Below are 57671 nucleotides of genomic sequence, written 5' to 3' on the forward strand. Positions count from 1 at the left end.
GCATTGGCTTGCGGCCATTCAACGGTCAGAGTGTTAGCCAACAAAGGTTGAGATTTATCGTGTGCCAATGTCATGACAACATCTCCTTGTCGACAAGGGGTACTCGACAACTGGCAATATCGATTAATGTCTGGAGAAGAGTTTGCTGAAGAGAGCCAATTGAAAATATCGCTGCTAAAGTAACCCGCTAGCAGGGCTAGAACAAAGACGCCGATTTTGATTGCGTTGTGCATGGGGACAATCCAAGCGGTTATAAAACGCGAATGTTATCACAGCTATCTTTTTGCAGTGGTGACGAATGGATAAAATGTGCAATAAATCAATATAGAAAAGGTGAGTCTCCCCACCTTTTCTCATTCATGCTATGCGGTGTGATTTACACATCGTGATGTTTTGCATATTGCTCCAAGCCAAGCACGAGGGCAACAGCGCAAAGCATCAATAAAATGGCTACCAGCAGTTGCGAAGGCTGTGAAGTGATGGACTCAAATTCGAATGGAGAAAGGTTTCGCTGTAGCAAAGGAACGAGCTCGCCGTGAGAATTGGTTCGCCAAGTGAGCGTTTCTTTCCAAGGCCAGATTTTGGGTAAGGTGCCGATCATTAATCCAGTAAGAAAAATTAAGGTCAAGTCTCTAAATTGTTTGAGTAACCAAGATAATACGTGAGAAAAACTCAGTAAACCACCGACACATCCGAGTAAAAAGAGTGCCAAAATATCGGCTTGCATCTCTTTCACCGCGCCCAGTACCGGTGCGTACATACCAATCAGCAACAGGATAAAACTGCCTGAAATTCCCGGTAGAATCATGGCGCAGATGGCAATAGCACCGGCTAGAACTGTGTTCAGCGCTGTTGGTTCCATCTGCATTGGGTTAAGTACCGTAATACTGTAAGCAAACGCAATTCCCAGCAAAGCGAAGAGCAACCGAGAAAGTTTGAACTGCTCAATTTGTTTCACAATATGGAACACCGAAACCAGAATTAAACCGAAGAAGAATGACCAAATGGGAATAGGATGCGTGGCTAACAGCCAAGAAATGAGTTTAGCCAAAGAGAGGATACTGGTGAATATTCCCCCAAACAGTGCGAGCAAGAAGAAGCCATTAATATGTTGAAATGCGGCGGCTAACCCATCTCGTTTGACTATGCGCAATAAACTTGGATTAATCCTACGAATGCTTTCAAGCAAAGTGTCATAGATACCAGTGATGAATGCAATGGTTCCACCCGAAACACCCGGTACAACATCGGCGGCGCCCATGGCCATCCCTTTTAAAAACGTACTGAAATAGTTCATTGAATCTGCATGATTAAGTGTATGTACCGGAAGTATATAATGAAATAACTAAGAAATGCTTGTACAAAAGATGAGTGAGTGATGCTGGCTTAAGGTGAAAAAGCTCAGAAAGTTAGTTTGTTTTATAGCAACTGGGTGAGTATTGTTTTGCATTCGTTTCGCATAATGCAATTTGCGTAATGCGAAAAAGTACTACATTTTGATGAATTAATGCGATGCATAGCTAAAAAGCAGACCTTTTTTAGTTGGCATACTTCATGCATAATACTATTCGACCCTTCTTAAAGCCGAGGGTCACCTAGCCAACTGACGTTGTTAGTGAATGAATTTGTTCACACTATATATAAGCCAATCGCATCATTGCGGTTGGCTCTTTTTTTGTCTGTTAGGTATGATACGCCTCCTCGCTCGTCTAATGAGAGTTTGCAAATGACAATCAAAAGCCGTGAGCGAAGATGTTTTTCGAGCAAAACCAGTTAGGCCATACGTTCGTAAAACCCATCAAATAAACATCGTATATCATTGTAAATAAACAATATCCATAAGGATGATCCGTATCGATCAATCGTATTTTTTTCGAGTTTATCAAGCTTTCTTTGATGATCTCCAAACTCATTAAGGAAGATGAGTGAAGCAGAAATAAGAGGTTATATGCACCATTTAATTTCAATTGGGCCCCTTGAGTCTTTCTTAATCGCTATTAGCGTGCTTTTTTTAGGCCACTTTATTAACGCAAAACTGCCTATCTTGGAAAAGTTCAACATCCCTGAGCCCATCGTCGGTGGCTTAATTGTCGCTTTCGCGATCACTCTTCTACATTTTTACGGCTTAGATTTAGAGTTCTCATTGCCGTTGCAGAATATTTTTATGCTGATGTTTTTCAGCACCGTAGGCCTTGCGGCCAATTACACTCAACTGGTTAAGGGTGGAGCAAAAGTCTTTCTTTTCCTCGCCGTTGCCTCGTTTTATATCATCATCCAAAATGGCGTCGGTGTATCGTTAGCGACGGCTCTTGGTCTTGACCCACTGATGGGGTTGATCGCCGGTTCTATTACCCTCTCGGGTGGACACGGTACGGGAGCGGCGTGGGCTCAAACATTCAACGACAATTATGGGCTTAGCAATACGCTAGAAATTGCCATGGCCTCAGCGACCTTTGGTTTGATCATTGGTGGGATTATCGGTAGCCCAGTTGCCCAAAAACTCATTAATAAAAACGGGTTTGAATCTGAGTATGGACGAGGAACCAAAACGCACGATAAGTTCCCAGAGCTGGTTACGTACAATGAATATGAAGAAGATAAAGTCACCGCTAAGAAAGTGATCGAGGGTTTGTTCATCCTTCTTATTTGTGTCACTGGTGCTAAATATTTAGAACAGTGGGTAAGTGCATTTGAAATCAAATGGTTGATGATCCCCGATTTTGTCTATGCGCTTTTCATCGGTGTGTTCATTACCAATATACTGGAATTGACGAAAGTTCATAAAATTGATGCTGAAACCGTTGACATCTTAGGCACCGTTTCTCTATCGCTATTTCTTGCAATGGCACTCATGAGTTTAAAGTTATGGAATATTTTTGACTTGGCTGTCCCATTTCTGGTGATTTTAGCGGTGCAATCGGTCGTGTTGGGTATTTTTGCTTATTTTGTGACATTTAAAGTCATGGGATCAAATTATGACGCTGCTGTGATCGCTGGTGGGCACTGCGGTTTTGGTCTTGGAGCAACCCCAACCGCTGTGATGAATATGGGCTCATTGGTGACACGATATGGGCCATCACCACAAGCGTTTATGGTAGTGCCTATCGTAGGTGCATTCTTTGTGGATATTGTGAATTTGGTTATCTTGCAGGGATATATTTCTTTTCTAGGTTAAAAACAATGCAGTTAAAAGCAATGTAAAAAGTAAAAACGCCCTGACTTAACTTGTTTAACAGGGCGTTTTTATTACTTCAACGTCAATTTGGTGCCATCAAACTTCAGTTGACCTAATAAACTTTTCGCATTTTTGACACCTTCTTCATCAAACTGCACTCCGTAACGAGCATAGTGCAGTGAGCGTTGCAAGTTACAAACTTTACCCATCAAAGGCGCAAAGAATTGGCTGCTGCGAGGATCAGTAAATAATTCGAGACTAATCTTATCACCCACTTGGAAAGTACGCCCAAGAGGAGGTGTGACAAAACGACAGCCACTTTTGGAGAGATCTCTTACCTCACAATCCGACTTATGCGTTCCTACCGTTGCTTTTCCTGCTAGATTCACATCGTAACGAGCTTCTTTGCGCAGTTGGGTCACTTGCATGCTGTTGGGAATAGATAACATGGCGAGCGGTATAGGCTCTTGCAATACATGTAACAACTGGCTACGAAAATGGATTAAAGCTCCTTCGCCACGTGGTGAAATAGCTCTGATATTCATCCAAAAACCTTCTTGGAAGAAAAAAGAGAGATCATCTGCGGAAATTTTAGGAATTTCTACAAGGAGATGGGAATGAGAGTAGGTACCGATAAATGACGTTTTACACTGGAATTTCGTACCAACGGGAGTGGTTATACTTAAGGTTAGTTCGCTACTGTGTTCAACCATAGATAACGCATCAGTACTATTAAGTGTCGATAGGGTTTTATTACGTTCGGTTGAACGGTTTGGGTTCTGTTCATCTTTCAGCACTGCCGACTGCGATTCCATCTTAATTTTCTCCGTGATGCAGTAGCTGCATTTTATTCTAATTTTTGTAATAGTTTAAATTCTAGGGGTAGATGTTGGAAGATTCAATTCTGAGAATATCAATTTATTTGATTTATATATCAATTAGGACGTTACCATGATTCATGAAGTGCAACATGATATACAAAATTGTCAATATAAAGTACATCTTGAGGGGAATCTATTCGCAACTGTGACATACCAACAACAGGATGAAGTGTTGTTTATTACTTCGACTCGCGTACCGGATGAACTTCAGGGTAAAGGATACGGAAAAATAATGATGGAGAGTGTATTACCGCAAATTGAAGCGCAAGGTTACACCATTAAACCTGTCTGTAGTTATGTTGTGCATTATTTAAATCGACACAGTGAATGGCAGCATTTATTGCATCGAGAGTCGTAGCATACAAGCCCATTAGCTCGGTGCTGTGTTTACTTTTAATGTGACCGCGACCAGTGCATGGTCAGTACTAAAGTTATCGAGCTCATAGCTCGGGTTGACCAGATGTTGATCAAGCACAGTATAGTGGCTGATATAGCTTTTCATTGGCTGGATAAAAGGCGCGAAGTCTGCGGAAAGGAGAATATAGTCGAGTACAGATCCCGTGGCTCCGGCGTAATGAGTGGCTTTGCGAGGCTGCTCAACACTCTCGGTATGCAGATCCCAAGCATCGTAAAGCGCATAGCCAGCCAGCGGTTGTTGTGTTTCTGGTCTGCGGTATAAGGCCTGCGATAGTAGTCCTTGAAACTCCTCGTGATGTAACGGTTTATTAAAATCGCCCATTAGCACACAAGGCCGCCCAGTTTGTTTTTGAGTATTGACGATATATTGGTGAGTCAGGTTTGCTTCAAAGCCTCGCTGAACAGTAGAGAGCCAGCGTCCTAGCGTTTCTTGTTGCCATTCATCGATCAGATGATGAGGTGCCGCAGGCGATTCTGCCGGACGTTGAGATTTAAAATGCACAATATAGACATCGATATCCCCGAGCATTGGCAGGCAAACCGTAGCGTGTAACGGTGTACGATTAAAGCAAAAAGGGGCAGCTTGGTTTGGTAACGTGCCATGTACGGCGCTCACTTGGCGCAGAGGATAGCGAGAGGCAATCACCACAACCGGATGGCTATAGATGTATCCATCTTTGACGATAGGTTCATCTACACAGGCCACATACGGGTAGCCTAAATCCATCATCTGGTTGCGCAGTTCATCAAAACTGAAAACTTCTTGAAAGCCAATGATATCGGCATCCAGCTGTTTGATCTTCTGGCTAAACCATTGCTTTTTTTTCTGCCACTCTGCTTGCGTGTAAATATTGTCGAACTGATAATATGCGTTCGGCGGAGCTAAATAATTGAATAAATTAATCGTTGCGAACGTAATCGTCATGTTAAATCCCAATATTTGTGTCTCGGTCGATCTTATACCCGAACGGTGTAATTTAGCAGTGCTAATCCCTAACCTTGTTTCCTGTTGTGATGAGCTCTCGCCTTTTAAGGCGACTTGAGTATATGATGCGCTGAAACATAGATAAGGATCTCTCATGTACCCTAAAGTCTCTCAAGGTTGGCGCACGCCACAAAATTTCCTATTGATTATCTCCATTATTGTGCCGATTGCATTTTCTAGTTGGATGGCACTGTTGAATAATTTCGTGATTGAAAAAGCGAATTTCGATGGTTCAGACATTGGCTTATTACAAAGTGTACGAGAAATCCCCGGATTTTTAGCCTTCACCGCCGTATTCGTTTTACTGTTCATTCGAGAGCAGCGATTTATCCTGATCTCATTGGGTATGTTGACGTTAGGAACCGCGATGACGGGTTTTTTCCCTTCTTTAACCGGGTTACTGCTCACGACATTATTGATGTCGACTGGGTTCCACTACTTTGAAACGCTTAAACAATCCTTGTCTTTGCAGTGGTTGAATAAAGATGAAGCGCCAGAAATGCTTGGCAAACTCATTTCGGTTGGAGCACTTGCATCACTGATCACTTACGGTGCTTTGTGGGTAATGTTAGAAGTGTTTCAGCTCGATTTTAAATGGGTCTATGCCATTTCTGGCGGTGCTGGTTTTGTGCTGGTGTTGATCATTGCCTTTGCCTTTCCTGAATTTAAAGCGGAAGTGCCACAAAATAAAAAGCTCGTGCTACGCAAACGTTATTGGCTGTATTACGCCTTGACCTTCATGAGTGGTGCGCGTAGGCAAATTTTCACTGTTTTCGCTGGTTTCCTTATGGTGGAGAAATTTGGCTATTCAGCGGCCGATATTACCTTACTGTTTTTGATCAACTATTTGTTCAACTTTTTGTTTGCTAAACGTATTGGTAAGTTCATTGGTGTAGTCGGCGAGCGTAAAGCGCTACTGTTTGAATACACGGGGTTGATTGTTGTTTTTGTTGGGTACGGTCTTGTACAAAACGCACATTGGGCGGCGGCACTTTATGTGGTTGACCACCTCTTTTTTGCCTTGGCTTTGGCGATTAAAACTTATTTTCAGAAAATTGCAGATCCTGCGGACATGGCGTCTACAGCGGGAGTTTCTTTTACCATTAACCATATTGCGGCTGTGTTCATCCCCGCCACGTTTGGTTTAATTTGGCTTATCTCTCCGGCGAGCGTCTTTTACATTGGAGCGGTAATGGCACTTGTTTCGCTGCTTTTATCACTCAATATTCCAATTAAACCCGAAGCGGGTAATGAAGTTAGAATTCTGCGTTGGAGCGACAGGTAGCAAAAGGGTCGTTTACGACCCTTTTAACATGATGCCAATAGTCACTAGACAAGCAACATCTGGGTTGGCTGTTTTTCAACGTATGTCGTGATGGATGGTATCTAATGATCTATGTAGAGATAGTTTTGCCAACTTTTCATCCGGATGAGTACCTTACGCATAATCGAGACATGAGAGAAACTGTCTGAATAGATAGCGGCTTCAAAAGCGGTACCGAGCGGCAGGTGATAATCGCTTAAATCATCGGTAACTTTAAGGGTGACGAGTACGCGTCCATTGGTACGTAATGCCTCAGTTCCTAGCAAGGTGCCTCGTGCTTGGATCTGGCTTTCACCAATCACAGGCAATATCTCAACCACCTCTCCTTTGAAGACTTTTCCGGGCAGTGCTCTGAACAAAAACTCGGCTTCAAAGCCCGGTTTTAGGCGTTGAAGAGAATTTTGCCTAAATGCAGCTGTGTAGATTTTATCTTCTGTGTGTACAAACGTCATCATTGGCGCTAAGGGTAATGGTACGGACATCGCACCTGGTCTGAGAGCTAATTGCGTCACATAGCCATCAGTAGGCGCTCTGACAATGGTTTGTTCAAGGTTGAATTGGGCTTGTCTCAAATCGGCAAGCAGGCGAGCAACGGTAGTATTCTCACCATTGATTTCTGAGTTTAATGAGATATTGGCTTGATTTAGACGTGCTTGGGCGACTTCTACTGCTGCCTCTGCTGCTTTATAAGCTTGGCGACGGGTATCAAGATCTTGCTCGGTGAATGCACCTTTATCATACCCACGTTGATAACGAGCATACTCACGTTGTGCTTTATCCCGGTCAGCGATAGCCTGTACTTTCGCTGCCGCAGCTTCAGAAACATTCGATTCTAGGCCGAGTGCACCTTGGCTCGCCTCTTTGATCTGAGCTTCAATTTTTGCCAATTCCGCTTCAAAAGGCACAGGGTCAATTCTAAAAAGCACATCACCTTGTTTTAAGGGCTGGTTTGCTTGTACCGGAACCTCAATCACTCTTCCTCGTACCCCTGATACGACAGGTGTTGTGGAAAAAACTTGGCTACCTAACTGAGTAAAAGGATGATTATAGTTCATCAGTAAGATCAGGGTGCCGATCAAAACAACACCGCCTAATACGGCGGTAGGGACGGTCCACTTATTTAATGGAATTTTGAAGATTTTAAATATCGCAATGCACAAAGCGGCATAAGTCATGATCAGAAGTAAATCCATTATTTCGTCTCCTGATTATTGGTATCGTCTAGGTTTACTATGGATTGTTGCTCTTTTAGCTGATGTAACTCCCGAGTGAGTATTGCTACTTGATCGATAAGTTCATCGACGCGATGATGAATATCGTGTTGTTCTTCTTGAAGTTTAGTGAACCCCCAACCGCGATCTTTGCGCCACAAGGTTGCCCAAATCCACAAAAATGGCCAGATAGTGTGCAAGGTAAATAAACTCACCCAGCCAGAAACATGAATGGCATCTTGATGTGGATGGTCGCGCTCTTTGGCTATTTCATAAGGGATATCATGAATGACGATGATTCCATAAAAAATGACCAAGGCTACGAAAATCAGTAGACCAAGGGCAAAGTAATCTAAAAACATAGTTGCTCCTGTATTTCAATGAAGAGTGTAAACGGCAGCCAATAGCTTAACGTGATGGAAAGTTACTCAGTGCACACTTGGTTGCGGCCATTCGCTTTAGCGCGATATAAGGCTTTGTCGGCGCGGTAGAATGTGCGTTGTGTATTTTCACCATCTCGATGTAAGGTTATACCGATACTGACGGTTAAGCCGCGCTCACCTAGAATATCGTGCCAACCGAATTGGAATATGCGTTCACGATAGTTTTCGGCATGCATTTCAGCTTGGTCGAGCGAGCAATCTTCTAAAATCACCAGAAACTCTTCTCCACCAAAACGGACACAGGAGGAGCCTCGGAATTTAAAGTAGTTTTTCAACTCACGTGAAACATTGACTATCGCTTTGTCACCAACCAAGTGACTAAGTTCATCATTAATCGATTTAAAATGGTCAATATCAATGACTAGAAATGCAAATAGCTTCTCATGAAGCAGTAGGTCTTTCAGCTTTACATCTAACCAGCGGCGGTTGTGTAAGGTGGTGAGTGGGTCAGTGAAGACATCCTGTTGAAGTTGGGCTACGGCATTCTTTTGATGTTCGGTGGTTTCTTTGAGCTCGCGATTTTCAATCTCAGATAAGATCAATTTCAATTGCAATTCAAAGCGCGATAAGCGACGCAGTTGATTGGCCCCCAGCTCACTAATCGGGATGTTTTTCATCAGATCAGTTTCAATTCGAAAGCCTTTTTTTTCATAAATCAGGGCGGCTTGATAAAGGCCTTGGCGCTCGCACACGGCACTGAATGCTCGATACAGCTGCTTGGCCATCGTGGGTGACGTGTATCGTTGCAGACGTTTGTCTGTACTGGCCAGCATCATATTGGCAATATGACTTTTGCCTATTTTAGCCAGGCAGTTGGCCGTTTCAATTCGAATCATATTCGATAGCCAGGTGGAATTCATATTTCCAGCACTGTACTGAACACTAGAGAGCGTAATGAGCGCTTTATCGACTTGATCCTGATGAAGATAAAGTTGAGCTTGATAGAGTGAAATTTGCCCGGTAAGAATTTTATCGCTGACCAAAATACTCAGCTCTTCACACTCTTTAATTAAGTCGGTGGCGGCGGAGATTCGGTGCAGTTGAATGTAACACGATAGCATGTAAAGTTTATAACGCAGGCGTAATGAGCGGCTGGTGATTGCGTGATCAATACTATCAATTTTTTGATAGTAACGAAGGGCTCGGCTGTGCTCGCCATAAGCATCACACAGGTTACCCATGCCAATGACGGCTAGTACATATTCGTCAATGTAACCTGTGTCGACGGCAATATTAGAAGCGGACACATATTCGTTGAGTGCCGCGGCAAATTCACCGCTTTCCATTAGGCGATCGCTTAAACTGTTTTTCACAGACAAAATAATTTCGGCGTCCTTAGGCAATTCAAGTAATGCTAAGGCGTGACGAAGCTCCTCTATACTGGCGGACGACTGATGCAGTTCTGAACGATACTCTGCACTGATGATGTAGCTAAGTGCTTTTTCTTTTGATGTTGAGGCTATATGTTGTCGGACGTGATTCCAGAAAATGATGGCCTCCTCTCCGGAAACGGAGGTGGCATCCAAACCCGTATCTTTAATCTTACTGAGTAGTACTTCCATGCGACCATTCCTGAGGTTGACTGTCTTCCAGTTGTTCTAATGTGAATGGGAAACTCAAAATGTCTTGGAACATCACTTGAGGTAGCGACCCCGTTAATCCTTTTCTTTCCCAGGGGTATATTTCAATCATCTTAGCCAATACATGGAAGACGTGCAGCGCTGCGTCGCCTTTATCGGCAAGAAGCAGCGCTAAGCGTTCGCTACTTAAACGAGAAACGAGATCTTTTTGGTTACAGAGCGAGTGGGCAATCTCGGTACATACATCGAGGTACTTTGAGTCGTTATGTTGGATGACAATGACGGCGTGATTAGAATGCTTCAACTCGGTCTTGAACAGCATGAGTTGTTCCCACCAATAAGTCTCTGAAACTACATTGGAGAGATGTTTCTCTGGGTCGTATTCGTGTTGACCACGAATACGGTTAATGAGTTTACGTGCTCGTTGCTCAAGTTGTCGCTTAGAGGCTCTTGCTTTATCAAGGCCAATGCGCGCCGTTTGTTCTCGAAGCATCTCAACCGTAAATTGGCGATATTTCTTAAATGAGGCTAAAGAAGCTTTAAAATCACCACGCTGCTCTGCGACTAGGGATTGTTGGTAGCAAATTTGTGAAAGTAGCTCACCTTTATCAAATGAAGCAGCAGAGGCTTCAGCAAGAAGCAACAGCTCAGTTGCTTTCTTGGAGTCTTTTCTCAGCAGTTCCAAACGAGCTCGACTAATGAATGAGTGGGCCTTCATCCACACAAGGTTATGCTCTACGGCAAGTTCGAGTGCTTTGGTGGTTGCCGCTTCCGCATCTTCGATTCGTTCAAGCCCGAGCAGTGCCAAGCCGCGAAAATCCCAAACCTCGGCTTGCCAAGTTTTATCGGGATGATCCTGTAGTGCTTCTTCTGCACCATCGAGTACGGTCAGCATATCGATGTATTGGTTGAGTAAGTAGAGATCCCATGCCCAGAGAATACGGGCTTTTCCTTCTAACCAGTGGATACGGCTATTGTTCGCAACTTTAACCGCTAACTCATGAGTTGAGCATGATAGCTGATATTCGTTGGTGATACGCCAAACGTTTCCCAAACCAATCAGGCTTTCTATTTGGATCTCAACTTCATCAACCAGAGCCGATTGTTCTAGGGCATTTATCCAATATTGTTGGGCGGTATAATATTTGGCCTGACCCCAAAGTTGCAGCGCATGAATATGCAGAATTTCGGGGAGGTAGTCATCAGTATCGAGGGTGTTCTGAGTGGATAAGGCTTCTTTAATGTATTTTAAACCCACGCGGTAGTCCATTAGACACCAAGCGCAGCGAGATAAAATGATCAAACATTGAATCGCCCCTTCTGGGAAAAAGATCTGCTGTGCTCTCAATAAACACTGCTCCGCGACGATCGACACCTTCTCCGGCTCAGTTTCAATACGGGCTCTAAGCTGTTCTATTTCAATTTCAAGAAGGTATTGGCTTTTATCCAAACGGGCTGTTCCTCAAAAGTAAGAAGCCTAAGTCACCGATTCATTATATGAAGCCAACGTTAAAGCGCACTATTTACTTTCCCAAAAGTGGGTGCATTGGTTATTCATTACCACAATAATCTGCGCTACTTCACAATCCACAGTCTAAATATAACCTAAAAATCTAAGAGAGTAGTTCTTTCAATGTCAGTGGATGTTTGGTTAATTCCAAATTTTGGGCGGCGGTGAATCCATGTTTATCTTGGTAGCACAGATTGTGCCAAGCACGAAAAATATCCAGCATTGGTTGTAGGCCGCCAGGGCGAAGTTTGCGCCTCGGTTCGTTGATAAAGCTTTCGAACAACAGTTGGAAGCGTTTTTGATAGAACTCTGTTTGCTTAATCGATGCTTTATCGAGCCAAGCTTCGGGTGTTGGATTGTCTCCTGCCAAATAGCAAACACCTTTGGCAGCCCGTGCCTGATTAGCAATAGCCCAGCGATCTCGCCACCATCCCATGTGAACAATGTCCGTTTTATTCACGGAATGTCCATTTTGCCATTGCGGATCTTCCTCAACGTACATCAAGTCAACATTCTTACGCTTGATTCGCGGCAAACAGACGCTCAATGCGGCAGAACGTAAAACCGGATCTTGAGGCAGATAGATAGAAACTCGCTTATCTTCAAGGCACAAATCCAGCACGTGGAGGAAGTGAGCATAAGAGGTGTAAGGAGGGCGAATCAAGGCGCCTTTAGAAGGGTAATGAAAAGTGGTGAGGTTACCCATGGGGTCTTCAACATTACCGCGGGCTAAAATTGTTTGGTATTTCTGATCAATACGCTCACGCAATAGCGGAGATGCGTCAGGAGTGGGTAGATTCGCTTCGGATGAATGTTCACGAGAAACAAAACGCGCGGGCGAGTGATAGGGGTTGTGATCAAGCTCGCCTGCAGGCTCTTCATTGGCGGAATAGTTTACGTGCTGACAGAGTATGTAACCTGTTTTGGCTTCACCTGTTGCAAACCACAATACGCCGTTGTCGCTATGGGGTTGGAGCGGGATGTAATTGCAAGCCAGTTCATATTGGTTTGCATGATTCACCCAACGCGCATCAATCATGGCCAGTTTTCGCCGACAGCGACTGGCAATGTGCTCGACATGATCATAAAACGTTTTTGGGTTGATGGATAATTTACGGCAAATCTCTCGCACCGAATAACTCATGAAGAGTAGGCCGAGTAAGGTTTCTTGAAAAACGAGTTTTTTGTTGGCTCCTGACCACTTATCAACAAAGGTACTCTGACAAGCTTTGCAACGGTATCGCTGGCGATCGCCGCTGTAGCCAAAAGCGTGATAGAGGTGTTTGTGTGTATGAACAGATAAACCGAAATTTTGGCAATCATCACTGCGACAAGCGGGCAAACCGTCGCTGTGAAGCTGCCTTAAACGGTGTAATTCGTTTAACACTTCTCGGTTGTTAAGTAAGGGGGGGAAAGCTCCACATTCACGACAAACCATCGTTGGACGCTTCGGGTTTACGCGCTGCAGAACGTACCGTTCGGCTTCACTCAGTCCAAAGTTGTCACACGCCAATGTTTTACAAAAGTTGAGTTGTAAACCATCTGCGTCCTTGGGTAGTTGGTCGTTGGACACAATCGCCCCCTCGGGGTAATTTAAGGCTGCCAATTTGGGTGAGCAGCTGAGGTTTAAAAATTAGATACTAATCGCTGTTTCAAGCGCGACTTTCATCATGTCGTTAAAAGAGGTTTGGCGATCTTCAGAGCTTAATTTCTCACCGCGAATGATGTGGTCTGACACGGTAAGAATCGTCAATGCTTTTGCGCCTAGATCCGCTGCAACGCCATAAATACCGGCCGCTTCCATATCCACGCCTAAGATGCCAAGCTTATTCATTTTTTCGAATAAATCACCTTCAGGTGTGTAGAACAGATCAGCGGAAAACACGTTGCCTACCTTCACGGGCACGTTTTGTGCGCGGGCTTGATTGACGGCCGTTTCAAGCAATCCGTAATCCGCAATCGCGGCGAAATCGTGGTTGTTAAAACGGATGCGGTTAACTTTGGAATCGGTTGAAGCACCCATACCAATAACGATATCCATTAGATTGACATCGTCACGAACTGCGCCACAGCTACCAATACGGATGATATTTTTTACACCGTATTCTGAAATCAACTCGTGAACATAAATCGAGCATGATGGAATGCCCATACCGTGGCCCATAACGGATACTTTTTTACCTTTATAAGTACCGGTATAACCGAACATACTGCGAACATCACAAACCTGTTTAGCATCATCTAAAAAAGTTTCAGCAATGTATTTTGCACGTAATGGATCGCCTGGCATTAGAACGGTTTCAGCGAAATCACCAACTTGTGCATTAATGTGTGGGGTTGCCATCGTTATTACTCCAAAGTTTTCGAGTCAGCAATTCATTTCTCTAATCAGATAAATTACTAATTCTGTTGAATCTGATGTGTTTTGTTGAGGCAATACTAGCCATGCATGGCAACTATCCTTGAGATATTGGTCACAGAATGAAGGTTAATACCCTTTTTTGAGCTCATTGATAACTAAAAATGTTGAAAGTGGTAAGGCAATCGATTTGGGTAAACGTTTACTTTTTATGTGTACATAAATATATTTTGTATAAGGTGGTTGGAGTGTGCTATACATTATACAACAAATATTTTTGTATATGAGGCGGCGATGAGTAATCCAGAAATTCGTATCGGGATCAGTGCATGTGTGCTGGGAGAGCAAGTCCGTTTTGATTCTGGCCACAAAGCGAGTGACTTTGTGACCAAAGAGTTAACGAATTATTTCTCTTTCATACCCGTTTGCCCAGAGGTTTCGATTGGCTTAACCGTGCCAAGGCCTACCATTCGCCTGATCTCTCACGAAGAGCGTTTAGCGCTGGTTGAAACTAAAGATGAAACCAAAGATTACACGCAAGCCATGTTCGATTTCTCAGAACGAAAAGTTGATGAGCTCGAATTGATGAAATTGTGTGGTTATATCGTTTGTGCGAAATCCCCGACATGTGGCATGGAAAGAGTCAAAGTCTATAAGCATCAACGAGCAGACAAAGAGGGTGTTGGGCTTTATACCGCCACTTTGATGCGTAAAATGCCGTGGTTGCCTGTAGAGGAAGATGGCCGTTTGCATGATCCAGTGCTTCGCGAAAACTTCATTACGCGTGTCTACTGTTTACATGATTTTTATCAATCGATAGGTGACAACCCGACACCGGGCAAAGTGGTGGCTTTTCATTCACGCTACAAATTGACGTTAATGGCGCATCACCCGCAAGCGTATCGAGAACTCGGCCGTTTGGTGGCTGAAGTCAAGCAGCATCCGCCACAGTATTTTATTGAGCATTATCGCCAAGGGCTAATGGATGCGCTTAAACACAGAGCGAGCCGTAAAAATAACACCAATGTTTTGATGCACATTCAGGGTTATTTCAAACGAGCCTTAAACAAAGAGCAGAAAGTAGAGTTAGCGCAATTGATTGATGACTATCGAACTGGCGAGCTTCCTTTACTTGCGCCTATTACGTTGCTCAAACATTACATAAAAATGTATCCCGATGCTTATCTGCAGCAACAGCACTATTTATCGCCTTATCCACAAACGCTAAGGTTACGTTATGGACTATGAGAACCCACTGACTGAAAACATGATGACTGAAAAATTATACGCTATTCGAGACGTTGCCGAGATGACTGGAGTAAAGCCCGTTACCTTGCGTGCATGGCAGCGCCGCTATCACCTCGTTCAGCCACAGCGCACGGAAAAAGGGCATCGCCTTTATTCACAAGAGGATATTGCGACGATTCGCATCATTCAAGGCTGGCTGGCGAAAGGGGTTTCGATTGGCAAAGTGAGTGCATTGCTCAGTGGCAGTGAAAGCATCATCGATACTTTGGCAAATCATGGTTCAGAGCTTTTAGAGCAAGAACAATTGCTGCAAGCTTTAGTGGATCTCAATAAAGGCAAAGCGGAATCAACCATTGCTACAGTATTGAAAGAGTATCCGTTAGAGATTGTTGAGCAGCAGTTTGTCTTTCCTGTCATCGACACGTTAGAGCGGGTTAAAGGACCGTTGCGCAGTTTGCAAAAAGGGCTTTTTCAGGCACTGATGATAAGCAAGTTGAGCTCGATCATTGAAGCGGAAAACAAAGCGGCAACTAAAGGAAAATGTCTTTGCGTTAATCTTGATCCAACATCGAGCATACTGGCTTGGTTATGGTTCGTGGGAAAGGTGGAAGCTGGGTATAACCTCACTATCTTAGATGGTGTCGAAGATCTTACCGCTCTTGTTGATCATGATGCTTTAGCAAACTACCAACAGGTTGCGCTGTTTGCCAATCGAGCACTAACCGAGCAGCAAGTTCAAGCGTTACGGAAATTGCGTATCTCACTGGGAGATAAGCTTTCGTTGTCAGATGTGGTTGCTCGTCTGCACCATTCGTTAGATTAATCAGTAAGGATGTACAGTGAAATTACTCTGGCTGCGCCGAGATTTACGATCCGTTGATAATACGGCATTACATGCCGCCATTGATGGTGAAGAACCTGTTGTTGCCGTATTCATTGCAACGCCAGCACAGTGGCAAAAACACCATCTTGCTCCGATGCAGGCGGATCTTATTTATCGGCGTTTATTTGAGCTGCAACGTGAACTGCAAGCACTCAATATTGCTCTGCTGTATGAGGAAGTTGATGATTACGCTGATGCTGCGCAGCAGATTGCCACTATTGCTAAGCAGCTTAATGCCAGCGCTGTGTTGGTTAATCGCGAGTATGAAATCAATGAGTTGCAGCGTGATGAGATGGCGAGCCAGTTTTGCCTAGAGCGCCAGATCGAGTGGCGAGCATACGACGATAAGTGCATTATTGCCCCCGGTTTGGTCAAAAACAAGCAAGGTGATTATTTCAAAGTCTTTACCCCTTTTAAACGGGCGTGGTTGTCACAAGCGGCTCTTCCTCAAATTTTACCAACGCCTATTTCTGCACATTATAAACGCATAAAGGATCTTGAGCCGTTGCTGTGGAGCGAACACCGCTCGTTCAGCTATCCACGCATCAGCAGTGATCATTGGGTGGTCGAGTTCGATGCAATTCGCGCTAAATTACGCCAGTTTTGCCGTGATAAGGTACAGAATTACCACCAGCAGCGTGATTTTCCCGCGTTGGATTCGACCAGCGCACTGTCACCTTATCTCGCAATAGGGGCGCTTTCTGCGCGTCAATGTATGGCGCGTCTATACGCTGAATCGCAACATATTGGGTTGTCTGAAGGGGCGCAAACTTGGCTGAGCGAAATTATTTGGCGTGAATTCTATCAGCATCTGATCGGGTTCCGTCCTGATCTCTGTAAAGGAAAAGATTTTGCACCTTGGGGGAAACATGTCTCTTGGTGGGAGAACTCAACGGCCTTTGAACGTTGGCAGCAGGGTCAAACCGGGTTCCCTATTGTCGATGCGGCGATGCGCCAACTGAACAAAACGGGGTGGATGCATAACCGATTAAGGATGGTTGTGGCCAGTTTTCTAACCAAAGATCTGCATATCGATTGGCGACTTGGTGAACAATATTTTATGCAAACATTAGTGGATGGCGATTATGCATCCAACAATGGCGGTTGGCAGTGGTGTGCTTCAACAGGGTGTGATGGGCAACCTTATTTTCGAATTTTTAACCCTACCAGCCAAGGGGAACGTTTTGATCCGAAAGGGGATTTTATTCGTCAGTGGGTACCTGAATTGGCTTCGTTGCCAGATAAGTACATCCACACGCCTTGGAAATTCCCTGCCGTCAATTCCTTGTCATATCCCGCGCCAATGGTTGATCATAAAGTAGAAAGAGAGATAACCTTACAGCTCTATAAAGACGCCAAGGATACCTGATTACCATGCTACGCAAGCTACTCTCTTTGTGTTGTTGCTGGGGTGCGCTCAGTGTGAACGCGTTTGCCGCGACTTATGATTTTCCTGCCGAAGGCAGTAGCATGGTTGGCCGAACTCAATATCACGTGATTGAGCAGGGCGAAACCTTAGCGCAAATTGCAAAACAGTACGATGTTGGGTTTTTATCTTTGATGGCGGCTAACAAAGGAATTGACCCATTTTTGCCGCAGCAAGAGTTTGTGCTAACCATTCCGTCACAAATTATTTTACCGCGCGTGGCTTACGAAGGCATCGTCATCAACTTAGCGGAACTGCGGCTCTATTACTTTGAGCCTGAAAAACGCAAAGTGCATATTTTCCCCGTCGGTATTGGCCGTATTGGTCGTGACACGCCCGAAATGGAAACCACTATCAGCCAAAAACGACCGAACCCAACTTGGACACCTCCTCAATCTATCCGCACTGAATATAAAGCGAAAGGTATTGAACTGCCTGCGGTGGTGCCTGCTGGGCCAGATAACCCGCTTGGCGAATACGCGCTTCGTCTCGCTTATGGTGCGGGTGATTATTTGATCCACGGTACCAACAAAGATTTTGGTATTGGTATGAGAGTCAGCTCAGGTTGTATTCGTATGGATCCCAAGGATATTGAATGGCTGTTTAAGCAGGTTCAGCGTGGCGAGAAAGTGAAAGTAATTGATGAGCCGATAAAATTAGCCTTAGAGCCAGACCGAAGCGTATTTCTTGAAGCTCATGAACCTTTAACGCGCAGTAACGGTAGTAAAAAAGAGTTGCAGGTACCGCAAGAACTTCGCTGGTGGTTGGATGAATTTAACAAATCAGATGCGAAAGCGAGAGCGGTGATCTTGGCGCAAAATGGTGTGCCTGTCGAAGTTGTGGCTGCAGATTTTTCAACCTCATTGGAGTAATTAAAGAAGTTGATGAGTTCATTAATGGTGAACCATGTAATAGCAGCAATAAAAAAGGCTTGAATTAACAAGCCTTTTAAGCAATTTCAGCTATGGAATATAACGAAATTATTTCGTGTATGACTGAGCAATATTATCGATACGCTCGTTTGCACGAGCCGCTTCTTCTTGCGCAGCGGCAGCGGCATCAGCCGCTTGGCTTACTTTAGACGAAAGTGTCGATTGCTCGCTCTTAAGTGCAGAAATTTGATCACTGAGTTGGCTAACTTGGTTGCTTAGCTGATCCATTTTCGTCATTGCTGCGTCATCAGGGCCTGATGCGCAACCAGCAAGTAGAAGTACAGAAGAGGCTGCAGCTGCAATTAACATCTTATTCATTATTGAACTCCTTGTTTGTAAGATTATTATCAATGACGCCCTATTATACTTTTCCTACTTGAAGCTACAGCGGTGCTGTTTACCTGCAACGTCAAGTTGTTTGGGTATACACTTGTTTGGAAATCATCATATAGTGACGAACTCAATTGTAGACACTATTCTAGCGTTCACCCAGTAGCCGAACGTCAAAATAATCCAAGAATTTCAATTTATGCTCATTTACTCCGCTATGTCTCATCGTTAAGAGACGTATTTTCTATCTTCTTATGCCTTGAAAAAGTGTGCGTGCTGATTATTTTTATGTGATCTCTATCTATCTAAGCGCCTTTCGGGCTATCATATTGCGTTTTCATTTTGACCTCTTGCCCTATTTATTGTGGCAACTTTACAAATTTTTGGAGAATCCTTTGCAGTTTAAAGATTTAGGCTTAGACAATCGCTTATTGAAGACCCTCAAACACTATGACTTCAAACAAGCGACAGAGATCCAACAACAAGCGGTTCCCGTGGCGATTGCAGGTAAAGATTTGTTGGCATCCTCTAAGACTGGTTCGGGTAAAACATTAGCGTTTGTTTTGCCAATGCTGCATAAGTCTCTCAAAACTAAAGCGTTATCAGCAAAAGACCCTAGAGCTCTGATTCTCGCTCCGACACGTGAGTTGGCCAAACAAGTGTACGGTGAGCTGCGTACTATGCTCAGTGGGTTGAGCTACGAAGCAACGCTGATTGTGGGCGGTGAAAACTTTAACGACCAAGTAAAAGCACTGCGCCGTTTCCCCCGTTTTATTGTGGCGACTCCCGGTCGTTTAGCGGATCACTTAGAGCACCGCTCGTTGCGTCTTGATGGTTTAGATACGCTGATCCTTGATGAAGCTGACCGCATGCTGGACCTAGGTTTTGCTCCGGAACTACGCCGTATTCATCATGCAGCGAACCACCGTCGTCGCCAAACACTGATGTTTTCCGCAACGCTTGATCACGGCCAAGTGAATGACTTTGGTACCGAGTTGCTTAAAGATCCAAAACGCATTTCGATTGGTGTTGTCAACGAAGAGCATAAAGACATCACCCAAAAATTCTACCTTTGTGATCATCTTGATCACAAAGAAGCCTTACTCGAACGCGTGCTGCAAGAAGCCGAATATCGACAAGTGATCATTTTTACCGCAACCCGTTCTGATACTGAGCGTTTAACGCTTAAACTCAACGAGCAGAAACTGAAAGCCGTTGCGTTGAGTGGTAATTTAAATCAAAACCAACGCAACACCATCATGAGCCAGTTTGAGCGCGCTGTATTTAAAATTTTGGTCACGACGGATGTGGCTTCACGCGGCCTTGATATCGCGAACGTGACGCACGTGATTAACTTTGATATGCCCAAACATACGGAAGAGTATGTGCACCGTGTTGGTCGTACAGGCCGTGCGGGTAATAAAGGTGATGCAATCTCGCTGGTTGGCCCAAAAGATTGGGACAGCTTCAAGCGCGTGGAAGCCTTTTTGCAGCAAGATATCGAGTTCTCTCAATTTGATGATCTGAAAGGTAAATTTACCGGACTAAAACCACGCGTTCCGGCCTTTAAGAAAAACGCAGCCGCTAAGACTAAAAGTACTAAGCCCAAGGCGCACACCGCCAATAAAAAGCCCGTTAAACGCGATAAAACCTTTTATCAGAATGTGGCAGTGGGTGATGCGGTATTTGTGCCGAAAAAGAGAGTTGCACCTAAAGTTGACGATGAGTAACAGCGAGCGTCTTGTCAGCGTGACCTTTCGGTCAATCGAATCTGCTGACGGACTCAATGCCAGTATTTGCTGAGACAACCTCACCCTAATTATAAAAACACCGCCAAATTGGCGGTGTTTTTATATACACGCAAACGTTCACCCTTATAAATTTCATAATTTCTCTATTTTATATAAAAATGATAATTGATCTCATTATCGTTTAGTGGCAAGCTGCGCCTCATTATAATAATTGGCTATGTTTTCACTGATCATAATGAAATTACTCAATATCATTGCTTTTATTGTTGGTTTGTCTTGTTTTCATTCATCTTATGGTGAGTCACTGCAGTGGCTGGAAGATGGCTCGCGTAGCCAGCCTAAGGTTCGAGCACACCTTGAAGATCACAATAAAAAAACACAACAGTGGCTCAATCAAGCCACACCACTTTCTAATGCACTAGTCAAAACATGGTCAGAGAATAAGAGCGTAAAAGCACCGATACCTTGGCTCATCCAGTACCAAAATTACTATCATGATCAAGTAATTAAGGGTGAACGTTTTGTTGTTAAAAAGACCGCAGAAGACAGCCCAATTGAGCGCTTGGTCAATATCAGTGTAAGACAGCAGCAATCAGATTATTACCAGTTAGCCAATTGGGCGGTGGCAAAAGGGGACCGCTTTATTGCATTAAGCGAAGATTTGACTGGCGAAGAGCACTACACGCTGACGCTGGTGGATCGTGTATCGAAGCAGGAAATCGTGCTTAGCCAATCTGCAACGACCCAAGCTATTTGGTCTGAAAATGGCCAATACCTCTATTTTTTGGCGGCAGAAGAAAGCCGTTCTTCTCGCTTATTACAGCGCTATGATGTGCTGAGCAAGCAGACAAAAACCCTATGGGAATGGGCTGATCCGCAGTGGATCGTGTCTCTCTATTTGGCGGCGGATCCGCATTTTTCCCTCGTGCAAGTCAACAACGAAAACAGCAGTGAACAACGTATTTTAGAGACTAACAGCTCTCACTTAAGCCTTCCGCTTCGTGCCGCACAGCCGGGTATTGAATACTACGCAGACGTTGCTAATGGCTGGCTTTACATCAATAGTAACCTCAACGGCAAGTTTGCACTCTACCGTCGATTACTGAGCATGAATGAAAACCCTTGGCAGCTTTTTTATGCGCCAGATGATCATTCCACGCTGGATAATTTTTATTTATATCAAGCTGGCGTTGTGGTTAAAACCAACCAAGCACAGCATTCTCAACTGGCCATTATAGATCAGCATGGAAAATTGAGAGCATCACAGCCTTTGGCAACAGAAAGTGAGGTCGCTTGGGTCTCTCGTAACGGTGATTGGCAAAGCAATAAACTGCGGGTGCGTTCAATGTCGATGGTTTCTGCAGGAGTTTGGCGTGAGTTTGATGTGGCAAGCTTACAATGGAAGCGACTGGGTCAAGACCACTATCCTGCTTATTTACCGGAACAGTATGAGTCACAACAGATTGTGGTGGATGTTGATGGCGTAGCTATTCCTGTCACTTTGGCGTACCGAAAAGACACCTTGAGCGCACAGTCCAGCGTCTTTCTTTATGGCTACGGCGCGTATGGCGTCACTATGCGTCCGTACTTTATGCCACAAGTGATCAGTTTATTGGATCAAGGCGTAATTTATGCGATTGCTCATGTGCGCGGTGGTGGTTATCACGGTGAATCATGGCACCGCGCTGGGTCTGGCATTCTGAAAAAAATAGGCATCTCAGATTTCCTGAACGTCGCCTCTTCATTGCAGCATTTTAATAACGGCCAACGCGCTATTTATGCGATTGGCGGCAGCGCTGGTGGAACCTTAGTTGCGGCCGCGGTTAATCAAAACCCAGCACTTTTTGCTGGAGTGGTGCTGCAAGTGCCTTTTGTGGATGTGCTTAGAAGCATGTCCACAGAAGACTCCTCTTCACTCTCGGTGCAGCAGCGAGAAGAGTGGGGAGATCCTAGCCAGCCATTGCAACGCTCAGCAATTGAAGCTTATGACCCACTACTCAATATTCAAGCCAAACCTTATCCGCCAACCCTTGTCCGTGTCGGGTGGTTTGATAACCGTGTCCCTTATTGGGAAGGCGCGAAATACATAGAAAAAATGTCGATGATGAGTACGGGTATCGGGCCTTACTTGTTATGGACGGACTTCAATAGCGGGCACAGTAGCGATTCACGTAAGGCACTACAGCAACAGGCCGTGGAATACGCCTTTCTTCTTACCATAGATAAAAACAAAAAAGCGGAGCAGTAAATGAAGCTTTCTCCAATCACCGCAGCGGTGCTTAGCGTACTTGCGGTAGGGTCAGTGCATGCCGAATTCAGCCTAACCAAGCTTGAAGAAGTAGTGGTGAGTGCCAATAAAGTAGAACAGCCGTTGTCAAAAGTCGCTGGCTCAATATCAGCGATTGACGGTGAAACCATTGAAAAACAAGGCGCGACAGAACTGTATGATGTATTGAGTCATGAACCCGGAATCAGTGTTACGGGTGGCGCTGGTCGGCCACAAAACATCACGATTCGAGGGATGACGGGCAACCGCATTGCGATCATTCAAGATGGCGTCGCCGCATCGGACGGCTATGGTGCCAATGACATTAACGACAAAGTAGGCCGCAATACTTTCGCCTTAGACAACATAAAAAGCATTGAGGTTGTGAAAGGGGCAGGGTCTACCATTCATGGTTCGGGCGCGATCGGCGGCGTTGTGGTTGTCACCACAAAATCGCCGGCGGATTATTTGCAAGGACGTGATTTCTATATTGATGCCTCTGGCTCCTACACAGGGATCAGCAATCAATATAAGAGCAGTAGCACGCTAGCGGTGCGCAATGGAAATGGTGAAAGCTTGGTGACCATTTCATATTGGCAAGGCGAAGAGACTCGCAACTTTAACCAAGATCTCTATAACCGAGATATTGAAGGATTCAGTGCATCGTTAGCCCACGATCACATGGTCAATGATTCGCTGTTACTCAGTGCAAAATTTAACGCCTATAAAGATGAAAACATCCGCAAAGAAGGCATTGCTTCCATTCAACGCGATGACAAATGGGAAAGCAAAGAATTTTTTGAACAGGAACAGCACCAAACCTTATCGGCATCATTGGGGGTGCAATTAGATACCCTTTCTTTCTGGGCAGACCATGTGGACGCCAAGCTTTACTGGCGTGATAGTCAAAGTGATACTCAAACCAATCGCTTATTGACCAAACAACATGCCTTTTTCGACACCCTTGAATTTCGTCGTGAGAGACGCGATGAAAGTTTTTCTGATCAGTTGATAGGGCTATCGGTTGATTTAGAAAAAGCAGCACGAGTCCACAACATCGAGCACCAATTTATTTACGGTGCAGTGCTTAATACCAATCGTTATGAACGCCCTCGTCACGTGGATACCAAGGATTCCAGTGGGGAAACCTACGAAAATATTATTCCGTTTGCACCAGCGAAGGCCTATGGTTTGGGCGTCTATTTGCAAGATAGATTTAGCCTTAACCAGTGGACATTTAGCGCTGGTTTACGTTTTGATTTGAATAACCTTACTCCTCAGTCAGGGCAACCTATTGCTGGTTTTGCTGTTAGTGAAATTCAAACCAGTGAATGGTCACCGAGCGCATCCGTAGCTTACCAGTGGACGCCATCATTCAACAGTTACCTCAGTTACAACCACGGCTACCGCGCTCCGACCTATGACAAAGCCTACGGTGCGGCAGACCACAGCTTTGTTCCACTGACGCCGTTTTTTATCGCGCCTAACATGAATTTACAGGCTGAAACCAGTGATAGTTTTGAGTTGGGTTCAAAATACGATAATGGCCAATCTCAAGCTTATGTCGCGGTTTTTTACTCTCTCTTTGACAATTTCATGGACACTAAAGACGTGGGATTTGATAGCGATAGAGGCGCTTGGATCAAGCAGTACCAAAATATTAATGGCGTCGAAACGTATGGCGTGGAGTTCACCTTCGCCCATCAACTGAATCAACATTGGTCAACCACGTTCAAAGCGGGTTATGTGGATGGCAAAGATGATCAACATGAATACGTTCGTACCATCACGCCGTGGGAAGGAAATGGACAACTAAATTACCAGCAGCAAGATTGGGATGCCTACGCACGTTGGAACTGGGCGAGTTCGATGGACCGAGCACCAGCATGCTCTGATGATATCGGCCGTAAAGCGCAATGCGCGCAAACGTCGGCATGGTCTACGGTCGATCTTGGCGTGAGTTATCAAGTGATGCGTGACCTTGATGTGAGTCTCAACATCATGAACCTATTCGACCGTGAATACGTTCGTTATCAAGACGTCGCGGGTGTAAGTCAAAGTCAAACTCTCTATTCCACTGAGCCCGGGCGTTACTTTACCGCTACGGCTAAATACGTGTTTTAGGAGCTAGAGATGAAAAAAATTATCGTTCTGAGCACCTTGCTATGCTTGAGCCATTCCGCCTTTGCGGGGGAGTGGGACTATCCACTGGCGAAAACGACCATTGCAACGAAAGAGTCGGCTGAGCTGTATTTGAGCTCGCTTTATCCTGATGTTGGGACACTGAAGTTTCGTTATCAAACCGAGAGTTTACTGGGAAATCATTACAACTTTGATGTATGGCAGAACGGCCAATACCAACCGCAAAAAGCGTTAGTGCTCTCGACCGATCAGTCCGGCGTAGTGACGCGCGTGTTCAAAAGTTTGCACAATACGGTCGAGCGAGATGGCGTTGCATTGGTAGCGGCAGAGCTCGAATCGCCCCGCCGATTGGTGGCGAATGAACCGCCTTCGCTCTCATCGGGAGATGTGCAGAGCATCAATGTGCAACTTTTTGACCCCGATTTAAGAACCATGGATCAATTGCCTGCGCCAGATTCGGCGTGGAATGACCTTGCTGATTACCCAAACCAGCCGCACTACCAAAGTGTGAATGTCGAGATGTTGCAAAGTGCAGGTAAATATTACTTAGCCAATGAACGAGTACGACAAGTTGATGCCACCGCCATACAGCAACAAGATGATGCCAAGCAGTGGGTTGATAGCGGTGTTGGCTTACTTAGCGCTGAAGACGTGGCGCAATGGAACTCAGATGCTGAAATTCTCTCCATGGAAATGCTTGATGATCGCTTTGTACAGCTGATGGCTTTTTACCATCTTGATCAATCGATTGATTATACCAAACAGCTCGGTTTTTCTCTGTTTAGTGAGCCCGTGAGGTTTGATGCGAGAGGTTTATCTAGCAACAACTCTTCTTATTATGTTGGCCCGAAAGCGTTGTTGTTTGGTGTTGGGGGCTCGCCCGATGCATTAGATGCCGACGTGGTTACTCATGAGCTTGGGCATGGAATTCATTATCAAATCGTTCCCGATTGGGCTTATGGACATTCGGGCGCGATTGGTGAAGGCTTTGGTGACTATTGGGCGGGTTCGCACAGTTTTCGCCGCCAGTATGCCCAAGGAAAAGCGTTCGAAATTGACACCGTGTTTAATTGGGATGGCTATTTTGGTACTCGTATTTCAACGCGCAGTTTGTGGAATCAACGGGCCAAATATTTTGCATCCGCAGAGTATCGAGCGCATGAAAGTGTAGCAGGTGAGTTGGGTGATGAATTGTGGTCTACCCCTTTATTTCAAGCGCTGAAACAGGCCGTGAATGAGTACGGTCAAGAAGCGTTTGCTGAATTTGACCGTATTGTTCTTGAATCAATGTACGGCTTAGGTCGTGGTCTAAAAATGCATGATTTGAGTGAAAGCATGCTGTATACCGCCAAACAGCTGTACCCGCATCGCGCTTATGATGCGATGCTATTACAGCAATTTAAGCAACATAACTTAGTCCAAGAACCCTTCAAATTCCTGTTGGAACGTCGATTTGTGATGCCAACGGATCCGCTGAACGTGCACATTCAGGCCACGGATCGCCAAGCAAGTTTACAAACGGTAGCCACTTTGCAAGGTGAAGCCGTTACTTTCGCTAGCGAAAAATTCCAGCAGCAGCAATGGAGCATCGCGCTGCCAACCACCTACACCTGCGGAGTCAAACAGACTCTACAACTTGAATCGAGTTATCAATATCAACCGTACCTTGCGATGCAATCTGACAAGCAAACTTTATCGTTTATCGTGGGTAAGCCACAGCTTGCAACGCCGCCAGTAGCGATAAATTCAGTATTGAAAGACGCCAGTATTGACGGTACAGACACGGTTACGTCCGGATTTAAGAGCTATGGCTTGACGCTCGATGTTGGCAACGCATTGATTGATGAAGATTTTGTGGTTCGCTTGCAGTTATCGCACCCAGAGCTACAAGAGCTGCGCGTTACCTTGATTTCGCCCGCGGGGACACGCGTCGAATTACTCAACCAAGCACCATCGGCCATCAATGGTTTTGATGACTATTGGGTGCTGGCACATGATGCCATATTGGGCTCTTTACAAGGCGAAGCCCTAAGCGGCTACTGGCGTTTGGAAGTGATTGACTACAACCCGGGAAATTCCGGCACCTTGATTGAATGGGGGGTAGGCCGCCTAGCGGGCTATCAATGCCCTCAACCTGTGACCAACGCACTTTCACCTGAAACAGGTGGTGGTTCGACTTCACTGCTCTTATTACTTCCTCTCGCGGCATTCGCCATGAGACGACGTAATTTGTTGGCTATTTTTTCACTTAAACTGAAGAACACATAACTATGTACTTAAGACTTTCAACACTTTCGCTGGCACTTTTACTGGCTGGTTGTGGTGGCGGTGAAAGTGGAGATGTAGCCAATACATCTTTACCCAGCCATAAAATCAGCGGGCAAATTCAAGCGCAAAACGTCGCACTTGATGCCACGGTCTGCATTGATTCTAACCAAAACTTTGCCTGTGATGTAGGCGAAATCAGCACGCAAGCCGATAGCCAAGGGCACTACACCCTCACGAGTGACAGTACTCAAATCTACCGTTTTCCTATTGTGGCTGACGTTTCTACTGGTATTAGTGTCATGACGAGAAGTCGCCAAACCAGCCAATCATCGATCCTGATTGCGCCGGCGCTGGGCAAAAGCAGTGGCAACATACTTAACGGTGTGAGTTCTATTTTTGCCGGCATTATGCTGGATGGAAATACGGAGAAAGAAGCGAATCGCTTGCTTGCCGAGCAGCTTTTGCAATTAGGCGTTGAAGTGAATGGTGATATTTCACAAAACTTTAGCCACACAGCATTGGCAATATTGGATGCCAATGCTGTCGTGTTGCTCCAAAAAGCGAAAGCAAGTGAACGAATTGATTTGCTGGCAACGCTTGGGCAAACCATGGCAAAAAACACACCACTGATTGCCTCTGAGATCGTTTCTGGCGAAAAGATGACCGAATATGCTAATACATTGATGGCGCAAGTATCGGAAGAGCGACCTCTGCAAGACACGGGCATTATTCAGTTCTATTCCGATCAAGGCGCACAAGCGCGGGCTGATGCTGATTATCCCGGTCAAGATGCTGAATATGGCCTAGATATTACCGCCAAAAATGGCGTGACGGGTAAGAGCTTTGCGTTCATCAAATTAGATGCGGCTGGCAATGAACTTGAGGCAGAAGCAAGCGATTGGTCATGCGTTAAAGATGTTTACAGTGGACTTATTTGGGAAGTGAAGTCAGAAGATGACGCGTCTTTGAACTATAAAGAGCGGTTGTTTGCATTAGAAATTGCCGACAAGTTTATCCCTTTTGCAAAAGATGTGACGGCTGCTTCCTGTCAGGCGGCAGGTGATACTATTTGCACTACGCAAGATTACGTCAATCGTATCAATCAAGATAAATTGTGCGGGTTACAAACGTGGCGTTTACCGACCAACAGCGAGCAATACATGATGCTCGATTTAGGTGAAGTGGGTGACGATGCAGTTGGTTTCAACAAAGATTATTTCCCGCATCAGCCGCAGAACACCGAATTTTTGGATGGGCATACGTGGACTTCTGGCATTGCTTATCTCAATACCTCTCAATTTCAAAGTGATGGTTCGATGCAATATCTTTACACGGCGCTGTCTGGTGCAACCAAAGGGGAACGTAGCCCGATTGAACTCTACTCCAGCAGCACGGCGGCGGACAATGACCCGTCTTATGTCCTTCCGATTCGAGTTGTTGCAACCAAGGAGAACAACCAATGAAATCTCATTTAATCGCGGCTTCTTGCTTGATCTTTTCTGCTGTCGGCGTCGCCCAAGAGTGTTCTCCTGATATGACGAAAAGCGCACCCAACACGCGCTATGTCTACAGCGAGCAGGGGACGATCAAAGATAAGCTCACTGGCTTAACGTGGATGCGTTGCCAAGTTGGTAAAACATGGGACGCCGCTACGGAGCAGTGTGATGGCGAAGCGACCGGGTTTCGTTGGCAAAGTGCTTTGCAAGAAGTGGCGGCTATCAACCATCCTCAAAGCCGACATGCATTGCACCAATTTGCCAGCCAAGCCGAATGGCGATTGCCGAATATTAAAGAGTTAGTGTCATTGACTGAAATGGCGTGTTTTGGCCCAGCGATGAATAGCAGAGCATTTGCCCAAGGCTTTAAGTATGAAACAGGCAATATCTTGTCGTATTTATGGAGCCAATCACCCCATTTAGCGAGTGGTCAGGTGTGGTCTTTTGATTCCGTCAATGGCGAAATTTACCACTACGCACCGAATTTTGAATTTGGTGTTTTGCTGGTGGCTGAAGAATAAGTGTTATGAAATGACGCCACTTACGCTGTAAGGAAAACGATCAGTCATGTCATGTTGACATGACTGATTCTCTAACCAGAGTGTTCAAAAAATTAGCTGGTTTTATCATGGGTGATCAATCTGTCGACATGGATAGATGTCATGAGTGATCAAAACCCAAGAAGTACCATTGTCATCATTGATGACATTTCTGCTGGTCATTGAGCAACGAAGTGATTGGTGTTCCATGATCGGGTAGTTGCGCGCCGAAGAAAGCACAGACCGTCGCACCGACATCAGACAGTGTTGTGCGCAGCCCAATAGATATAGCTTGTTTACCCTTTTGATAACACAGAAGTGGTACTTGTTCACGGGTATGTTTAGTGTGACCGATGAATGGGTCGTTACCGTGATCGGCCATGACGATTAATACATCCTTTTCATTCATGTTCGTAATAACGTCTTTTAAGCCTTCGTCGGCTTTTTCCAAAACGGTCCAGTATTGTTTAGGATCTTGTTGGTGACCTGCAAGATCGGTTTCTTGAATGTTGGCGCAGAAAAACCCCTCCTTTTCGATACACAAATCACGAATAAGAAAACGAAATATTTGGTTTGTATCAACGAGCGAGGTGTACGAACAACCATGCGGATTTTGTACGATATCGGCCACTTTACCATAAAGCCAAGTTTGGATATTACGCTGATGTAAGTACCAAGGAACTTGGGTTTTTGCATCCACGCCATAGCCTAAGTGCGCCACCTGAAATCCCTCACTGTATACCCCGCTACTGGGTGCATTAATGCCGATATACTTTTGCCCATTAGTCGGGTTTTGTTTCACTTCAACAGCACTTAAGATTTGATCCATAGTGATACCGCACCCAGAGCCGCCAAATGCAATATTGCGACTCACGGAGTTGGCTCTACGCACCACGGCGGCTATTGCCAGCAAGGATTCAAATGTCACTCGGTTAAAGTTACAAGTTAAGTTATAAACTTGCCCCAAATCCGCTTCAAGATTGTCACCAATCACCACCCCTTCATTGACGATCAACAGTGATACTTGTTGTATTGTGTGGCGATTGACGCGATAGCCTTGTGCGAGCAAAGCCGATTCAATATCGGGCAATGCTACTTGAAATGGTTGGATAAGAGGGGCAGTTGGACGAGTGCCCATAATTTCTTGGTGCCCCATAAAGGTGTCGCCCCCCTCGTGGGCTAAGTTTGCACGCCCGGTATTTGCCTGCGGGTTTATCTCCATGACGGATTGTGGGCTGGCAATAATATTTTGCAATCCCAATCTTTCTAAGGTAGGCAAGCGTTTCAACGCAAAATGAGCAAGTAACTTACCCGCGGTATTCGCACCACAGTCTTGTGGCCTAACCAGCGGTACATCCGCCATTTCACCGACACCAAAGCCATCAAGTACAACAACGATAAATTTTGCCATATTAAACCTCATTACCTAAAGCATCATATAGGCCGATTAACTTGGGATTAGGCGTGGAAACGCCCTGCACTAATGCCACATCACTACGGGTTACAAAAACTTGTGTTCGATACGCCATCACAACCGGAGAACCGATAGGATGAAGACCGGGGATGCGTAAGTGGTAGTCGATGCTGTCCGTATCATCATTGAATACAGAGACCCGTTCACAGCTGTCACCGCTATAAACTCGAGCGTTTTCCAACTGCCCGCGCCGATAGTACCCTCCGCCGAAGCAATAACTGTCGTTAGCGAACTGGTGGGAGATCTCGCTTAAATAAAGTAATGCGATTGATTCTGCTTGGGGCTGCGTAGCATTAGCGGGTGTGGTGCCAGTGAATGCATGACCGGGTTCTCCATGGGTGCAGCCATATTGAGCCAGCAATGGTAGGGTCTCTATACTGGTGGAAGAGGGCGCATTGACTTGCTCACATTCGATGCCTAAATTGGCTAAAGCTTGCTTAGCATCAATAAGCGTTGTGAGGTTCGGTGTTGGCTCTGTTTTCCCTAATGTTTCATCGTATAAAAAACAAGGAAAATGTGTCACACCTGCGATGTAAACTCCGGGCATGTTTTGAATCGCGCGCACGACGTCGGCAGCTTGCTCCAACGGAAATCCCGCTTCTTGATTGACGTACAGCTTGTCGCGACTGTGGAAAAACTTTAATAACAAACCTTGTTGCCGATTGGAGGCTATGGCCGCATCCGATATTTGTTGCGCTTTTTCAAGGCTATAAATGGTCATTACTTGTGGTTTGATCTGAGCAACCAAAGACCGAATCATATTGCTAGGTGGTTGAACTAAGTGCCCAACGTTAGCAATGGGTAAACCGTGTGCCGCCATCATTCTGGCCTCTTTATAATCGACACACACAATCCCTTCATAGCCACATTGCTCTATTAACAAGCGGGCGATTAATGGGTTGCGGCCAAACTGTTTAGTCATGGCGTAAAGGCATATGCCCAACCTGTCAGCGACCTCCTTCATGCGTTGAGCATTATTGAGCAATTGGTCGACATCGATAACGGTGGTGTCTGGTTGTAACTTACCTTGCTTAAAGAGTGTCAGTGCCGCCGTGATTAAATCTGGATTTTGTTTTTCTAAAGCGTCTAAAAACATATTCTCCCCTTTTTAGGCATGAGCTGATCCTGCACATTATTTGGTAATGCGCATGCTTAATAACAAAATAAACGTAAAGAGTAAGTGTGCTATATAACGCTGAAGAACAGCCCGCCTAAATACAGTATCAAAATAAATTAAGATTAGTTAAGCGTCTCATTACAAAGCAAATAACCCAATAACATAAAGAATATTTAAAATAACCCCAGTGAGAATAGCGGCAACCGCTGGCGCTGCAATTTTAAGGACTGGCCGTCCCATGACTTCGTTTAAGAAAAATAACATCGCGAAAATAGTAAAACCTGTAGTTGAGCCCATTTTCATCACTGCCAATACGCCACCAATTAATAATGCAAACTCCATTAATGTATTCATTGAATTACGTATATTGTCTGATGCATTTCGAATCGATGGGAATTGTTCCAAGAAACGACCAATGCCACGAAGTAAGAAAATTTCGATACAAATGGTTATGGCTCCAAGGACAGCCGCGACGGGCATATTAGGAGCTAAATAACCGACGACGAATACAAATGTCATCCCAACCACGCCGTAAACGCCAGTCGCCAGTGCCGTAGTGGCAATCAGCGGAATAAAGCCGAGGCCACGCATGAATTCCGATAATGCCACTTGTTTCATTGCGGTATCGTGAGCCGCTGGGTCGGTGATTTTATAAGCTTCAGCGAGTGAATAAATAGAAACTTCAGATCCCGCGAAAATACCACCATTTGAAACCGCAGCAATTAATGCCCCTGTGACTGCAAGAAATGGCAGGTTTTTTACGATACGTTTAGTCCGCTCTTCAAATAGGCCATGTAAACCAGACATATCTGGTGCTTCAATGCCTTTTTTACGATCGGATATATCTTTTTGAATTGCGAAAAATACCAGCATTAACATGCCGATAAAAATCTGGATTGATTCTGGATAAATCCCCGTAAACTTCATCACCATTAATCGAGAAAATAGGATGACGACTGCCGTAATTGCCCCAGCTTTCCAGCCGAATTGATAAAATATCGCAAGCAATGGGAACAGGGCAAAAGCCGACATGACGGGAGTACCCAGCTCACCGAGTGCGCTCAATGCATCGACGGGAAGGCCTGTTAAGACGGCATTAACACCAGCAAGCGAAGTGACAACCAACACACCCCATAAACCACCCGCCGCGGCAGCCAGCCAACGGCTACCAATCATTACGCCTAAAATGTCTGTTGGTAAGAAAAGCAGCCAAGGGTTGAGTAGGCCCGTTGATAAAGTGAATGAAATCCCCACTGATGCCACAAAGCCAATCGATAGGCCAAAAGCGACGGATCCCGCTTCTCGGCGAGTCATATTGCCTTCAACCAATTGGGGCAGAATAGGCCGGATCCCATCATGAAAAACCGCCGCGCTCATGTTGGCGATTAAAGCTGTCATTGCACATAAGGTTGCAACGAGTCCAATATGCATAATATCCATAGGTTGCCTTTACTTTTTAGCGAGTAAGTTTGCGAGCATGGGTATAGCATGCTCAATGTGTTCAATGGAGAGTCCAAATGCAACGCATCCACGTTCAATAAACTGGGTCACTTCAGTTTCCTTGGCCTTAATCGCAGGTTTAGCGATAGTGCAGCTTTGACCAAAACCGATAATAGCAATGGCCATGGCTAATGCGCCTCCGGCGCCGGTATTACAGCAACCAATGAAATAGTCCATTTCCCCCGCTTTCACTTTCAGTGCGGCTTCCATGTCGCTCAGAATATGGCATTCAAATATGCCCGGTTCAGAGAGTTCAATCTGTGCTCGGATTTGCTCTCGTTGCAAACCCGCGATGGCGATTTTTTTCATGTTTTGTCCTTTTTATTTTAATGAGCACAAGTGCTCTTTATCCAAATAAGCGTGCAGGGTTAGTTTGTAACATTGTGCTTATTTGCAGATCACTGATCCCATGCTGCTTGAGCAAAGGAACAAATTCATCGATTAGATAGCTAAACCCAAGGCCACCATTTGCCTTTAGATGGGAGCGACGTGTAATGTCCATCGACAACATGATTTGGCCAACATAACCCCGTTCGCATAAGGTTTTTAGTGATTGAGCACGACGCGTATCGGGGTAATAGCTGTTTTTACCAATGGTATCGAATTGGATATAGCAACCTTGATCGAGCATCCACTGGATATCGTCCAAGTTATCGCGGAGATCGCAGTGGCCGACAGTGAGGTTTTCCATTTCAACACCGCAACTTTTCAGCAGATCAATCTGCACTTTGCCCATCGTACTCATCGACTGATGAGTTGAAATCGGTCGACCTGTTTCTAAATGAGCAATCGCCGCCGCTCTAAAGACTTTCTGCTCGGTATCACTAAAGCCATTTTCACTGCTACCGATCTCGCCAATCACACTCGCCTTGAGGGATGAATCCTCGATACCCACTTCAATTTCCTTAATCATCTGTTTTGCCATTTGCTGGGTATCCATGGTGTAGAGAAAATCGGGGAAGAAACCTTCGATATAAAATCCAGTGGCCAGCAACACATTCATTCCAGTGTCGTCGATTAAATTTTCAATAAAATGAGGATTTCTACCCATAAAAGCATTAGTGACTTCGATGATATTTCTCACCCCACGAATTCGCAGCTCTTTCATCTCATCACACAACAACTCATATTGATCCAGACGGCAATCAAGGTTGCCTTTTTGTGGGGATAAATCGATATGTAAATGTTCATGGCAGTAGGTGTAACCAGTGCTGTCAATCATCGTTCACTCCTGAGTTTCATCGTGTTGCGCCGCGAGATAAAGAGCATAAATATTTGCGATGAGAAAACTTTCCTCGGTGGCAGGGACGGTACTTAAACTCATCGCATTGAGTGTTTTTTGATGAATATCGATGACCGATTGAATCCCCGGATCGTCATAGATTTCATCGAGTAGTTCGCTATCAAGCCCTTCAGCTACGGCTTCACCTTGCCAAATTCGATCCGCAGCACGCGATAAATGGGTGAGGGCCATTTGGTATTGCTCATTGTCATGAGGCAAACCCAGTTGACGGTCCATCATGGCGATAACTTGTAAACATCCATCATAAGCACGCTGGCTAATCACATTAGCATGCAGTAAAAATGCAAGGCGCTGTTCCATATCTGTCCTTTTGCGATTATTTGTAATAAGCATTATGTGTGGTTAAACAGGGTCAATAGCTGGGAGTGATTTCCCCATTGACGACGGCTTGTTGATGCTTAATTAGTTGATCCATTCGGATCAGTTTTCTGAGTAAGGTCGTTATGTGAGTAGAAGCTCCATTCGCCAAGATCACCGCTTCGGATGCATCCCGACAAGCAGGAAGATCACTGAGTGATTTCTCATCTAAACCATATTTCTCCATCTCAATCGCTTCAGGTAACCAAACCACGGCATCAATATCGCCATTCGTTAAGTGGATGAGACTTTCGCCATAATGGATTTCTACAATTTCAATGTTTTTATCCTTAAACGATTGGTGAGTAAGAATTTTTTGGTCAGGAGAGTCTGGGTCAACACCAACTCGGCGTATCTGGTCATAGCCTCCTTTTTTAAAAATGAGACGGTGTTCATGCGAGTAAGAGTGGACCCCTAAAGTCATGGCCGTTACTAGCCCATTGGCTAGCTCTTTTGCTGCCAATTTCGACATAATGGCAATATCATAAGTACCATTTCTGAGGCATTCTGCGCGTACGCTTGCCCCGCGCATATGTGCAAAGTAGAGCGGCAAATCTCCAATTTGAGCTTTCAACCCACTTGCTAACCCTTCGTAATGACGGGTATAAGGCAGCGGCATCGCACATACGACATTGTTTATCCCAGCACAAGCCACTAGTTCACGGTAATTCAATTGAGTAATAAAGGTGCCGTTGCGCCCTTGTTTTGAAAGTATCACTGCATTGCGATGCTCTATGGTTGTTAAGGCTTTCTGAATAAATCCTACTGATACGCAAAATTCCTCAGAGAGTGAATCAATCGTTCTAAGACGGTCACCTTCTGTCGTTGTCATCAAGTATTGGGCGATGTTCATGATCGCCGTACCTTCTTTATTGATGTATTGAGTTGGCATAATTTTTATCTTCAATATTTTGAAGATAAACTATCAGCCGAGGAGTAAAACAAAAAGGAGTGGGTGGGAGAAATGTGAATTACCTCGAATAACTTTTTCTTATTTATGTCAGCTTATAGATGGTTTTGATCTTTTTATCTGGGATATTTCCAGATTTCAGGTTGATCTTGGCTGTTTTTACACATCCATTCCATTCGAAATAAATTACCACTGTGGATAGGTGAATAATTTGATGCAGTCAGTAGATGGAGAATTCAAACAGCTTCCAAATAAGGAAGCTGTTTGAATAAGTAAACAGGCTGTTTACTCGGTTAGTTCAAGAAAATAGCCAGTTGTGATAGCGCTCCAGCGCGAAGCACACCATCGGCCGCGTCTTGTGGTGCGAGAAAGGTTGTGTGTGTACCACTGTCCATTTTCACGAAGACCTTAGAGGTGTCAGTGATTACATCAGAGGGTACTGCGTTGGCTAATCCCAATAGTGTTGCCAGGGGTTCGGTACCTGCACGTGTATTTGTGACATTGTTAGGCACACTCTCGTCTCCCGCCACTTGCAATACATAAGTTGGGATTGTCGCGGTTCCACCACTGATTAGGTAACTTGCGTTTGTGTATGGATCCATAGTATCGAGCAAGGTTTGAGTCGCGTAGGTAAATTGATCCAACTGACTTTGCAGTGCCGCTTTGTCTGAGGCAGAGGCTGTGTTTTCAAACGTGGTATAGCAAACTTTCTCTGTTAACCCTGGACAGTATTGGTCGGCGAATGCTTTGTATTTGGGGCTCGCACTTAAGGCGAGATTATGCTTAATGAGTGGGCCATAGTTTGCTGAACCCATTAACAAGTTACCTATTTGACCACCTGAGTTTGCAATGGCCATTCCAGAGAATTTATACAGCGCATCACCACTAGCATCACCGATAGTGCGGTTCGCGTTCGCGACAGCGCTTAAGCCGACGATTCCTCCCAATGAGTGGCCAAGGAATTTTGGTGGTGTCGTCGCGGTATTGTCTGCGTTTGCTAATTGGGAACCAACAAACAACCCTGCACTTTGTGAGTAAGTAATGGCCGCACGCAGCCCCATGATATCTAAGATACTCTGACGCGTGTTGTCACGAGCGACGGCCAAGTTGTTCAAATTGAGGTACGCTAGAATATCGGCATTAGCTGAGCGCTGTGCATCTAAACTGCGAGCACCATGCAGTGGTTGATCAATGGCAATCACGGCGATACCAGCATTGGCTAAATGTGCTGCTGTGAAGTACGCATCTTCTTTAACAGAAGTTATACCGTGTTGGTAAATCACGATCGGCCAGTTTGTTCCCGCGTTAGGAGTAAACAGTAAGAAATCAACGTCTTCTAACGATTTCACCTTAGGTACAGGGCTATAGCGTGTAATGATGCGCTGAGGATCGAGTGCGCTGCCATCAGACTTTGTGAGGGTCAATCCCACTAGCTTAAGCTGTTCACTTGGGCTGGTTGCTAGTTGAGTCACGTCGATATTGTTAGCAATGAGCTGATTGGCGATGGTGGCTTTTTCATTGTCATCTGCCAAAGCATTTTTAATCAAGGCCAAACTTGGCATTGCTGATTCAAACGGCTGTGAGTTCCAGTTGCTTCCTTTCTCTAAATAATAAGGGAGCTTAACCGTTCCAGTCGTGACATTAACGTGATAACTGCTGGTTGTGTATTCATTTTCAATAAACGCTTTAGCGGTTGTTTTTTCTGCGCCAATGTAAGTTTGGAAATTTGCATCGTTATTAAGTGCGGTTACAAAATCGGTTGTAGCACCAAAGCTCATGGTGTAAGCGGCGCTCAAATTAAGGTTGTTTGGGTTCGCACCTTGCTTCCAAATGTTGCCAATATCTGTCGTTGCAAGGCCTGCGGCGGTGGCGCCTTTCACACTGTAAAGTGTTTGACCAACAGATTGAGTACTAAACCACGTTGAATAAATAATCTTGGTTTGATCCACCCCTGCCAAAGCGAAAATGCTTTCCACGCCTTGGGTCACTTTTTGTAATGCCCCTAGCTTATCATCGGTATAGATTTTCACTTTGGACTTCAACGCGGCGTAGCTGCTGGATGTGCCTGCAATATTGCCATTCACATCGGTAATCTCATCTGTCACGGCTAAAATATATTCACTGGCAGGGTTGAGCGCTTTGTTTGGCACGATCGCAATTTTATCGCTGCTGGCACTGGCGATGGCAGCAAAGTCGGTGTTCAATGTCAGCACGTTTTTAACCGTTGGGCTGCCAATCATACTGTCGGTCAGTTCAATTAAATAAATACCGTTAGAGATAAGACCGTCAGCCAATCCTACGCCTTCAAAGTCTAAAAACAATGGCATTGATGTTGACCAACCATCCATGGTACCCATAGCGGCGACTGGATTGGTTAAGGCGTCATCACCCTTGGTTGGAATTTCTAACGTGCCGTCTTTGGCATTCATGAGTGCAAAAGAGGGCAGTGGTACGTTTGCGTTTGCGCCGCTGAGCGTGAATTTTATGCTGGTGTCGCGTTTTAACGCGTCTTGAATGTAGGCTTCGTAAGTGGGTGTTGTGCTTGCTCCCGAACTGCTCGTTTCATCACCACAACCGACTAACCATAACGCAGAGCAGAGCAGCGATATTTTGAATGTTGTTTTAAGCATGACTTATCCCTGAGTTTAGTTGAATGTGTAGTTAAGTTGAATAGCGCTAAGGTAAGCAGTCCCTTGCGATTCAAACGTCAATGTTTCATTGAGTTTGTTGGTTTCGGTAAACGTGCCGCTTTTACTTTTCACCAGTGCAAAACCCGCATCAATGGATAGCGAGTCGCTGATCACGTAGCTCACGCCTGCTGAATACCAATAACGGTCGCTATCTGGAATACTCAATGTGGCTTCGCCAGCTTGTTCATCAAAAGCAAAACCGGCGCGTAGTGTCCAAGTCGAGTTTAATTGATAAGTTGAACCTAATGACCAACGGCCACTGTCTTCATACTTTTCAGACTTATAAAAACACTCTCCGTTGGTACATTGTGATGACGTTGCCTTTAACTCTTTGAATGAACTCCAGTCGGTACGTTGGTACCCGTAATGCAACGCCACGCTATCAGTGAGTTGGTGAAATGCGGAAACTTCCCACATCGCAGGTAGCGTGATTTTTAAACGTCCTTCAACAACAGCGTTTGTTGCAACACCTGAGCTATAGCTTGAAAACTCACCATCATCAAAATCCAGATCAACGGCAGAGCGGTAAGCAAAACCGACACGGTGGTTTTGGTTGAACTCATATAAGCTGCCGATGTTCCAGCCCCAAGCCACGGTTTCTCCAGTCATTCCGACTAGGTTGTCAGAGGCAGAGCCGCCAGTAAATACGGCTAAAGCACCTTTATGCCGTGTCAGTTTTGCTTCGGCATAGACGAGGTTAACACCCGCAGCGAGACTAAGCTGTTCGCTAACACGGTAGGCAATGTTCGGGTTTAAATTGACAGAAAGAAGAGAAGTATCGCCTGCAAGATCGCCTGCATAAATATCATTAGGGTAGTCTGTAGCGACGCCGTAAGTGGTGAATATTCCCATCCCCCAAGCCCATTTTTCATTGATTGGACTGACGTAGTAAGCCGCGGGAACGACTTGCAGTGGCGCAACATCGTTCATTTTCTGTTGGTTTTTCACATCATATACATCAACTTCTGGGTCAACGATGGACAGTGCACCAGAAAACTGCGTCGTATCAAACCGTGTCATGGCTGCGGGGTTGTGTGCAATCACACTCGCGTTATCGGCCACCGCTCCTTCACCAGAGAAAGCACGTCCTAGCCCTGAGGCTGAATGCTCTGCCACTTGGAAGCCTGCAGAGTGAACATTAAACGCTGTCAATATTGATAGCGCGAGTAGCGTGCGGGGTTTGATGATCATTCTCGACCTCCTAAGGCCTTGTTATGGTAATGGCATTGCGAGATGTTAATTTTGTGTTATTGATATGTCAAAGAAAATGATGTCTTTATTTCAATTAGCGGCGAATGATAGTGTGTAAGTATTTGTAAATCAAATGAAAAGTTGACAGTTTTGGTATGACCAGTAGGGTTGTGCTTATTTGGCAGGGTAATTGGTTTAGCTTGTGCTAAAGTTAATTTTTATGCTTCAACACGTTCATAATATTGATGTTTTGGTGGGTGAGTTTAAATTATTTGACCAAAAAAATGGTGAAGAAACAGAGGCAGTCACTATGGTGTTTGCAACTACCTCTGTGGTGGGTTTAACGGCCAACAAAAGCAATAACGACACGGTCATTATTTAACGTTCTAGAGAACAGATAGGCATTTTGCTGTTCAATCTCATGATGAATACCTGCGCCAATGGCAGGGTGCGATTGACGAAATTGGCCTAGCGTTTGCCAATGCTTCAGCAGCGCTTGTCGCTCTTCATCCAGTGACCACACCATGTCAGAGCGTGTGCCTTGGTGAAAATCATCGGCGTAAGGGCCAACTTGACGTGCGACTTCATCACCGTAGTAAATTTGCACCGCACCCGGTGCGAGAAGCAATGCATTGGCGGCATTACGCTGCATTTCAAAGGAGTTAAAACGGCTAAAAAACAGCTCGGTATCGTGAGAAGAGAGGTAGCTCACGGGGGTAAAATCTGGGTATTTCGCTAGCGTTTGCGCGTAGTCGCGGTACACCATCGCCATTTGGCTTAAGCAGGCTGCGCCTTTATCGACTCTTTTTTGCATATCAAAGTTGATCAGTGCATCAAAGCCATCATCAAAATAGGGGCTGCGGTAAGCTGAATGGCCCCATACTTCGCCCATCATCCAAAAGGGTTGCCCTTGCTGCCCGTTTTGCTCGCGCCAAGCTTCTAAACTGCGTGATGCCTCGCTTTTTAAGCGTCGCCATACCTCGCCTTCCACATGTTTTACGGTGTCGACGCGGTAACCATCAATACCAAAGCGTTTAACCCAATCGGTTTGCCACTCAATTAAGTAATCGGCAACGCTATACTGTTCGCGCGCTACCACGCGAGTGCCGGGGTTATTAAGTAGCCACTGCGGCGGCGTCACCGCTTGTGTTGATTCAGTGCGAAAATCCGGTAAGCCGGCCAGCGTCATCGTGATATCGCTAGATCCGGGTTTCTGGTAGCCGGGCAACCCAGCGCGAACCCAATCCTTGCCCCACCACTGCGACCAGTTGGCGCTTTGATAATCAATGGATTGACTGTAGCTGTGCCAGTTTTCTTCAGCTTTCGGCATCCAATCAACCCATTTTTGCGGTAAATTTTGGGGATTAACCACCTCAATCTGATCCAATTGCAGGTCAGCCAAGGTGGCGTAGCCGGAATGGTTGAGCACCGCATCGAGCAAGATTTTTATGCCTCGTTTATGCGCTTCAGTGACCAGCGTTTTGAGATCCTCCTCATCACCAAAATTTTGATCGATCTTGGTAAAATCACGCGTCCAGTAACCGTGATAGGCATAAAAAGGGAACGAGCCACTGTCACCACCGCCGACAAAACCGTGCACCTGTTCCACAATCGGCGAAAGCCAAATCGCGTCGGTGCCTAAGCTTTTGATGTAATCGAGTTTGGCAATCACACCTTTTAGGTCGCCACCGTGGAAAGTGCCCACTTCTTCTTTGCCATCTTTTTTACGGCCATAGCTATTGTCGTTACTTGGGTCACCATTGTTGAATCTGTCCACCATCACAAAGTAAATCGTGGCATTGCGGTAGGTAAAGGGTTCGCTGGCGGCATCCGTTGCGGGGGCAAGCAGCACCAATCCACCACTGGTTGGTGATGGCATTAAGGTGACTTGGCTATTTTTCACGCTAAGGATTTGGCCGGTAAATGTCTCTTTTAGTCGTGTGCCATCGGGGAACGTATTGCCCAGTTGTAAGGTCACTTCACCGCCTTGGTACTGCTCGCATGAAACACTCGGTATCGGCCGTTTAAATTTGCTCGTAGTGGATTTTTTGGCTTGGCGGACAAAGGTTAAGGTCTGCTGCTCGTCATCATAAGCGAAGGCGTAATCGCCAGTGAAACGTATCGTCAGCGGCAGTTCGGTTTCTTGTCCACAATTGAGGGCGATGGGCGCGTTGAATTTGATGCTCTGCTGAGCCGGCGCGCTGCACTGACCCTCAATCCCTGATACTTTTATTGTGTAGCTTTCTTTGCTCAAGGGAATTACTAAAGGCGTTTTCGCATCCAGCGGAAAGTCGCGGCTAGTTGTGGTGGTCGAAATGGTCAGATTGGGCGCGGCAAACACAACAGGCGCGGCAGCGCAAAGTGCGAGTGTTAACGTGGAGAATTTCATGCTCTATCCTTGGCCTTCATGGGTTAGGGTGATTCGTTTTTCCGTTATCGTCAGTCGCTGTAGGGCGAGGTGCTTCATCGCTAACAATAAAAGCAGAGAGAGAAGTTGACATCATTCTTGTGCCTAAGCCTTAAGAATTTGGCGTTGATCACAAAGCATGGCTTGGGGGCGTAGAAGCGATGAATTTTCCAGCGATATAAATTGTCAACGTGTAGTGAATCTCACAACTTCGGCGCGTAATCTTAACTTATTCGGTAGATTCATTGAGCCGTCATCGAAACCTGCTTAGGATGACGACAATTAAGTCAAAGGAGACAACCAATGGTTGCTAAAGTAACAATCGCGCCGCAAGGGCCAGATTTTTCAGAGCTAGTACAAGGTTACTGGCGTTTGGCAGATTGGGGCATGACGCCACAACAGCGTTTAACGTTTTTAAAACAGCACATTGAATTGGGCATTAGCACGGTTGACCATGCGGATATTTACGGTAACTACCAGTGCGAGAAACTGTTTGGTGAAGCCTTAGCGCTGGAGCCCGCGCTGCGCGAGCAGATCCAAATCGTCACTAAGTGCGACATCAATTTGTGTGGCGCAAAAACGCCGCAGCGTAAGGTCAACTACTACGATACCAGTTCTGCGCATATCTATCAGTCGGTCAATAATTCACTGGAACGACTCGGTGTGAGCGAAATCGATCTACTGCTGATCCACCGCCCAGATGCCTTGATGGATGCCGATGAAGTCGCCGAAGCGTTTTCTGAACTGCGCAAAGTGGGTAAAGTGAAGCACTTTGGTGTGTCTAACTTCAGCCCGCGCCAGTTTGAGCTGCTGCAATCTCGCTTAGGTAAACCGTTAGTGACCAACCAAGTGGAGATGAACCCGCTCAATTTCGATGTGGTACACGATGGCACCTTGGATCATTTGCAAACGCAGCGCATTCGCCCAATGGCTTGGTCTTGTTTAGCCGGTGGCGAGATTTTTAACGGCCAGACTGAACAAGCCCAACGTGTGCGCAGTGAGCTAGAAGCGATCGCTCAAGAGATCGGCGCAGACAGCATTGATCAGGTTATTTACGCTTGGGTATTGCGTCTGCCTTCTAAGCCGCTGCCGATTATTGGCTCTGGCAAAATTGATCGCGTTAAAGCGGCAATTGCCGCGCTTGATTTAGAGCTGACCCGCGAGCAGTGGTATCGGGTTTGGGTCGCCGCCAAAGGGCATGGCGTGCCATAGAGCGGATGTTTTTTGGAACAGGTGCTTTTTAGAACAGATGCTTTTGAAAACAGATGTTTTTGCCCCGCGATACGCTTTTCGTATTGCTATTATTTCAGTATTACGATTAGGTTTTAATCTCACTCTCCCAACCAGCCCTCAGTGGCTGGTTTTTTTGTCTACTTCCCATTCACGTCATCCAGCCTGCCATTAACGCTGCATAATCCCCCTTTATCGCAAAGTGGCGCATCTGGCCTATTTGCTGCGTAATCTGTCGTTATCAAGCAAGTTTCATCACCAACGAATGAAAGGGACCATCATGATGACGACATTTTCTTATTCACGCTCACTTCGCAACCTGCTACTCAGTGTCGGGTTGCTGCTAAGCATCACGGCTGTTCAAGCTAATCCAAGCGACGCTTTAATTATGCAGTACAACCAAGCGGCCGAAGGCGACAGTGACAAAGTGGAGCTTGTGCTTCACCAACTAGAGCAGTTGATTAAACAGCAAGGGGCCAAACCGCTCAGCTTAGCTTATCTGGGCAGTGCACAAACCCTGCAAGGGCGTGATGCATTCATGCCTTGGAATAAGATGAGATACGTCGAAGAAGGCTTGGCCACCATAGACAAAGGCCTGACTTTACTCAGCAATCACCCGCAGCCGCTTGCTGAACAAGAGCGCGTCATGGGGCTGCCGGATAGCTATTTAACGCGCGCGGTTTCGGCCGCGACTTACACCTCACTACCCGATATGTTCAACCATTTTGAGCGTGGTTATGATTTGTATCTCGACCTTCTTGTTGAACCCGAATTAACTGCACAACCTTTTGCCGCCACTGCTTGGGTTTATCGATACGCCATTCAAGCCGCCCTTCGTGCCAACGACATTCCTCAAGCAGAGCAATGGCTTGCCCAGATGCAAAACCATCAGAAGCAAGGTAAGCAAGTTGACAACCAGCCAGCGGAGCATCCGCAAATCATCCAAGCCAAGGCTTTGATTACAAATGCGTTGATTGAAAACGGATTGATTGAAAAAACGCATGAATTGAAAAGCGAATGAGGGAGGGCAACAAAATGCTACGATTTGAACAGATCAGTAAAACCTATCAATTAGGCATGCAGCCGCTGCTGGCGTTGAGCGCGGTGAATGGCGAAGTCAAACAAGGTGAAATGCTAGCGCTGTGCGGCCCGTCAGGTTCGGGAAAAAGCACTTTGCTCAATATCTTGGGGCTGCTTGATCAAGATTACCAAGGTGACATTGAACTGGCGGGTTACCCTTACCCAACCGATCCAAGAGAAGCGGCGGCGCTGCGCCGCAAAAAATTAGGCTTCGTTTTCCAAAAATTCAACTTAGTTCCGGTGATGACAGCGGCGGAAAATATTGCTTACCCATTGATGCTAAACGGCTACAGCCTGCGCGATCAGCGTACTTTAACGCGCACTATGCTAGCCAAAGTGGGGTTAGAAACGCTGGCTCACCACCGGCCGGATCACCTTTCAGGCGGCCAGCAACAGCGCGTAGCCATTGCGCGCGCGCTGATCCATAACCCAGAAATGGTGATTGCCGACGAACCTACCGCCAGTTTAGACAGCCATACCGCCAATGTGGTGATCGACATCATGAAAAGCCTTGGACACGAAATGGGCACCACTTTTATTGTGGCTACGCACGACGCGCGCATGGCCAACCGCTGCGACCGAACCTTGCAGCTTGTGGATGGCAAAGTGATTCAGGAGGCGATGAAATGGGCAAGCTGATTTCTATGGAATGGCGTATGGCGGCGCTGAATTTACTGCGTAATCGCCGCCGCAGCCTGCTTTCGGTATTGATCATTGCCATTGCGGTTTTCGCATTGACTAGCGCCGGAGGGTTTGGCCTTTATACTTACCAAGCACTGCGCGAATCCACTGCGCGCGACACCGGGCATTTAACGCTCAGCCAACCGGGCTTTTTTGAGCAAGATGAAGAGTCACCACTGGCTAATGGGATTGCCGACAGTGCGTTGATTGTTGAGCGATTAATCGACGATAAGCGGATACGAGGCATTCAGCCACGCATTGAGTTTAGCGGGTTGGTCTCTAACGGTAGCAAATCGACCATTTTTGTCGGTTCCGGCGTTAACCATAAAGAGTTTGATATGAAAGGGCCATTTTTGGACGTTCGCCAAGGCAAAACCTTGTCCAATATTGACTCCCCTCGATTTGATGCGAGTGAGCCAGAAGTGATGCTGGCGGTGGATCTCGCCAAAAACTTAAATGTTTCGATTGGCGACTGGGTTACTTTACTGACCAGTACCGCTGATGGCGCGCTCAACGCGGTTGATTTCAAAGTGCACGGCATCTATTCCACGGGTGTGCCTGAATTGGATAAACGCCAATTGTATCTGCACATTCAATCGGCCTCTGAGCTGTTAGCTTCGAATAAAGTGAGCACCTTATCGCTGTTTTTGTTTAGCACCGAACAGACAGAAAGCATGCGGCATTGGGTTGAAAACAAACTGTCATTAATGAGCCTTCGCCAAGCGATTCAAGTGACGCCTTGGCAGCAGCGCGCGTTTTTTTATCAAAAAGTAAAAGATCTTTACGATCGCATCTTCGGCATCATGGGCTTGGTGATGGGGTTGGTGGTTTTCGTCGCGCTATTTAACACCTTAACCATGTCGGTCACGGAGAGAACACGTGAAATCGGAACGCTGTCGGCGCTTGGCACTTACCCAAATGAAATCGTCGCCAGCTTCATGCGCGAAGCCGTACTGCTAGCCATTTTAGGCACGCTGGTGGGTGCGGCGTTCAATGCCCTAACAAGCGTGTTATTGATGGTAGTCGATGTGCAAATGCCACCACCACCGGGACGCACGGAAGGGTATCCTTTACATATTTATTTTTCATGGGAATTGGTTCTGCTGAGTGCGTTTGGCGTACTCAGCATTTGTATTGCAGCGGCTTGGTTGTCGGCACGCAAAGGAGTCAACAAGCCAATCACGGAGGCACTGGTTTATGTATAAATGGATGATGTTATTACTGATCACGCTTAGCGGTGGCTACTCGGCCGCTGGCTGGACGGCGCTAGATGCTGGGCAAATGACCAAAAACGCCGACCAATATCGCCTTGGTTACAGCGCGGCTAAAGTCGTCTCTTTGGTGTCGCTTTATGAACGTGGTGAGCTCGATAAAACGCGTCAATATCACGTGTATACCAAAGCCAATCGCGACTCGTTAGTGGTGTTCAAATCCTCCGTTGAAGCGGGGCAAAAAATGCTGATGCTCGATGAAAACTACTGGTTGTTGATGCCAAAAAGCCGCCGCCCTATTCGTATTACGCCAATGCAAAAACTGCTTGGTGAGGCTTCGGTGGGCGATATTTCAACACTGACGTGGAGCGAGGATTACCAAAGTCAATTGATGGGTGAAGAGCAGATAGAAACACCCAGTGGTCAACCTTACCTGACGCATAAGTTGTCATTACTGGCTGTCACAGAAGGGGCGAACTACCAGCAAATTATCTTATGGTTGGATAAAGAGAACGATTTCCCAATCAAAGCTTCTTTGTATTTACGCTCTGGAAAACTGGCCAAGCAGGCTTGGTTTCGCGCTGGTGAAAAAGAGGGACGAATGCGCGTAACCAGTATGACGCTGCTTGATCAAATTCAACCGACCAAAAAAACGGTGGTTGAGTATCAACACATCGAGCCCATGGAGCTAGATGAAAAATATTACAACCCCGCCTATCTGACTCGTAACAGTCTATCGGAGTTATGAGATGAAGCGTGTTGCGTTCGCTTTTTTAACCAGCGTATTGAGCTTAGCTGCGCGGGCAGAAGCCCCCAGTTTTGATTGGGATTGGGTAATGAGCGCATCCACCACGGCGCATCGCGACAGCCTTTTTTTTCCTAGTAATCAAGTGCGCGATACGCAGCAGATTGAGGCGTTATTGGATGTAGAAATGAGGTGGCATGGCTGGTTGGGTCTAGTGGCTATCAAACAAAACGCCTTGTGGAGTAGCGATGCACAGCAGCACGCCGACAGCGAGTTCATTCTACAAGAACTGTTTTGGCAAGGCAGCCTAGTGCTGGCTGATGTGCCGTTTGAGCTGACACTAGGAAAAGTGCGCTTGGATTGGGGAGTGGGCTACGGTTATCGTCCGCTTGATCTCTTTCAGCCTTATCGCCGCAATCCGGTCGGTATTCAGGTAGAAGAGGGGGCCGGAACGCTCTCTGCTTCTTATTATGATCAGCAAGGTGAATGGACGCTTTTTTATACAGATTCCTCTTGGACAGAGCAGCAAGGCAGCGAGTTACAACAAATGACCGAACAACAAGGGGCGGGCGTAAGGCGTTATCAGTTGATGGGCAATGCCGAATGGCAGGTGATTGCTTACTATGATGACGTTCGACGCGGCGTGCTGGGTAGCTCGTTTGTTACTGTGCTCACTGACGCATGGGAAGTGCATGCATCAGCGCTCTATCAGCGTCACTATTTGGCGTACCAACGGCCCAGCGTGTTGGCTCAAGCAGTTTACTCTCAACAACAAGAGATTGAATCGCGCATGGCTCTTGAATCACGAACGCAAGGCTATCAGGCACTGGTAGGGTTCAACTGGTCGGGAAGTGATGGGCAAAGCGTCATTGCAGAATATTGGTTCGACAGTCGCAGTTGGGGAAAAGAGCAGTGGCAACAAGCGCAGAGCAACGCGGATTCGGTTCGTTATCAGCATAATCAAGCGTTAGGTTGGTCTTACGCACAAGGCTATAACCACGTGAATCTCGTGCAGCATAATGTGATGTTGCATGCTTCGTTAGATAGCCAAGCTTGGCATCATTGGCCGTGGAGCCAGAGTATTGAATGGTTGCAAGGCTTAGTGCCGACACTTGATGTGCTGATTGCACCGCAAGATGGCGGCGTGATCGTTACCCAATGGCTCAATTACTCAGTGTACGATTCGGGTACAGCCTCTATCGAAATCGAACTGGCCGCACGTTTTATGACTGGGCCTGCTGACTCTACATATGCAAACTTACCAGATAAGCATATGATTCTATTAAATATGAAAGGGAAATTCTAATGTGCGAGAAAGTTGAGATTCGAAATCTTGCCAAAAGCTTGCTATTTACTTCGCTGTTTTGTGTGGTGATCGCCTTTACCACTCAGGCCATTTGGCCCAGTGACATCACGTTGCACTTAGCAATAAGCTTTGGCTACGGTTACAGCGCAGTGGCCATTGCTCACTTACTGAGTCGCTTCGCACCGCAGTTGTCCGCACGCTTAGTGAACGTTTTTTCGCTCACGGGGTCGATGATTTTCGGTACGTTACACGCTTATTTATGGCTTAGTAAATACGCGCACTTTAGTCATTTTTCAGCAATGAAACCGGTGATTTTTCTCGGTTTCGTTTTTACTGGCGTTTGCTTTTTCTACTTCTACGCGCATGAACAAAAGCTGATTGCTGAAAAAGCGCTAGAAGCCTCCAAACGGCGTCAATCTGAACAAGAGAAAGCCTTGATTTTGAGCCAGTTGCAGCAGTTACAAAGTCAAATTGAACCCCATTTCTTATTTAATACGCTTGCCAATATCAGCGTGTTGATTGGCTCTGAGCCTTATAAAGCGCAAATGATGCTCGAAAAACTAACCGACTTATTGCGTGGGTCGCTGCGTAGTAACCGCAATCGCACCACAACGCTACGTGAAGAGTTACATTTAGTCGATGCGTATTTGGGTATTCAAAAAATTCGTTTAGGTGATCGGCTGGATTATGAGATTGCAATGCCTGGCGCAGCGGATGACATTCCTTTGCCGCCGATGCTGTTACAACCTTTGGTTGAGAATGCTGTTAGCCATGGTATTGAGCCTAAAGCCGCGGGGGGGAAAGTGACCATCAAAAGTGAAATTTATGACGAGTGGTTTGAAGTCAGTGTCTGTGACAGTGGCATTGGATTGCAGCCAAGTGCTCTTTCAGCAGGACATGGTATTGCGTTGGATAATATTCGCCAACGCTTAAGCGGCCTATTCGCTGATGATGCGTGTCTCACTATCGCCCAAAATCATGATGCTGGCGTGACGGCAACGATTAGAATAAAGCGGCTATTATTGGACCAACTACAAGGAAGTGCCACATGAGTACTGTCTCTGCGACCGCTATTATTGCTGATGATGAACCGTTATTGCGGCATCATTTAAACCGTGCATTAGGAGAAGTGTGGCCAGAGCTCGATATTGTCGCGCAAGCCGAAAATGGACGCGTGGCACTGTCCATGATTGAGCAGCATCAGCCCGAAGTGGCTTTTATTGATATTCGAATGCCAGAAATGGATGGTATGTCGCTCGCAAGGCAATTGGCTGGTTTGGCAAAGCCACCACTGATTGTATTTATCACCGCCTATGACGAGTATGCCATTCAAGCTTTTGAAGCCAATGCGGCGGATTATTTATTGAAACCGCTTTCTGAAGCGCGTTTAGTGCAGTGCTGTACTAAGTTGCAGCTAAGATTAGCCGAGCATTCTTCTGAGCGACAATTACCTGATTTGCAAACCCTTTTACAGCAGATACAGCATATAAGCCAACAGGCATCGCCGTCGTTTTTAAGCTGGTTAAAAGTTCAAAAAGGTGAAGATATTCACCTGATTTCGGTGGCGGATATGTTGTACGCCAAAGCTGAAGACAAATATTTATCCATATACGTAAAGAGTGATTCTGGAGTGCAGGAGTTCTTACTGCGCAGTTCATTGAAAGAGTTGCTGCAGCAGCTTGACCCGAATCAGTTTTGGCAAATCCACCGTTCAACGGCAGTGAATGTTGCCAAGATAGATAAAGTGAAAAAAGAGTTCACGGGTAAAATGTACGTCTTGATTGGTCCTGATAAGTTACCCGTCAGCCGTGCGCTGCAAGCTCAATTTAAGTCGTAACTGAATTTAAACCGTCGTTCGATTGATCGCGTGATTAGCGGTGTGCGATCTGCTTGGCGGACAGGGTAAATTGGAAGAAAGCATCCACAGACATAGGTTCAGAATAATAAAAACCTTGGATGTAACGTACACCCAACAGCTCTAATTCTCTCACCTGATCTTGGTCCTCAACGCCCTCAGCAATCAGCCGCATGTTCAATTGCTTTGCTAGTTTAATCATCGACACTAACACCGAAGTAATGGCTGAATTTTGATGCAAGCTTTTAATAAAAACTTGATCAATTTTGAGAGTGTGGAAGTCGTGTTGGTGGATAAAATTTAAACCCGAGTAGCCGGTACCAAAATCGTCAATCGCGATTTTAAAGCCTAGCTGTTTCAGTCGCTGTAAATTTTCCATGGCTAACTTCAACTCGTCCACGTTGAAATGGTTGTCTTCGGTGATCTCCAACAGAAGTCGTGGAACAATCGCTGGGTGTTTTGTCGCGTAGCGTTTCATGTAATCCATAAAGTAATTATCAATGATCAATAACCGGCTGATGTTGATGCTGATGTATTGATCATGCAACGCATGTTTGTGCTGCTCCACACATTCTGTCACCAATTTCAACACACGGTAGGTGATTTGGTGAATCACGCCAATACGCTCTGACAACGGGATAAAAATGGTGGGTGAAATATAGCCTTGAGAGGGTTCATTCCAGCGCAGTAGCGCTTCGCTACCAACAATTCTATTCTCGGTAATATCGACGATCGGTTGTAAATAGAGTTCCAACTGATGGTTTGATATTGCCTCTCTCAAAGAGACTTCTAAGGTATTTCGGCTGAGGTAATAGTTGTGATAAGCAAGATAAATCAAAGAGATAATACTTGCTGTAAGCAAGACAAGCCATAAGTTATCGAGAAAATGGTAAGCATAAGATCCGTTATTTAAGTAGATCTGAATTGAGAGTGGGTAATGCTCGGATTTAAAGAGAAAGCTAGTATGAGCAGAATCGATCTCTTCCTGATCACTGCGAATACTTTGGCTTAACACGTTGACCTGATAGCCGTAGTGCCATTTGGCAAGTTTAGGAGCGACTAGGTTCATAAACTGTTCTGGAGGCATCAGTGCATTGAGGCCGCTCATATCTGGCTGTGAAGCATAGACAAAAAATGTCTGCTCTTTACTGCGAGATTTGGTTAATGAAATGGTCGTATTCGTTGGAGATTGTTTAAGCCTGTCAAGAATATGTTTGTACAAATGAATGGTGGTATGGCCTTCATTGCTGGTGCAAAAAATAGTCCCGTGAGCGTTGTACATGCCCACTTCTTTGACCATTTTCGAGCGAAATACATAGCTCCTCAGAGCAATGATGTCTTCTCTTTGGCAGTGCTTTGAAATGTTTTTACTTAACTGGTTCAGTTCATCCGACGTTTGATTGATGTGATGTTCCAGTTGTGTAATGGCTTGTTCACCGAAACGGGTTGCCAGCCGATTAGTGTCGTAAAAGTTTTTAATTATCGCCAAAGCGAACACAAAAAAGAAAATACCCAAAATAGGTGCGAATGTGCTTACCTTTGTCGACAGTATTCCTTTTGCTATGCTAAATGTGCTCGGTGAACTGTCATTATTGTGCATTACAGACAGTGCTCATAGGTTATTACCAGTAAAAATCAGTATTGCTTTGATGTTGATTACTATAAGTAATTAATCCCTAAACGTAACCTAAGTAACCGTCTCAAAAATGAGATGATGTGCAGTAATCTGCTTGTCAATCTCTTTGCTAAACGTCTCTAATTTCATATTTTTCTTAATATACAAGCCGATAGGTTTTCTTATGTGGCGTTTCGCTAGCCAGACTCTGTTTTGACGCTAGTGATGCTTTAACGCACAATTATGCTCAGTGATGTAATTTACATAAATATAAATTTGCATAATCAATTGCGACTAAAATAACAGTTGTCTATTGCTCGTTTTCTGAATCGATTTGCTAAAGAAGTATCTGGGGGCTCTATGGATTTACATGTGGTTGTTCAACCTGCGTTAGTACAAGAAGTGGTTGGTGATGTTATCGCAGCAGATGCCAAAGGTAATGCGCGTAAAGTAAGCGCGGGTGATCAATTAAATAAAGATGAAATCTTAATCACAGTGAATCATTCGTCGGTGACGATACTGTTTAATGGCCAAGCTACCGTAGTCGATCAGAATTGTATTACTTGTTTTAGCAATGCGTCACCAGATTCTGAGAGCTCAGTTGACTTAGTTCAATTTCCGATTGAAGGCGAGATCAACGCTGATCTGAGCTTATTAGACGAGGTGAGTTTTGACGCAGATAATATTGCTGCCATCCAACAAGCCATTTTAGATGGCCAAGACCCGACCCAAATACTTGAAGCAACCGCCGCCGGAGCCGGTGGTGAAGGCTCTGCAAATGCTGGCTTCATCACCATTGATTACAATTTTGCAGAAGTATTGGCGAGTACGTTTTTCGAAACTGCAGGGCGTGATGCTCAGCAATCATTGACTGAAACGAATTTGAGTCCGTTGCGTTTTACCGCTGGGGGTGAATCATTATCAGCGGCATTAGTTGAAGGTTCGCTCTCACTAAGTTCGTATCCACAATCAGTGACGGCAAATGTTTTAATCGCGGCGGGAGATCTGCCACTGGATGCCGCCTCTTTTGTCCCTGAATCCCTTTCATTAGCTGCGCTATTGTCAGAGCTGAATAGCGATATTACTTCGGCTGGGCGATCAGTAAGCTTTCGTTATGATGCTACGGCTAACCATATTGTCGGTGAACTTGACGGCAGTGAAGTGCTACGGATTGATTTAGTGGCGACGTCTGTCGGTAAAGACATCAACTTAGAGATAGTGACGACCATTAGTCAACCGATTGACCATGTTCCCTCCGTGGGAGGTGGCTTAGTTTCTTTTGCTAATGATCAAATTGCGATTCAATTCGATGTGACCGGTTCTGATGCGGGTGGAAATCCTATTCGCTCGCCGATTTCTATCGCAATCAGTATTGGTGATGGTAATAATCCTGTTATGTCCGATGAACCGTCGACGTCCGTTTATGAGGATAATTTGGCGAATATCGGTTCGGATGCCAGTGCTTCACAGACGATTACCGTTTCAGGACAGTTTGATACCCAATTGGGTTCTGATCAAATTGAAAGCTATCAGTTGGATTTAAGTGCTAACCCGTTGGCTGGGTTAACCTCGGCTGGTGTCGCGGTGCAATTGGCCTCTTCCTCGTCATTGAACGGGGTTTATACCTATCAGGCGAGCGCCAATGGCCAGCCTATTTTTGAGTTGATATTAAACCCAGACGGTCGTTACCAGTTTACGTTACAAGGCGCGCTGGATCATCCAGTCAATAGTGATGAGTTATTACTCAACCTTTCGGTATTAGCAACCGATTATGATGGTGATAGCTCTGAAAGTGTGCGTTTACCAATCAACATTATTGACGATAAACCTGAAATCATTGGTGTGGATGCGCTCAGCGTTGACGAAGACGATTTAGCGTCAGGCTCAGACAGCAGCAAAGAGCCGTTGTTCGCCGAAGGCTATTTCACCACTACCCAAGGGGCCGATACGGTAGCGAGTTATCAGCTTGATACCAGCATCAACCCCATCGCTGGGTTAACCTCGCAAGGTGAAAGTGTGGTATTGGGCGCGGCGACAGTTGATGCCAACGGTAACTACCTCTATCAAGCAAGTACTACCCCAAGCGGTCAGACGGTATTTAGCTTAGTGCTTAACGCAGATGGCAGTTATCGTTTTACCTTACAAGGGCCAATTGACCATGCGCAGGGGAGCGATGAGCTACTGGTGAATTTCAAGGTGGTTGCAACTGACTATGATGGCGACAGCGCCAACATTCTGCTGCCTGTCACCATTCATGATGATCAGCCAATCATCGCGAGCGTGCAAGCGCTCAGCGTTGACGAAGACGATTTAGCGTCAGGCTCAGACAGCAGCAAAGAGCCGTTGTTTGCCGAGGGCGTTTTTACTACTCAAAGCGCGGATAAGGTGGTGAGCTATCAGTTGGATACCAGCAGTAACCCGCTTGCAGGCCTAACTTCGCAAGGTGAAGCGGTGAGTTTGGGCGCGGCGACAATCGATGCCGACGGCAACTACCACTATCAAGCTAGCGCTGCACCGAGCAGCAATGCAGTGTTTAGTTTGGTGCTCAATGCGGATGGTAGCTATCGTTTTACCCTGCAAGGTCCGATTGACCATGCGCAGGGGAGCGATGAGCTGCTGGTAAATTTCAAGGTAGTGACAACCGATTATGATGGCGACAGCGCCAACATTTTGTTGCCCGTCACCATCCATGATGATCAGCCAATCATCACCGGAGTGCAAGCGCTCAGTGTTGGCGAAGACGATTTAACGTCAGGCTCAGACAGCAGCAAAGAGTCGCTGTTCGCTGAGGGAATGTTTACCACTCAAAGCGCCGATAAGGTGGTGAGCTATCAGTTGGATACCAGCAGTAACCCGCTTGCGGGCTTAACCTCGCAAGGCGAAGCGGTGATCTTGGGCGCGGCGACAATCGATGCCAATGGTAACTACCACTACCAAGCCAGCACCACACCCAGTGGCAATGCGGTGTTTAGCTTAGTGCTTAACGCAGATGGCAGTTATCGTTTTACTTTGCAAGGTCCGATTGATCACGCCGCAGGCAGCGATGAGCGACTGGTGAATTTCAACGTGGTGGCGACGGACTATGATGGCGATGCCGCTGATATTCTACTGCCTGTCACTATTGTTGATGACAAGCCAACGATTGTCGGCATTCGCGCCGGTAGCGAACAGAGCGTGGATGAAGATGACTTAGCCACGATTGGTTCTGATCGTTCAGACAGCACCGTTATTGCTGGACATTTTGATGTGATTGACGGTGCCGATGGTATTGTCAGTTATCAATTATCGGATCTTGTAACGCCTGTCGAGAATTTAACGTCTGGTGGTCAAGAGATAGAGATCATCCAAATTTCAAGCAGTAATGGTGTCACTGTTTATGAGGCGGTGATTAAGAATACGATGGACGTGGTTTTTCGTCTCACGTTAAATGGCTCGGCCGATAGTTACCAATTTGAACTGCTTAAAGCCATCGACCACCCTACTGCTGCTGGCGAAAATCTCTTTATTTTAGATCTTCCGATTACTGCAACTGATAGAGATGGCGATGTTTCAGCGTCAGTGAGTTTGCCAATATCGATTGTTGATGATATTCCAACTTTGCATGATAAAAGCATCACTAGTGTTGAAAATACGGCGATAAAAACAGTCAATTTATTTAGCCAAGACAACAATACCTCACCGGATACTCAAGGTGCAGATCATGGTGCGATCACTAAATTTATGGCCGTTGATGAAGTGGGTCGTGATATTCAATTTAGGGATGGCAATGGCGCAAGCTTAGCGAATGAAATTGAACTTAACGGCATCACAAAAACGGTCACAGTTGTCGAAATAAAAAATGGTGTTGAGCGCGACTTAGGCACACTGACGATTACGCCTAACGGTAACGCGACATTTAAACCAGTTGCTAGCCTTGAACATGGTGATGATCCGACCATTTCATTTACTGTCGATGTCACTGCGCAAGACTTTGATGGCGATGCCTCAACCGAACAGTTGAACATCAATATTCTTGATAGAAATGCCACTATCACAGTTGCTAATGTTATTGGCGCTGAAGATGCTGGACGCGATGGCGTCACTATTTTGTTTAACGACCCCAATCAAATCACTAATAGCCAAGATAACCAGTCGGGTTTAGATACTTCACCACTTAAAGTGGATTTGCGAGTCAACCTGCACGATTTAGATCGAAACGAATCGCTTGGCGAAGTGAAAATCACGGCCAGTAATGCTCATGGTGATTTTTATTATCTCAACGACTCTGGTGTCTATGTCAAACTAGAGGTCGTCAGTGGACGGTTTGTACTACCGGCTGATGCGGTTGAGCAAAGCTTAACAGGCAGTGTTGCTAATATTGAAAACTTGTATTTTGTGCCTGACCGTCACTATGCCAGCGCTAACGGTGGCTTCCAACTCAATATTACTGTGCAGGTTTTGAATAATGGCCTGCATGATCATAATGTGAACGGGAAATTGCGCATTGAGGTGGAAAGTGTGGCCGATATTGCGACTTGGACCTCAAGCAGCCAATTTCATTATGATGCAGTAGAAGATAGTGACAATATTACTCTCGATGTTTTAGCGCAGACACAAGATAACAGTACCCCCGAAACAATCCTGTATGAGATCCGCTTTACTCAAGGTGAAGGTGAGGCGCAGCTAGTTTATGCCGATGGTACGCCGGTTGTAATGAGCTCGGATGCTTCAGGTCACTATTATCTTGTTAGTACGAGTAACATTAACCAAGTACAAGTTGACCCCAATGATAATTTCAGTGGTCAGATCAAACTTGATATCACAGCGATCACGACCGAGCAAAATAACGCTCACGTTGGTAAAGAGAGCGCCCGATCAGAAACGAAAGAAATCGTGATAGATGTTAGCCCTGTTGCCGATATGGGTAGCTTCTCTGTCAATCGAATCAATGTTTTTGAAGATAATGCCGCTACGCAAAATACCGTTGACCCCACCACAGATCACGATCCCTTGTTATTAAGTGAAGTCATTACGATGGCCGGATCCGTTGATTCTGATGGTTCAGAAACACTCTATGTGCGTCTCTCTGATTTTTCAGAAACAGGTGTCACACTGATTTGGTTGGGAGCTGGAGCCAGCGAAATATCCCAAATAACCGATGCCAATGGTCATACTTATTATGAAGTTCCTGAACAATATCTTGACCAAGTTGAAGTGCTACCCCCGTTACATAGTAACGCTGATTTTACCTTCTCTGTTGAAGGGATTATTAAAGATGTGGTCAATCTTTCTACGGGTGCGGTGGCAGATGAAATATCGTTAGGTGCTAAGACGGTTAATGTTTCAGTTAAGGGCGTAGCAGACATTCCAACCATTGATTTTCACTCAAACAGTACTAACACTTGGAATGAATTTAGTGAAAATGGTCTGCAAGTGATTGAAACGACGATTGATGAAAATCAATCCGTTGGCTTTGGCTTTAGTGTGTTATCCGGTGAGCTTGCGGATAATCCAGCGGACAGCTCTGAGTCGATCACCGTTTTACTGTCGAACATTCCAGATGGTGTCAAACTGTATGACAGTGTTGGTAGCGTGATTAACTTGGTATTTGTTGGTTACGATACTGCGCAGCAACCTATTTATCAGGCGAATCTAACTTCAGCGCAGGTTGATTCAGGTATTCGAGTTGAGCCATCTCATTCATCGACCGAAAACATCAACATCAAAATGACCACCATCGTTACTGAAAATGATGGACATACGCGTCAAATTGAGTCGGAAATTCGCATTAAGGTGTCACCAGTGATTGATGTTGTTGACAACTATCAATCACACTCGCTTGGTAACGAGGACA

Annotated in this window: 44 protein-coding genes (2 of these 44 cut by a window edge); 22 read left to right on the forward strand and 22 right to left on the reverse strand. The window is 45.7% G+C overall.

Annotation, left to right across the window (positions count from 1 at the left end; translation table 11 throughout):
• Positions 1-233: the 5' portion of a hypothetical protein gene (locus NB504_RS09905; RefSeq protein WP_258428781.1), read on the reverse strand. 196 nt of this gene lie to the left of the window's left edge; only the first 233 of its 429 coding nucleotides appear in the window; the start codon lies at positions 231-233; its stop codon lies beyond the left edge, outside the window.
• A 143-nt stretch (positions 234-376) separates the two neighbouring features.
• The gene (locus NB504_RS09910) at positions 377-1297 is read right to left on the reverse strand and encodes a DUF368 domain-containing protein (RefSeq protein WP_017042156.1); all 921 of its coding nucleotides are present in this window, start codon (positions 1295-1297) and stop codon (positions 377-379) included.
• Positions 1298-1948: 651 nt separating this feature from the next.
• Here NB504_RS09910 and gltS point away from each other — a divergent pair.
• A complete protein-coding gene (gene gltS, locus NB504_RS09915) occupies positions 1949-3175 on the forward strand; it encodes a sodium/glutamate symporter (RefSeq protein WP_026028168.1) in 1227 nt (408 codons plus the stop codon).
• A 71-nt stretch (positions 3176-3246) separates the two neighbouring features.
• On the opposite strand, the gene NB504_RS09920 is transcribed toward gltS, so the two are convergent.
• On the reverse strand, positions 3247-3990 hold the full coding sequence (locus tag NB504_RS09920) for a flagellar brake protein (protein ID WP_013868359.1): 744 nt from the start codon (positions 3988-3990) through the stop codon (positions 3247-3249).
• A 136-nt stretch (positions 3991-4126) separates the two neighbouring features.
• Between NB504_RS09920 and NB504_RS09925 the strand changes: the two genes are divergently transcribed.
• Positions 4127-4414 carry a GNAT family N-acetyltransferase gene (locus NB504_RS09925; RefSeq protein ID WP_013868360.1) on the forward strand — a complete coding sequence of 96 codons (288 nt, stop codon included), beginning with the start codon at positions 4127-4129 and terminating at the stop codon, positions 4412-4414.
• Between the two features lie 12 nt (positions 4415-4426).
• On the opposite strand, the gene NB504_RS09930 is transcribed toward NB504_RS09925, so the two are convergent.
• Positions 4427-5554: an endonuclease/exonuclease/phosphatase family protein gene (locus NB504_RS09930; protein ID WP_258428782.1), complete on the reverse strand. Its 1128-nt coding sequence runs from the start codon at positions 5552-5554 to the stop codon at positions 4427-4429.
• Here NB504_RS09930 and NB504_RS09935 point away from each other — a divergent pair.
• Entirely contained in the window at positions 5553-6743 is a 1191-nt protein-coding gene (locus tag NB504_RS09935; RefSeq protein ID WP_258428783.1) for an MFS transporter, read from the forward strand. The two genes, NB504_RS09930 and NB504_RS09935, sit on opposite strands and share 2 nt — an antisense overlap.
• Before the next feature lie 101 nt (positions 6744-6844).
• On the opposite strand, the gene NB504_RS09940 is transcribed toward NB504_RS09935, so the two are convergent.
• The 6 genes from NB504_RS09940 to deoD all read right to left on the reverse strand — a co-directional run bounded on the left by NB504_RS09940 (position 6845) and on the right by deoD (position 13870).
• Positions 6845-7975 (reverse strand): HlyD family secretion protein, encoded by a 1131-nt coding sequence (locus tag NB504_RS09940; protein WP_258428784.1) that lies wholly within the window; start codon positions 7973-7975, stop codon positions 6845-6847.
• Positions 7975-8355 carry a DUF3302 domain-containing protein gene (locus NB504_RS09945; RefSeq protein WP_094149246.1) on the reverse strand — a complete coding sequence of 127 codons (381 nt, stop codon included), beginning with the start codon at positions 8353-8355 and terminating at the stop codon, positions 7975-7977. The genes NB504_RS09940 and NB504_RS09945 overlap by 1 nt, the downstream gene beginning before the upstream one ends.
• Before the next feature lie 62 nt (positions 8356-8417).
• Positions 8418-9998, reverse strand: a complete 1581-nt coding sequence (locus NB504_RS09950) for a diguanylate cyclase domain-containing protein (RefSeq protein ID WP_013868365.1) — start codon at positions 9996-9998, stop codon at positions 8418-8420.
• Positions 9979-11466 carry a hypothetical protein gene (locus NB504_RS09955; RefSeq protein WP_258428786.1) on the reverse strand — a complete coding sequence of 496 codons (1488 nt, stop codon included), beginning with the start codon at positions 11464-11466 and terminating at the stop codon, positions 9979-9981. Before NB504_RS09955 ends, NB504_RS09950 begins: the two co-directional genes overlap by 20 nt.
• A 163-nt stretch (positions 11467-11629) precedes the next feature.
• Positions 11630-13099, reverse strand: coding sequence for a lactate dehydrogenase (locus NB504_RS09960; RefSeq protein ID WP_258428787.1), 1470 nt, complete (start codon positions 13097-13099; stop codon positions 11630-11632).
• Positions 13100-13159: 60 nt separating this feature from the next.
• On the reverse strand, positions 13160-13870 hold the full coding sequence (gene deoD / locus NB504_RS09965; protein ID WP_013868368.1) for a purine-nucleoside phosphorylase: 711 nt from the start codon (positions 13868-13870) through the stop codon (positions 13160-13162).
• 309 nt (positions 13871-14179) lie between these two features.
• Between deoD and NB504_RS09970 the strand changes: the two genes are divergently transcribed.
• From NB504_RS09970 to NB504_RS09985, 4 genes are read left to right on the forward strand one after another with little or no spacing between them, the layout of a single operon-like run.
• A complete protein-coding gene (locus tag NB504_RS09970) occupies positions 14180-15133 on the forward strand; it encodes a DUF523 and DUF1722 domain-containing protein (RefSeq protein ID WP_141138389.1) in 954 nt (317 codons plus the stop codon).
• The gene (locus NB504_RS09975; RefSeq protein ID WP_017048150.1) at positions 15123-15956 is read left to right on the forward strand and encodes a MerR family transcriptional regulator; all 834 of its coding nucleotides are present in this window, start codon (positions 15123-15125) and stop codon (positions 15954-15956) included. The genes NB504_RS09970 and NB504_RS09975 overlap by 11 nt, the downstream gene beginning before the upstream one ends.
• 16 nt (positions 15957-15972) lie before the next feature.
• On the forward strand, positions 15973-17385 hold the full coding sequence (phrB, locus tag NB504_RS09980; protein WP_258428788.1) for a deoxyribodipyrimidine photo-lyase: 1413 nt from the start codon (positions 15973-15975) through the stop codon (positions 17383-17385).
• A 5-nt stretch (positions 17386-17390) separates the two neighbouring features.
• Positions 17391-18314, forward strand: a complete 924-nt coding sequence (locus NB504_RS09985) for a L,D-transpeptidase family protein (protein ID WP_013868372.1) — start codon at positions 17391-17393, stop codon at positions 18312-18314.
• 108 nt (positions 18315-18422) lie between these two features.
• Here the strand turns inward: NB504_RS09985 and NB504_RS09990 are convergent, their stop codons facing one another.
• Complete coding sequence (locus tag NB504_RS09990) at positions 18423-18692, reverse strand: Lpp/OprI family alanine-zipper lipoprotein (protein ID WP_026027153.1); 270 nt, start codon at positions 18690-18692, stop codon at positions 18423-18425.
• 395 nt (positions 18693-19087) lie between these two features.
• On the opposite strand from NB504_RS09990, the gene NB504_RS09995 reads away from it, so the two are divergent.
• The 6 genes from NB504_RS09995 to NB504_RS10020 all read left to right on the forward strand — a co-directional run bounded on the left by NB504_RS09995 (position 19088) and on the right by NB504_RS10020 (position 29148).
• Positions 19088-20434 (forward strand): DEAD/DEAH box helicase, encoded by a 1347-nt coding sequence (locus NB504_RS09995; protein WP_026027154.1) that lies wholly within the window; start codon positions 19088-19090, stop codon positions 20432-20434.
• A gap of 256 nt (positions 20435-20690) precedes the next feature.
• The gene (locus NB504_RS10000; RefSeq protein ID WP_258428789.1) at positions 20691-22703 is read left to right on the forward strand and encodes a prolyl oligopeptidase family serine peptidase; all 2013 of its coding nucleotides are present in this window, start codon (positions 20691-20693) and stop codon (positions 22701-22703) included.
• On the forward strand, positions 22704-24845 hold the full coding sequence (locus NB504_RS10005; protein WP_258428790.1) for a TonB-dependent hemoglobin/transferrin/lactoferrin family receptor: 2142 nt from the start codon (positions 22704-22706) through the stop codon (positions 24843-24845).
• 9 nt (positions 24846-24854) lie between these two features.
• Positions 24855-27131, forward strand: a complete 2277-nt coding sequence (locus tag NB504_RS10010) for a proprotein convertase P-domain-containing protein (protein WP_258428792.1) — start codon at positions 24855-24857, stop codon at positions 27129-27131.
• Between the two features lie 2 nt (positions 27132-27133).
• Complete coding sequence (locus NB504_RS10015) at positions 27134-28594, forward strand: DUF1566 domain-containing protein (RefSeq protein ID WP_258428794.1); 1461 nt, start codon at positions 27134-27136, stop codon at positions 28592-28594.
• The gene (locus NB504_RS10020) at positions 28591-29148 is read left to right on the forward strand and encodes a DUF1566 domain-containing protein (protein WP_222715505.1); all 558 of its coding nucleotides are present in this window, start codon (positions 28591-28593) and stop codon (positions 29146-29148) included. Before NB504_RS10015 ends, NB504_RS10020 begins: the two co-directional genes overlap by 4 nt.
• A gap of 175 nt (positions 29149-29323) precedes the next feature.
• Here NB504_RS10020 and NB504_RS10025 read toward each other — a convergent pair whose 3' ends face one another.
• The 10 genes from NB504_RS10025 to NB504_RS10070 form a co-directional block, all read right to left on the reverse strand.
• A complete protein-coding gene (locus NB504_RS10025) occupies positions 29324-30577 on the reverse strand; it encodes a phosphopentomutase (protein ID WP_166538116.1) in 1254 nt (417 codons plus the stop codon).
• 1 nt (position 30578) lies between these two features.
• Positions 30579-31736 carry a YhfX family PLP-dependent enzyme gene (locus NB504_RS10030; protein WP_013868381.1) on the reverse strand — a complete coding sequence of 386 codons (1158 nt, stop codon included), beginning with the start codon at positions 31734-31736 and terminating at the stop codon, positions 30579-30581.
• 159 nt (positions 31737-31895) lie between these two features.
• The gene (locus tag NB504_RS10035; RefSeq protein WP_258428798.1) at positions 31896-33197 is read right to left on the reverse strand and encodes a YhfT family protein; all 1302 of its coding nucleotides are present in this window, start codon (positions 33195-33197) and stop codon (positions 31896-31898) included.
• Between the two features lie 9 nt (positions 33198-33206).
• Positions 33207-33566: a DUF2620 domain-containing protein gene (locus tag NB504_RS10040; RefSeq protein ID WP_094126712.1), complete on the reverse strand. Its 360-nt coding sequence runs from the start codon at positions 33564-33566 to the stop codon at positions 33207-33209.
• 37 nt (positions 33567-33603) lie between these two features.
• A complete protein-coding gene (locus NB504_RS10045; RefSeq protein ID WP_094123395.1) occupies positions 33604-34479 on the reverse strand; it encodes a phosphotriesterase-related protein in 876 nt (291 codons plus the stop codon).
• Positions 34480-34482: 3 nt separating this feature from the next.
• Complete coding sequence (locus NB504_RS10050; RefSeq protein ID WP_258428799.1) at positions 34483-34860, reverse strand: hypothetical protein; 378 nt, start codon at positions 34858-34860, stop codon at positions 34483-34485.
• 52 nt (positions 34861-34912) lie between these two features.
• The gene (gene yhfZ, locus NB504_RS10055; protein WP_222715509.1) at positions 34913-35809 is read right to left on the reverse strand and encodes a GntR family transcriptional regulator YhfZ; all 897 of its coding nucleotides are present in this window, start codon (positions 35807-35809) and stop codon (positions 34913-34915) included.
• A gap of 311 nt (positions 35810-36120) precedes the next feature.
• Entirely contained in the window at positions 36121-38457 is a 2337-nt protein-coding gene (locus tag NB504_RS10060; RefSeq protein WP_258428800.1) for a VolA/Pla-1 family phospholipase, read from the reverse strand.
• Between the two features lie 15 nt (positions 38458-38472).
• Positions 38473-39708 (reverse strand): outer membrane protein transport protein, encoded by a 1236-nt coding sequence (locus NB504_RS10065; RefSeq protein ID WP_258428801.1) that lies wholly within the window; start codon positions 39706-39708, stop codon positions 38473-38475.
• Positions 39709-40048: 340 nt separating this feature from the next.
• The gene (locus tag NB504_RS10070; RefSeq protein ID WP_194662241.1) at positions 40049-42097 is read right to left on the reverse strand and encodes an alpha-amylase; all 2049 of its coding nucleotides are present in this window, start codon (positions 42095-42097) and stop codon (positions 40049-40051) included.
• Between the two features lie 321 nt (positions 42098-42418).
• Here NB504_RS10070 and NB504_RS10075 point away from each other — a divergent pair, with 321 nt between their 5' ends.
• From NB504_RS10075 to NB504_RS10110, 8 genes are all read left to right on the forward strand, one after another.
• Positions 42419-43327, forward strand: a complete 909-nt coding sequence (locus NB504_RS10075; protein WP_258428802.1) for an aldo/keto reductase family oxidoreductase — start codon at positions 42419-42421, stop codon at positions 43325-43327.
• 220 nt (positions 43328-43547) lie between these two features.
• Positions 43548-44366: a hypothetical protein gene (locus NB504_RS10080; protein ID WP_258428803.1), complete on the forward strand. Its 819-nt coding sequence runs from the start codon at positions 43548-43550 to the stop codon at positions 44364-44366.
• Between the two features lie 14 nt (positions 44367-44380).
• Positions 44381-45064 (forward strand): ABC transporter ATP-binding protein, encoded by a 684-nt coding sequence (locus NB504_RS10085; protein ID WP_020477135.1) that lies wholly within the window; start codon positions 44381-44383, stop codon positions 45062-45064.
• The gene (locus NB504_RS10090; protein WP_258428805.1) at positions 45052-46311 is read left to right on the forward strand and encodes an ABC transporter permease; all 1260 of its coding nucleotides are present in this window, start codon (positions 45052-45054) and stop codon (positions 46309-46311) included. Before NB504_RS10085 ends, NB504_RS10090 begins: the two co-directional genes overlap by 13 nt.
• Positions 46304-47065: an outer membrane lipoprotein-sorting protein gene (locus tag NB504_RS10095; RefSeq protein WP_258428806.1), complete on the forward strand. Its 762-nt coding sequence runs from the start codon at positions 46304-46306 to the stop codon at positions 47063-47065. The genes NB504_RS10090 and NB504_RS10095 overlap by 8 nt, the downstream gene beginning before the upstream one ends.
• Before the next feature lies 1 nt (position 47066).
• The gene (locus NB504_RS10100; RefSeq protein WP_258428807.1) at positions 47067-48368 is read left to right on the forward strand and encodes a hypothetical protein; all 1302 of its coding nucleotides are present in this window, start codon (positions 47067-47069) and stop codon (positions 48366-48368) included.
• Entirely contained in the window at positions 48368-49420 is a 1053-nt protein-coding gene (locus NB504_RS10105; RefSeq protein WP_017042182.1) for a sensor histidine kinase, read from the forward strand. The genes NB504_RS10100 and NB504_RS10105 overlap by 1 nt, the downstream gene beginning before the upstream one ends.
• Positions 49417-50205 carry a LytTR family DNA-binding domain-containing protein gene (locus NB504_RS10110; protein ID WP_017042183.1) on the forward strand — a complete coding sequence of 263 codons (789 nt, stop codon included), beginning with the start codon at positions 49417-49419 and terminating at the stop codon, positions 50203-50205. The genes NB504_RS10105 and NB504_RS10110 overlap by 4 nt, the downstream gene beginning before the upstream one ends.
• Before the next feature lie 34 nt (positions 50206-50239).
• Here the strand turns inward: NB504_RS10110 and NB504_RS10115 are convergent, their stop codons facing one another.
• Entirely contained in the window at positions 50240-51823 is a 1584-nt protein-coding gene (locus NB504_RS10115; RefSeq protein ID WP_405054808.1) for an EAL domain-containing protein, read from the reverse strand.
• 375 nt (positions 51824-52198) lie between these two features.
• Here NB504_RS10115 and NB504_RS10120 point away from each other — a divergent pair, with 375 nt between their 5' ends.
• Positions 52199-57671, forward strand: the 5' portion of a protein-coding gene (locus NB504_RS10120; protein WP_258428808.1) for a retention module-containing protein. It continues 3962 nt past the right edge of the window; 5473 of the gene's 9435 nt are visible here — the first part of the coding sequence; its start codon is at positions 52199-52201; the stop codon falls past the right edge of the window.

It is taken from the genome of Vibrio sp. RM-69-4 (genome assembly GCF_024743775.1).
Lineage (GTDB): Bacteria > Pseudomonadota > Gammaproteobacteria > Enterobacterales > Vibrionaceae > Vibrio > Vibrio anguillarum.

Excerpts from the sequence above, each read along its gene's own strand:
- NB504_RS09910 (WP_017042156.1), bottom strand. The coding sequence starts at position 1,297 with ATGAACTATTTCAGTACGTTTTTAAAAGGGATGGCCATGGGCGCCGCC.
- gltS (WP_026028168.1), top strand. The coding sequence starts at position 1,949 with ATGCACCATTTAATTTCAATTGGGCCCCTTGAGTCTTTCTTAATCGCT.
- NB504_RS09920 (WP_013868359.1), bottom strand. The coding sequence starts at position 3,990 with ATGGAATCGCAGTCGGCAGTGCTGAAAGATGAACAGAACCCAAACCGT.
- NB504_RS09925 (WP_013868360.1), top strand. The coding sequence starts at position 4,127 with ATGATTCATGAAGTGCAACATGATATACAAAATTGTCAATATAAAGTA.
- NB504_RS09935 (WP_258428783.1), top strand. The coding sequence starts at position 5,553 with ATGTACCCTAAAGTCTCTCAAGGTTGGCGCACGCCACAAAATTTCCTA.
- NB504_RS09930 (WP_258428782.1), bottom strand. The coding sequence starts at position 5,554 with ATGAGAGATCCTTATCTATGTTTCAGCGCATCATATACTCAAGTCGCC.
- NB504_RS09940 (WP_258428784.1), bottom strand. The coding sequence starts at position 7,975 with ATGGATTTACTTCTGATCATGACTTATGCCGCTTTGTGCATTGCGATA.
- NB504_RS09945 (WP_094149246.1), bottom strand. The coding sequence starts at position 8,355 with ATGTTTTTAGATTACTTTGCCCTTGGTCTACTGATTTTCGTAGCCTTG.
- NB504_RS09950 (WP_013868365.1), bottom strand. The coding sequence starts at position 9,998 with ATGGAAGTACTACTCAGTAAGATTAAAGATACGGGTTTGGATGCCACC.
- deoD (WP_013868368.1), bottom strand. The coding sequence starts at position 13,870 with ATGGCAACCCCACACATTAATGCACAAGTTGGTGATTTCGCTGAAACC.
- NB504_RS09970 (WP_141138389.1), top strand. The coding sequence starts at position 14,180 with ATGAGTAATCCAGAAATTCGTATCGGGATCAGTGCATGTGTGCTGGGA.
- NB504_RS09975 (WP_017048150.1), top strand. The coding sequence starts at position 15,123 with ATGGACTATGAGAACCCACTGACTGAAAACATGATGACTGAAAAATTA.
- NB504_RS09985 (WP_013868372.1), top strand. The coding sequence starts at position 17,391 with ATGCTACGCAAGCTACTCTCTTTGTGTTGTTGCTGGGGTGCGCTCAGT.
- NB504_RS09990 (WP_026027153.1), bottom strand. The coding sequence starts at position 18,692 with ATGAATAAGATGTTAATTGCAGCTGCAGCCTCTTCTGTACTTCTACTT.
- NB504_RS10000 (WP_258428789.1), top strand. The coding sequence starts at position 20,691 with ATGAAATTACTCAATATCATTGCTTTTATTGTTGGTTTGTCTTGTTTT.
- NB504_RS10005 (WP_258428790.1), top strand. The coding sequence starts at position 22,704 with ATGAAGCTTTCTCCAATCACCGCAGCGGTGCTTAGCGTACTTGCGGTA.
- NB504_RS10010 (WP_258428792.1), top strand. The coding sequence starts at position 24,855 with ATGAAAAAAATTATCGTTCTGAGCACCTTGCTATGCTTGAGCCATTCC.
- NB504_RS10015 (WP_258428794.1), top strand. The coding sequence starts at position 27,134 with ATGTACTTAAGACTTTCAACACTTTCGCTGGCACTTTTACTGGCTGGT.
- NB504_RS10020 (WP_222715505.1), top strand. The coding sequence starts at position 28,591 with ATGAAATCTCATTTAATCGCGGCTTCTTGCTTGATCTTTTCTGCTGTC.
- NB504_RS10025 (WP_166538116.1), bottom strand. The coding sequence starts at position 30,577 with ATGGCAAAATTTATCGTTGTTGTACTTGATGGCTTTGGTGTCGGTGAA.
- NB504_RS10030 (WP_013868381.1), bottom strand. The coding sequence starts at position 31,736 with ATGTTTTTAGACGCTTTAGAAAAACAAAATCCAGATTTAATCACGGCG.
- NB504_RS10035 (WP_258428798.1), bottom strand. The coding sequence starts at position 33,197 with ATGGATATTATGCATATTGGACTCGTTGCAACCTTATGTGCAATGACA.
- NB504_RS10040 (WP_094126712.1), bottom strand. The coding sequence starts at position 33,566 with ATGAAAAAAATCGCCATCGCGGGTTTGCAACGAGAGCAAATCCGAGCA.
- NB504_RS10045 (WP_094123395.1), bottom strand. The coding sequence starts at position 34,479 with ATGATTGACAGCACTGGTTACACCTACTGCCATGAACATTTACATATC.
- NB504_RS10050 (WP_258428799.1), bottom strand. The coding sequence starts at position 34,860 with ATGGAACAGCGCCTTGCATTTTTACTGCATGCTAATGTGATTAGCCAG.
- yhfZ (WP_222715509.1), bottom strand. The coding sequence starts at position 35,809 with ATGCCAACTCAATACATCAATAAAGAAGGTACGGCGATCATGAACATC.
- NB504_RS10060 (WP_258428800.1), bottom strand. The coding sequence starts at position 38,457 with ATGCTTAAAACAACATTCAAAATATCGCTGCTCTGCTCTGCGTTATGG.
- NB504_RS10065 (WP_258428801.1), bottom strand. The coding sequence starts at position 39,708 with ATGATCATCAAACCCCGCACGCTACTCGCGCTATCAATATTGACAGCG.
- NB504_RS10070 (WP_194662241.1), bottom strand. The coding sequence starts at position 42,097 with ATGAAATTCTCCACGTTAACACTCGCACTTTGCGCTGCCGCGCCTGTT.
- NB504_RS10075 (WP_258428802.1), top strand. The coding sequence starts at position 42,419 with ATGGTTGCTAAAGTAACAATCGCGCCGCAAGGGCCAGATTTTTCAGAG.
- NB504_RS10085 (WP_020477135.1), top strand. The coding sequence starts at position 44,381 with ATGCTACGATTTGAACAGATCAGTAAAACCTATCAATTAGGCATGCAG.
- NB504_RS10090 (WP_258428805.1), top strand. The coding sequence starts at position 45,052 with ATGGGCAAGCTGATTTCTATGGAATGGCGTATGGCGGCGCTGAATTTA.
- NB504_RS10095 (WP_258428806.1), top strand. The coding sequence starts at position 46,304 with ATGTATAAATGGATGATGTTATTACTGATCACGCTTAGCGGTGGCTAC.
- NB504_RS10100 (WP_258428807.1), top strand. The coding sequence starts at position 47,067 with ATGAAGCGTGTTGCGTTCGCTTTTTTAACCAGCGTATTGAGCTTAGCT.
- NB504_RS10105 (WP_017042182.1), top strand. The coding sequence starts at position 48,368 with ATGTGCGAGAAAGTTGAGATTCGAAATCTTGCCAAAAGCTTGCTATTT.
- NB504_RS10110 (WP_017042183.1), top strand. The coding sequence starts at position 49,417 with ATGAGTACTGTCTCTGCGACCGCTATTATTGCTGATGATGAACCGTTA.
- NB504_RS10115 (WP_405054808.1), bottom strand. The coding sequence starts at position 51,823 with ATGCACAATAATGACAGTTCACCGAGCACATTTAGCATAGCAAAAGGA.